This is a genomic window from Methylobacterium nodulans ORS 2060 (genome assembly GCF_000022085.1).
Taxonomy (GTDB): Bacteria; Pseudomonadota; Alphaproteobacteria; order Rhizobiales; family Beijerinckiaceae; genus Methylobacterium; species Methylobacterium nodulans.
The window spans coordinates 2,918,834-2,976,504 of sequence record NC_011894.1 but is presented as its reverse complement, the minus strand read 5'-3'; the positions used below and the strand labels follow the sequence as shown (position 1 = coordinate 2,976,504).

The 57,671-nt window shown below is 71.7% G+C and carries 45 protein-coding genes and 1 pseudogene (2 of these 46 running past the window's edge); 26 read left to right on the top strand and 20 right to left on the bottom strand.

Translation table 11 applies throughout. The features are described 5' to 3' along the window. The 9 genes from ffh to MNOD_RS13705 all read right to left on the bottom strand — a co-directional run. Positions 1-527, bottom strand: the start of a protein-coding gene (ffh, locus tag MNOD_RS13745; protein ID WP_015929513.1) for a signal recognition particle protein. It extends 1,042 nt beyond the left edge of the window; the window shows 527 of its 1,569 coding nt (coding positions 1-527); its start codon is at positions 525-527; its stop codon lies beyond the left edge, outside the window. 18 nt (positions 528-545) lie between these two features. Continuing rightward, the gene (locus MNOD_RS13740; RefSeq protein ID WP_015929512.1) at positions 546-767 is read right to left on the bottom strand and encodes a glutathione S-transferase; all 222 of its coding nucleotides are present in this window, start codon (positions 765-767) and stop codon (positions 546-548) included. 172 nt (positions 768-939) lie between these two features. Next, the gene (locus MNOD_RS13735) at positions 940-1,851 is read right to left on the bottom strand and encodes an alpha/beta hydrolase (protein ID WP_015929511.1); all 912 of its coding nucleotides are present in this window, start codon (positions 1,849-1,851) and stop codon (positions 940-942) included. A gap of 13 nt (positions 1,852-1,864) precedes the next feature. Then, positions 1,865-2,686, bottom strand: coding sequence for an SDR family NAD(P)-dependent oxidoreductase (locus tag MNOD_RS13730; RefSeq protein WP_015929510.1), 822 nt, complete (start codon positions 2,684-2,686; stop codon positions 1,865-1,867). A gap of 223 nt (positions 2,687-2,909) precedes the next feature. After that, positions 2,910-3,194, bottom strand: a complete 285-nt coding sequence (gene minE, locus MNOD_RS13725) for a cell division topological specificity factor MinE (RefSeq protein ID WP_015929509.1) — start codon at positions 3,192-3,194, stop codon at positions 2,910-2,912. Further along, positions 3,191-4,006, bottom strand: coding sequence for a septum site-determining protein MinD (gene minD / locus MNOD_RS13720; protein WP_015929508.1), 816 nt, complete (start codon positions 4,004-4,006; stop codon positions 3,191-3,193). The genes minE and minD overlap by 4 nt, the downstream gene beginning before the upstream one ends. A gap of 71 nt (positions 4,007-4,077) precedes the next feature. Next, positions 4,078-4,785, bottom strand: a complete 708-nt coding sequence (minC, locus tag MNOD_RS13715; protein ID WP_015929507.1) for a septum site-determining protein MinC — start codon at positions 4,783-4,785, stop codon at positions 4,078-4,080. Between the two features lie 73 nt (positions 4,786-4,858). Further along, positions 4,859-5,656 carry a tellurite resistance TerB family protein gene (locus MNOD_RS13710; RefSeq protein ID WP_015929506.1) on the bottom strand — a complete coding sequence of 266 codons (798 nt, stop codon included), beginning with the start codon at positions 5,654-5,656 and terminating at the stop codon, positions 4,859-4,861. 87 nt (positions 5,657-5,743) lie between these two features. Continuing rightward, entirely contained in the window at positions 5,744-7,570 is a 1,827-nt protein-coding gene (locus MNOD_RS13705) for a DEAD/DEAH box helicase (RefSeq protein ID WP_015929505.1), read from the bottom strand. A gap of 204 nt (positions 7,571-7,774) precedes the next feature. Here MNOD_RS13705 and MNOD_RS13700 point away from each other — a divergent pair, with 204 nt between their 5' ends. The 4 genes from MNOD_RS13700 (at position 7,775) to MNOD_RS13685 (ending at position 14,976) form a co-directional block, all read left to right on the top strand. After that, positions 7,775-8,881, top strand: coding sequence for an RND family efflux transporter (locus MNOD_RS13700; protein ID WP_015929504.1), 1,107 nt, complete (start codon positions 7,775-7,777; stop codon positions 8,879-8,881). 526 nt (positions 8,882-9,407) lie between these two features. Continuing rightward, a complete protein-coding gene (locus MNOD_RS13695; protein WP_015929503.1) occupies positions 9,408-12,593 on the top strand; it encodes an efflux RND transporter permease subunit in 3,186 nt (1,061 codons plus the stop codon). A 97-nt stretch (positions 12,594-12,690) separates the two neighbouring features. Continuing rightward, on the top strand, positions 12,691-13,575 hold the full coding sequence (locus MNOD_RS13690; RefSeq protein WP_015929502.1) for a glycosyltransferase family 2 protein: 885 nt from the start codon (positions 12,691-12,693) through the stop codon (positions 13,573-13,575). Positions 13,576-13,692: 117 nt separating this feature from the next. After that, positions 13,693-14,976 carry an ArgE/DapE family deacylase gene (locus MNOD_RS13685; RefSeq protein WP_015929501.1) on the top strand — a complete coding sequence of 428 codons (1,284 nt, stop codon included), beginning with the start codon at positions 13,693-13,695 and terminating at the stop codon, positions 14,974-14,976. A gap of 130 nt (positions 14,977-15,106) precedes the next feature. On the opposite strand, the gene tkt is transcribed toward MNOD_RS13685, so the two are convergent. The 3 genes from tkt to MNOD_RS13670 all read right to left on the bottom strand — a co-directional run bounded on the left by tkt (position 15,107) and on the right by MNOD_RS13670 (position 19,785). Next, entirely contained in the window at positions 15,107-17,170 is a 2,064-nt protein-coding gene (gene tkt / locus MNOD_RS13680; protein ID WP_015929500.1) for a transketolase, read from the bottom strand. Positions 17,171-17,204: 34 nt separating this feature from the next. Continuing rightward, positions 17,205-19,031: a glycoside hydrolase family 15 protein gene (locus tag MNOD_RS13675; RefSeq protein ID WP_015929499.1), complete on the bottom strand. Its 1,827-nt coding sequence runs from the start codon at positions 19,029-19,031 to the stop codon at positions 17,205-17,207. Between the two features lie 73 nt (positions 19,032-19,104). Next, a complete protein-coding gene (locus tag MNOD_RS13670; RefSeq protein WP_015929498.1) occupies positions 19,105-19,785 on the bottom strand; it encodes a hypothetical protein in 681 nt (226 codons plus the stop codon). 286 nt (positions 19,786-20,071) lie between these two features. Here MNOD_RS13670 and MNOD_RS13665 point away from each other — a divergent pair, with 286 nt between their 5' ends. From MNOD_RS13665 to cysG, 7 genes are all read left to right on the top strand, one after another. Beyond that, positions 20,072-20,686, top strand: coding sequence for an ANTAR domain-containing response regulator (locus MNOD_RS13665; protein WP_015929497.1), 615 nt, complete (start codon positions 20,072-20,074; stop codon positions 20,684-20,686). Further along, the gene (locus MNOD_RS13660) at positions 20,683-21,687 is read left to right on the top strand and encodes an ABC transporter substrate-binding protein (RefSeq protein ID WP_015929496.1); all 1,005 of its coding nucleotides are present in this window, start codon (positions 20,683-20,685) and stop codon (positions 21,685-21,687) included. Before MNOD_RS13665 ends, MNOD_RS13660 begins: the two co-directional genes overlap by 4 nt. A 463-nt stretch (positions 21,688-22,150) precedes the next feature. After that, a complete protein-coding gene (locus MNOD_RS13655; RefSeq protein WP_015929494.1) occupies positions 22,151-23,368 on the top strand; it encodes an NAD(P)/FAD-dependent oxidoreductase in 1,218 nt (405 codons plus the stop codon). 11 nt (positions 23,369-23,379) lie between these two features. Then, positions 23,380-25,167: a NirA family protein gene (locus tag MNOD_RS13650; RefSeq protein WP_015929493.1), complete on the top strand. Its 1,788-nt coding sequence runs from the start codon at positions 23,380-23,382 to the stop codon at positions 25,165-25,167. A gap of 232 nt (positions 25,168-25,399) precedes the next feature. Next, positions 25,400-27,013, top strand: coding sequence for a sulfite reductase subunit alpha (locus tag MNOD_RS13645; protein WP_015929492.1), 1,614 nt, complete (start codon positions 25,400-25,402; stop codon positions 27,011-27,013). A gap of 348 nt (positions 27,014-27,361) precedes the next feature. Next, positions 27,362-30,046 carry a nitrate reductase gene (locus MNOD_RS13640; RefSeq protein WP_015929491.1) on the top strand — a complete coding sequence of 895 codons (2,685 nt, stop codon included), beginning with the start codon at positions 27,362-27,364 and terminating at the stop codon, positions 30,044-30,046. 39 nt (positions 30,047-30,085) lie between these two features. Beyond that, positions 30,086-31,606, top strand: a complete 1,521-nt coding sequence (gene cysG, locus MNOD_RS13635) for a siroheme synthase CysG (protein WP_050783511.1) — start codon at positions 30,086-30,088, stop codon at positions 31,604-31,606. Between the two features lie 165 nt (positions 31,607-31,771). Here cysG and serA read toward each other — a convergent pair whose 3' ends face one another. Further along, positions 31,772-33,016, bottom strand: coding sequence for a phosphoglycerate dehydrogenase (gene serA, locus MNOD_RS13630; RefSeq protein WP_015929489.1), 1,245 nt, complete (start codon positions 33,014-33,016; stop codon positions 31,772-31,774). A gap of 187 nt (positions 33,017-33,203) precedes the next feature. Here serA and MNOD_RS43180 point away from each other — a divergent pair, with 187 nt between their 5' ends. Then, positions 33,204-33,797: an SCO family protein gene (locus MNOD_RS43180; RefSeq protein ID WP_015929488.1), complete on the top strand. Its 594-nt coding sequence runs from the start codon at positions 33,204-33,206 to the stop codon at positions 33,795-33,797. Here the strand turns inward: MNOD_RS43180 and MNOD_RS50610 are convergent. Beyond that, positions 33,741-35,639 (bottom strand): annotated as a pseudogene (locus MNOD_RS50610) (glycosyltransferase family 2 protein); the annotation flags it as partial. The gene MNOD_RS43180 and the pseudogene MNOD_RS50610 sit on opposite strands and share 57 nt — an antisense overlap. Positions 35,640-35,749: 110 nt before the next feature. On the opposite strand from MNOD_RS50610, the gene MNOD_RS13620 reads away from it, so the two are divergent. Both MNOD_RS13620 and MNOD_RS13615 read left to right on the top strand, forming a co-directional pair. Beyond that, positions 35,750-36,589, top strand: coding sequence for a transporter substrate-binding domain-containing protein (locus MNOD_RS13620; RefSeq protein WP_015929486.1), 840 nt, complete (start codon positions 35,750-35,752; stop codon positions 36,587-36,589). 16 nt (positions 36,590-36,605) lie between these two features. Next, the gene (locus MNOD_RS13615) at positions 36,606-37,253 is read left to right on the top strand and encodes a glutathione S-transferase family protein (RefSeq protein WP_015929485.1); all 648 of its coding nucleotides are present in this window, start codon (positions 36,606-36,608) and stop codon (positions 37,251-37,253) included. A 406-nt stretch (positions 37,254-37,659) separates the two neighbouring features. Here MNOD_RS13615 and MNOD_RS13610 read toward each other — a convergent pair whose 3' ends face one another. After that, positions 37,660-38,217, bottom strand: a complete 558-nt coding sequence (locus MNOD_RS13610; protein WP_015929484.1) for a DUF924 family protein — start codon at positions 38,215-38,217, stop codon at positions 37,660-37,662. 173 nt (positions 38,218-38,390) lie between these two features. On the opposite strand from MNOD_RS13610, the gene ilvC reads away from it, so the two are divergent. Together ilvC and MNOD_RS13600 are read left to right on the top strand one after the other, a co-directional pair. Beyond that, positions 38,391-39,410, top strand: coding sequence for a ketol-acid reductoisomerase (gene ilvC, locus MNOD_RS13605; protein ID WP_015929483.1), 1,020 nt, complete (start codon positions 38,391-38,393; stop codon positions 39,408-39,410). Between the two features lie 149 nt (positions 39,411-39,559). Next, a complete protein-coding gene (locus MNOD_RS13600; RefSeq protein WP_015929482.1) occupies positions 39,560-40,213 on the top strand; it encodes a pyridoxamine 5'-phosphate oxidase family protein in 654 nt (217 codons plus the stop codon). Between the two features lie 435 nt (positions 40,214-40,648). Here the strand turns inward: MNOD_RS13600 and MNOD_RS13595 are convergent, their stop codons facing one another. The 3 genes from MNOD_RS13595 to MNOD_RS13585 all read right to left on the bottom strand — a co-directional run bounded on the left by MNOD_RS13595 (position 40,649) and on the right by MNOD_RS13585 (position 43,431). Continuing rightward, positions 40,649-41,092, bottom strand: a complete 444-nt coding sequence (locus MNOD_RS13595) for a VOC family protein (RefSeq protein ID WP_015929481.1) — start codon at positions 41,090-41,092, stop codon at positions 40,649-40,651. A gap of 146 nt (positions 41,093-41,238) precedes the next feature. Next, positions 41,239-42,234 (bottom strand): fumarylacetoacetate hydrolase family protein, encoded by a 996-nt coding sequence (locus tag MNOD_RS13590; RefSeq protein ID WP_015929480.1) that lies wholly within the window; start codon positions 42,232-42,234, stop codon positions 41,239-41,241. A 138-nt stretch (positions 42,235-42,372) separates the two neighbouring features. Continuing rightward, entirely contained in the window at positions 42,373-43,431 is a 1,059-nt protein-coding gene (locus MNOD_RS13585; RefSeq protein ID WP_015929479.1) for a zinc-binding metallopeptidase family protein, read from the bottom strand. 153 nt (positions 43,432-43,584) lie between these two features. On the opposite strand from MNOD_RS13585, the gene MNOD_RS13580 reads away from it, so the two are divergent. The 8 genes from MNOD_RS13580 to greA all read left to right on the top strand — a co-directional run bounded on the left by MNOD_RS13580 (position 43,585) and on the right by greA (position 53,006). Next, the gene (locus MNOD_RS13580; protein WP_015929478.1) at positions 43,585-45,132 is read left to right on the top strand and encodes an acetolactate synthase large subunit; all 1,548 of its coding nucleotides are present in this window, start codon (positions 43,585-43,587) and stop codon (positions 45,130-45,132) included. A gap of 289 nt (positions 45,133-45,421) precedes the next feature. Continuing rightward, positions 45,422-46,066: a L,D-transpeptidase gene (locus MNOD_RS13575; protein WP_015929477.1), complete on the top strand. Its 645-nt coding sequence runs from the start codon at positions 45,422-45,424 to the stop codon at positions 46,064-46,066. Between the two features lie 70 nt (positions 46,067-46,136). Then, on the top strand, positions 46,137-46,280 hold the full coding sequence (locus tag MNOD_RS43175; protein WP_015929476.1) for a DUF3096 domain-containing protein: 144 nt from the start codon (positions 46,137-46,139) through the stop codon (positions 46,278-46,280). Positions 46,281-46,392: 112 nt separating this feature from the next. Beyond that, entirely contained in the window at positions 46,393-49,068 is a 2,676-nt protein-coding gene (gene ppdK / locus MNOD_RS13570; protein WP_015929475.1) for a pyruvate, phosphate dikinase, read from the top strand. A 198-nt stretch (positions 49,069-49,266) separates the two neighbouring features. Continuing rightward, positions 49,267-50,448 (top strand): cell wall hydrolase, encoded by a 1,182-nt coding sequence (locus MNOD_RS13565; RefSeq protein ID WP_425277510.1) that lies wholly within the window; start codon positions 49,267-49,269, stop codon positions 50,446-50,448. 395 nt (positions 50,449-50,843) lie between these two features. Further along, a complete protein-coding gene (locus MNOD_RS13560) occupies positions 50,844-51,386 on the top strand; it encodes a hypothetical protein (protein WP_015929473.1) in 543 nt (180 codons plus the stop codon). Between the two features lie 104 nt (positions 51,387-51,490). Beyond that, positions 51,491-52,477 carry an acrylyl-CoA reductase (NADPH) gene (gene acuI / locus MNOD_RS13555; RefSeq protein ID WP_015929472.1) on the top strand — a complete coding sequence of 329 codons (987 nt, stop codon included), beginning with the start codon at positions 51,491-51,493 and terminating at the stop codon, positions 52,475-52,477. Between the two features lie 67 nt (positions 52,478-52,544). Beyond that, positions 52,545-53,006, top strand: coding sequence for a transcription elongation factor GreA (gene greA / locus MNOD_RS13550; protein WP_015929471.1), 462 nt, complete (start codon positions 52,545-52,547; stop codon positions 53,004-53,006). On the opposite strand, the gene MNOD_RS13545 is transcribed toward greA, so the two are convergent. Next, positions 52,990-53,892 (bottom strand): LysR family transcriptional regulator, encoded by a 903-nt coding sequence (locus MNOD_RS13545; protein ID WP_015929470.1) that lies wholly within the window; start codon positions 53,890-53,892, stop codon positions 52,990-52,992. The genes greA and MNOD_RS13545 overlap by 17 nt on opposite strands. A 133-nt stretch (positions 53,893-54,025) precedes the next feature. Here MNOD_RS13545 and wrbA point away from each other — a divergent pair, with 133 nt between their 5' ends. After that, positions 54,026-54,625: an NAD(P)H:quinone oxidoreductase gene (gene wrbA, locus MNOD_RS13540; RefSeq protein ID WP_015929469.1), complete on the top strand. Its 600-nt coding sequence runs from the start codon at positions 54,026-54,028 to the stop codon at positions 54,623-54,625. A 155-nt stretch (positions 54,626-54,780) separates the two neighbouring features. Here wrbA and MNOD_RS13535 read toward each other — a convergent pair whose 3' ends face one another. After that, positions 54,781-55,767 (bottom strand): L-threonylcarbamoyladenylate synthase, encoded by a 987-nt coding sequence (locus MNOD_RS13535; protein WP_043748664.1) that lies wholly within the window; start codon positions 55,765-55,767, stop codon positions 54,781-54,783. Positions 55,768-55,998: 231 nt separating this feature from the next. On the opposite strand from MNOD_RS13535, the gene MNOD_RS13530 reads away from it, so the two are divergent. Beyond that, a protein-coding gene (locus tag MNOD_RS13530; protein WP_015929467.1) for an acyl-CoA dehydrogenase family protein crosses the window boundary here: on the top strand, positions 55,999-57,671 show its 5' portion. 106 nt of this gene lie beyond the right edge of the window; 1,673 of the gene's 1,779 nt are visible here — the first part of the coding sequence; the start codon lies at positions 55,999-56,001; its stop codon lies off the right edge, out of view.

Genomic DNA, 57,671 nt, shown 5'->3' with positions numbered 1-57,671 from the left:
ATGGCGCGCTTGGCGATCTGCACCGCCGACTGGCCGGCGACGATCGGCAGCGTCTCGACGCCCACCTGACGCCCCAGCACCGCGAGCTGCTCCATGGCGGCCGGGCGGCGGGTATCGAGCGAGGCGAGCAGCACCCGGCGCCTGTCGCGGCTGGTCAGCCGCTTGGCGATCTTGGCGGTGGTGGTGGTCTTGCCCGACCCCTGGAGGCCGACCATCAGGATCGGCACCGGGGAGGGGGCGTTGAGGTCGATCACCTCGGCCTCGGCGCCCAGCATCGCCACGAGCTGGTCGTTGACGATCTTCACGACCATCTGGCCGGGCGTCACCGACTTCAGCACGGTCGCGCCGACCGCCTGCTCGCGCACCTTCTCGGTGAAGGTGCGCACGACTTCGAGCGCCACGTCGGCTTCGAGGAGGGCGCGGCGCACCTCGCGCAGGGCCGCGGTGACGTCGGCCTCGGTGAGTGCGCCGCGGCGCGTCAGCCCGGAGAGGATGCCGGAAAGGCGTTCGGAGAGGCCTTCGAACATGGGGGTCCGTCCTTCCGCCTACTGGTCGTTGCCCGCGGAGACGGCGCGGCGCGCCTGCAGGGCGTCCTCGAAATGCCGCAAAGCCGCCTCGAACTTGTCGCGGCAGCCCGGGTTGCAGAAGCCGACCACGGCGCCTTTGTAGAGCGTCAGCGAATCGGCGGAGATCGGCTTGCCCGACCAGGGGCAGACCGCGTTCACCGCGTCCTCGATGCGCAACGGCGCGTGGTTCGTCTCTGTCATCCGTGGTCCCGGCGGAAAGCCTGCGACGAGGTCCTGCCCAACGCCGGACGCGCCCGAGGGCGCATCGCGCTGTCGGGCGTTGGCCTCCAGCCTCGCGGGGCCGGTCGGCGTGTCGGGTCGAGACGAGACATCGTCTGGAGGAGCGAGCCCCTAGAGGGATCGGGCCGGAAAGTCAACGCAGGGCCGGTGCGGCCTCCGGCGCGGCCGCGAGCCGCGCCTTCAGGAAATCGCTCGCCTCCCCGAGCGAGCGGCGCGCCTCCGGCAGGAACGAGGAGGCGAACTGCCAAGCATGCGGCACCACAGGCCAGACCGTGAGCGCCACGGTCACGCCCGCTGCCCGCGCCTTCGCGGCCAGGCGCACGGAATCGTCGCGCAGCAGCTCGCGCTCGCCGACATGGATCAGGAGCGGGGGCAGGCCCGCGAGGTCGCCGCGAAGCGGCGAGACCAGAGGATCGGTCGGGTCGTGGCCGGCCAGATAGGCGTCCACGATGGGCCGGAAGGTCTCCGGCGAGAACATGGCGTCGCGCGCGGCGTTCTCGTGCATCGAGGCTCCCATACCCTCCATGTCGGTCGCGGGCGAGAAGATTGCGGCGGCGGCGGGCAACGGACCACCCGTGCGGCGCAGGCGCAGCATCAGGGCCAGCACGAGATTGCCGCCCGCCGATTCTCCGGCGAGAACCGCCTGCCCCTCGGCCGCGAATTCCGTCCAGGCGGCGACGGCGTCGTCGAGGGCAGCCGGGTAGGGGTGCTCGGGCGCCAGGCGGTAATCGGGGGTGAAGACCCGGAAGCCGCGCCCCGCAAAGCCGCCGATCAGCGGTCGGTGGGTGCGGGGTGAGCAGGCGACGAAGCCGCCGCCATGCAGGTAGAGGAGCCGGGGCGCGTCGGGGCCGAGGCCGCGGCGCTCGGCCCATTCGCCCGCGATGCCGCCGACTAGGCCCGGACGAAAGCCGATGCCGGGCGGGTCCGGGAAGGCGGCGGCGTCGAACACGCGGCGCACCTGCCGGACGTCGGTGGCGCCGGCGAGCCGGCGCCTGATCTGCCGGCGGACGATCCAGGCGAGGAAATGAGCGCGAAGCGAGGCCAAGGCGGCAGATCTCCTACTCGCCGAGCGCCCGTCGGATCACCGACCAGTAGCGGACCGGCATCAGGCGCTGAAGGATTGCGACCTGCCGGGCGTCGGCGCCGACGATCAGGCGGGGGCGCCGCCGCTCGATGCCGTGCAGGATCTGGGCCGCCGCGGCGGCGGCCGGGAGCTTCAGGTGGCGCTCGAAGGCCTCGCGCCCGCGCGCGGCCTCGGCCGGATCGACGCCCGCGCCGGTGCGGGCGTTGCGGGCGATGGCGGTCGCCACGCCGCCCGGATGCACCACCATGACGTGGAGGCCGCTCCCCGCATGTTCGTGACGCAGGGCCTCCGAGAAGCCGCGCACCGCGAACTTGCTCGCCGCATAGGCGGTCTGGCCCGCGGGCGCGATGATCCCGTAGAGGCTCGACAGGTTGACGATCTGCGCCTCGGGCCGGCGCAGCAGCGCCGGCAGGAAGGCATGGGTCATCCGCACCACGGCGCGGAAGTTGACCTCCATCACCCAGTCGAAATCGGCGAGCGACAGGTCCTCGAACCGGCCCGCCAGGGCCACGCCCGCATTGTTGACGAGCAGATCGAGACCGCCGTGGCGCGCGAGCACGGTCTCCGGCAGACCCGCGACGCCCGCCGCATCGGTGACGTCGAGGAGGTGGCTGGTCACGGCCGGCGCCCGGCCGTCGAGGGCGGCCGCGACCCGCCCCAGGCCCTCCGCGTCGCGGTCGACCAGGGCGAGGCGGGCGCCCCTGGAGGCGAGTGCCTCCGCCAGTGCCGCCCCGATCCCGCTCGCGGCACCGGTGATCAGTGCCGTCCTGTCGCGCACCTCGAACCGTCCCGCCACGGGCTCCGCTCCGGCGCCCCGCGGGGCCTATCGAGTTCATCGCCCGAAAGGCCGCGCGGGTGCAAGCGGTGCGGCGGAGGCCATACCAACGGCCCGGGCTGCTGACGTAAGCCAAGTGCTGATGCAGCGGGCCGTTGATCCATCTCGAATTGTCGTCGCCAAGCCAAAGGCTTGGCGACAATTCGAGAACGGAACCAACGGTCATTCCCAATGACCGTTGGTGTCAGGCCCGCTTGCGGGCGGGCTCCTCGACCGCCGGGGTCGCGAGCGCCGGGAGTTCGACGTCGATCTCCAGGAGCGAGACGGCCTCGCCCCGCTCCATCGACACCTTCACCTTGTCGCCCTCGATGGCGACATGCTTGGTGATGACGGCGAGGATCTCCTCGCGCAGCGTCGCCGCGAGATCGGTGCGGCCGGTCGCGGCCCGCTCGTGAGCGAGCAGGATCTGCAGGCGCTCGCGCGCTACCGGGGCGGTGCCCCGCCGGGAGAGGAAGTTGAGCAGGGTCATGCGGCCCTCCGGGAGAGGAGGCGGTTGAGGAAGGACTTGCGCTCGGTGGGGACGGTCATGGCGACGGTCTCGCCCTTGAGGCGGCGGGCGGCATCCGCATAGGCGCGGGCGGGGGCGCTGGCCGGGTTGTTGAGCGTCACCGGGCTGCCGATGTTGGAGGCCTTGAGCACCTCCTCGCTCTCGGGCACCACGGCCAGGAGCGGGATGGAGAGGATCTCCAGCACGTCGTCGATCTTGAGCATCTCGCCGCGCTCGGCCCGGGCGGGGTCGTAGCGGGTCAGGATCAGGTGCTTGTCCAGGCTCTGGCCGGCCTCGGCCCGGGCGGTCTTGGCGTCGAGCAGGCCGATGATGCGGTCGGAGTCGCGCACCGAGGAGACCTCGGGGTTGGTCACCACCACCGCCACGTCGGCATGGCGCATGGCCAGGGTGGCGCCGCGCTCGATGCCGGCGGGGCTGTCGCAGATCACCCAGTCGAAGCGCTCGCGCAGCTCGCCGATCACGCGCGCCACGCCGGCATCGCTGAGCGCGTCCTTGTCGCGGGTCTGGGAGGCGGGCAGCAGCGACAGGCTGTCCAGGCGCTTGTCGCGGATCAGGGCCTGGGCCAGCTTGGCGTCGCCCTGGACCACGTTGATCAGGTCGTAGACCACCCGCCGCTCGGCCCCCATCACCAGGTCGAGGTTGCGCAGGCCCACGTCGAAATCGACCACGCAGACATTCTGCCCCGCCTGCGCCAGGGCGGCGCCCAGGGCCGCGGTGGTCGTGGTCTTCCCCACCCCGCCCTTGCCCGATGTCACAACCAGAACCTTCGCCATCCGACACCTCGTTCCTGTTGGGGCGGTCCTCCGCGGCCGCCCTCTCGCGCGGGACCGGCCCCGGCGGGGGTTCAGTCCAGCACGGCCATGCGCATCGCGTCCCCGTCGAGCCAGACATGCACGGGCTTGCCGCGCAGGGCCGGGTCGATGTCGTCGGCAATGCGGTAGAGACCGTCGATCGCCAGCAGCTCCGGCTCGAACCGGCTGCAGACGATGCGGGCGTTGGGGCTGCCGGCCGCGCCCGCGATGGCCCGGCCGCGCAGCGCCCCGTAGACGTGGATCGACCCGCCCGCGATCACCTCGGCTCCTGACGCGACGGAGCCCATCACCGTCACGTCGCCCTCCGGGAACAGGATGGTCTGTCCGGAGCGCACCGGCGTATCGAGAACCAGAGAGCCGACCGTGGTCGGCCGCTCGGGGACCGGGCTCGGCGGCGCGGGCTGGTCGGGCGTCGGGATCTCGCCGCCCGGCCGGCCGCCGGTGAGGGGCGGGGGCAGCCCGGCGCCGAGGCCGGCCGCGCCCGCACCTTCGAGCCCCATGATGGGGATGGCGCGCGCGGCGAGCTCCGCCACGAGCGCCAGGAGCGCCTCGCGGGTCGGCGCCAGGGCCGACACGTCGAGGATGACCGCGCGTCCGGCGAAGAAGGCCGGCGAGCGGCGGACCAGGGCGTCGAGGTCTGACAGCCAGGCCTCGACGGGCGCCTCGGGGGCGAGGACCACGGCCAGGAAGGAGCGGCCGCGAAAGCGGATCGGCGGGCGGGCGGAGCTGGAGCTGGGCACGGGTTTACGATTCGTTACCCGTCTATTGATCGCTCCGGATGGTTAGCGAACCGTTAACGGCGTCCGATCCGATTCACGATCCCCTAACGGCATGCCCGACGGTGGATTCGAGGTGACGGACGAGGCCGGGATCGAGGCCGAGGCGCTGCGCGAGATGGTCGAGATAGGCCCGCTCCGCCGGGCTGTCGACATCGACGGCCATCAGGGACGCCGCATAGATCTCGGCCGCCTCCTCCGGCGTGCGGGCGAGCCGCGCCACCGCGTCGATGTCGAGCGGCGCGCGCAGCACGTCCATCAGGAAGGCCTTGTCGTCGGCGTCGAGGGCGTGGCGGTCCATCTCGCCGAAGATCCGGGCCTGCTCCTGCGCGTCGATGTGGCCGTCCGCCTTCGCGGCGGTGATCATGGCCGTGAGGAGCGCGCGAGCGACCGTCTGCTCGTCGGCCGGGGAGGCCGGCTGGAACAGCGTGCCGCGCAGCATCGCCGCCGCCTCCTCGGCCGAGGGCAGGAAGCCGCCGGAGCGGCGCGGCGGAGCGGGGGCGGGGCCGGCGGGCGGGCGGTTCGCCTGCCATTGCTGGTAGGCTTGGTAGGCGAGGGAGGCCACCAGCGCGAGCCCGCCGATCCGCCCCGCAGGGCCGAAGGACGCTTGGCCGAAGGATCCGTGACCCGCCCGATGGCGCTTGCGGGATCCGAGCACCAGGGAGGCGAGGCCGCCCAGCACCGCGGCCTTGGATGCGTTGCCGCCGAGGGATTGGCCGCCGAGCGAGCGGGCGATCTGGTCGAGGGGCGAGGGCGCCGCGGGCGGATAGCCGCCGGAGCCGCTCCGCCCCTGGCCACCGAGGAACTGGTCGAGGAGGCGCTTGGCGTCGAACATCGCGGTCGTCTCCGGCAAAGCTGTGCGGGGTGAGACCCCCGGAGGCTCGAAGCTGGGATCGCCGCTCGCCGGGACAAGGGCTCCCGTTCAGCGTCTGGCGGCCCGGCCTTCGCCGGCCCAGCGTCGCCGCACCGTCCAGGCGTAGCGCGCGTCGCCGTCGAGCAGGTGGAGATGGTCCTGGAGGCGGTTGCGCTCCAGCCAGGCCAGCGCCGCTTCGAGCTCCGCCGCGGTCATCGCCGCACGGGCCTTGTTGCCGAAGAGGCGCTTCAGCACGGCGTTGTAGCGGTGGGCGAGGCGGCCGCCATGGGGCACGCGCAGCTCCGCCTCGTCCTCCACGGCCTGCGCGGTGACCATGGCGGCGACGCGCGCCCGCAAGCGCCGCTCGGCGGCGGAGGGCGGCAGCGGCGGGTCGGGCGGCACCTCGGGCCGGACCAGGGCGAGCGCCGGCCCCGGCCGCAGCATGGCGTAGCGCAGGCCGAGCGCATTGCTCTCCAGCGGCACGATGCCGTCGTCGGTCTGGGGCAGCGGACGGGGATCGCGGGGCGCGGCGAGCCGCTCCCTTCTCGCGCGCCGCAAAGCCGTCGCCTGCTCGGCCTCGATCCGCTCCCGGAAGCGCGCGAAGAGCGGATCGTCCGGGTGGAAGATCACGGCGTGCTGGTCGGCATAGTCGCCCGCATGCGGGTCGATCCGGGTGGCGCGGGCGATCATCTGCTCCAGCCAGGGGCGGCTGCGGATATGGGTGAGCGCGGCCACGACCGCGACCTCGGGAGCATCCAGGCCCTCGTAGGCCATCGCCACCGTGACGAGCACCGCCGGCTCGGGCGTCAGGCGGAAGGCGGCGAGGGCGCCGTGCGCGTCGGGCTCGGAGGAGACGGCGAGGCGCAGGTCGCGAGCCGCCTGGCCCGGCGGCATCCAGCCCCGCAGCATCGCCAGATAGGCCTGCGCCCGCGCCTGATCGGGCGCGACGACGAGGAGCTTGCCGAGGCCGCGGGCCGCCTCCGCGGGCGGCAGGCCCCGCGCCGCCCGGCGCGCCGCCCGCAGCCGCCGCGTGGCCAGGAAGGCTTCGTGCAGGAGGTCGCGGGCGAAGCCCGTGCGCAGGGCCGTGAACAGGGCCGGCCGGGTGGTCGCGCTCGGGGCCGGGCCCGAGAGGCGGTGCGGCCCGACCCGCGCCTGCCCGTCCGGCCGCCCCCCTTCGAGCCAGCTCGCCTCGCCGTCGAGCGCGCCGAAATTCACGGGCAGCACCGCCCGCTCGGCCAGCGCCTGCGCCCGCGAATAGCCGATCACCGCCCAGCCGGGCGCTGCGATGTCGGGCACCGGCGCCCGCTCGCCCTCGCGGTAGGGCAGCCACAGGATGCGCCGCCCATCCGCCCGCTCCAGGGTGCCCGAGAGGAGAAGGCGCAGGCGGGCATGCCGGAGGAGCGGCAGCAGCGCCCGGCTCCAGGCCGCGGCCTCGCCGTCCGGCTCCCCATCGCCGAGCGCCGGCAGGTGATGCACCTCGTCGATGACGAGGAGGGTGCGGCGCCGCTTCATCTCCGCAAGGTGCAGCGCAGGCGCGGCGGCGACCGCCTGGTAGGTGGTGACGTAGCCCGCCAAGCCCCGGGCGGGATCGGGCGCGTTGTCGGCCGCCCGCACCAAGAGGGCATGGCCCAGGGCCGCGCGCCAGGCGGGATCCGCGAAAGCCTCCTCGGCCTGCAGCCGCAGGGAGTCCCGCGGCACCACCCAGACGATCCGCTCCACCACGCCCGCGCCGATCAGGCGCGCGGCGGCGATGACCGGCAGCAGCGACTTGCCCCCGCCCGGCGTGACGGCGGCGAGGATGTCGGCCACGTCCGATGCCTCGCCCCGGGCAAGGGCGGCGACGAGCTCGGCGAGGCTGCGCTGGTGGCTGCGCAGAGGGCGGGCGGATGCGCTCACGGCGCGACGCGGCGGTTCATTCCGGCCAGGATGGCGGAGGACGGGACGGTTGTGAATCCCGCTGTCCTCTTGCCCGGTCGCGCCTCCGCGCGTCGCTCGTTCTTTCGGCCGAGCCCGCCGGACTCCCGTGCGGACGCCATTTCCGCCGCGGCCCCCGCGTGTTAAGCCTCGCCGCAAAACCGGCCGAACGGCGCATGCGGGTGTGTGCGGGAGCGGCCGGACGAGAAGCCGCTCTCCGTTCAGGCGCCTGCCGTGTCCGAGTCCCGCCCGCGTCGCGTCCTTCGCACCCTCGGCACGCTGGTCGTGCTCGGCGCCGTCGCGGGAGCGGCCATCTGGTATCTGCCCGCGCATCTGCGCGCCGCCGCGCCTGCGGACAAGCCGCTGCCGCCCCGGGTGAGCCGCGCGGTCGTCGAGGACGGGCGCAGCATCGTGAAGCTGGCGCCCGCCGAGCGGCGCCAGATCGGCGTCGAGACGGTGACCCTGCGCACAGCCCAGCACCGCGAGGAGCGCCAGGCCTACGGCGCCGTCCTCGACCTCGCCCGCGTCACCGACCTCACCAACGCCTATGCCAGCGCCAAGGCGCAGCTCCTCACCGCGCAGGCGCGGCTCGAAGTATCCAGGAGCGCCTATCAGCGGGCGAAGGCGCTCGGCCCCTACGCCACCGCCGTGCAGGTCGAGACGGCGGAGGGCAGCTTCCGCACCGACGAGGCATCGCTCGCTGCCGCCGAGTCGCAGCTGCGCACGCTCGCCGCCACGGCGCAGCAGGAATGGGGAGCGGTGATCGGGCGGGCCATCGTCGAGCGCTCCGCCCTCGTCACCCGGCTGATCGAACGGGAGCGGTTCCTGGTCCAGGTGACGCTGCCGCCGGGCGAGAGCGTGGGGACGCCGCCCGCGACCGCCTATGCGGAGCTGCCGCCCCAAAGCGCCCGGGTGCCCCTCGACTACGTCTCGCCCGCGACCCGCACCGACCAGCGCATCCAGGGCCTGAGCTACTTCTACACGGTTGCCGGCGACAGCGGCTTCCTGCCCGGCATGAGCAGCCTCGTCTTCGTGCCCTCGGCGCGGGCCGTCGCCGGCGTGGCGGTGCCGGAAGACGCGGTGGTGCACTGGCAGGGCGGGGCGTGGTTCTACCGGAGCGTCGGGCCCGACGCCTTCGCGCGCCATCCCCTCAACACCGACGGCCCGATGTCCGACGACACCTTCGTGGTGGCGGGGTTGCCCGACGAGACCGAGATCGTGCTGCGGGGCGCGCAGGCGCTGCTCTCGGAGGAGATGAAGAACCAGATCCGCGTCTCGGGCGACGACGATTGAGCGGCGGTCCGATCGTGTCGATACCTCGCGCCCCCGGCCTCAATCCCGCTCCGTCGACACCGCTTGCCGTGAGCCGCGCGGCGAGAGGCCGGTGCCCATCCGGCCCGGACGACGCGCGTGGACGCCGCCACTGGCCTAAATCGAAGCTGAGGTGCGTGGCAGTCGCCAAGCTCCTCATGCTGAGGTGCGAGCGGAGCGAGCCTCGAAGCACCCCGGAAGGGTCCTCCGAAACACCAGTTTGGCCGGGATCACCGGTCTGGGGTGCTTCGAGGCAGCCTGCGGCTGCGCCTCAGCATGAGGGCCGGGATCGGGTGCCACAGGCGGGAGCGCTCGTTCAGCCAGTTTCATTCCTCAGGGTCAGGGCAGCCGGTGGCAAACTCATACCGAGAGGTTGTGAGGTTTTTGATTTTTGGCTTTGCCGACCACAGCAAAATCAAAAACTTAGGCCGGTTTTGAGACCCAAAAATCCGATCAGTTCACAACCTCTCAGCATGAGGGCCGGCGGGGCTGCCGCCCGGGTCCCGGCATGACGAGCATTCCCCCCTCCGGCCCGCAGGCGCTGCTCGTCGGCTTCGCGATCCGCTTCCGCGGCGCCGTGCTGGCGCTGGCCCTGGCGCTCCTCGCCTACGGGCTGATCGCGCTCGGCGATGCCCGCTACGACGTGTTTCCCGAATTCGCCCCGCCCTCGGTGGTGGTCCAGACCGAGGCGCCGGGCCTCAGCGCCGAGCAGGTCGAGCAGCTCGTCACCCTGCCGGTCGAGGTGGTGATCAACGGGTTGCCGGGCATCGAGAGCCTCCGCTCGGCCTCGATCCAGGGTCTGTCCGTCATCACGGTGGTGTTCCGCGCCGGCAGCAACGTTTTCCGCAACCGCCAGCTCGTCACGGAGCGCCTCGCCACCGCCGCCGCCAAGCTGCCGCAGGGGGCGGGCCCGCCCACCATGACGGCGCTCACCTCTTCGAGCAGCACGGTGCTTCTCGCCGGCATCACCTCGGCGACGCGCTCGCAGCTGGAGCTGCGCACGCTCGCCGACTGGACCGTGCGGCTGCGGCTGCTCGCTGTGCCGGGCATCGCGCAGGTCTCGCTCTATGGCGGCGACGTGCGCTCGCTGCAGGTCCAGGTGCGACCCAAGGACCTGATCCGCTTCAATATCGGGCTCAACGACGTGCTGGCGGCGGCGCGGCGCGCCACCGGCGTGCGCGGCGCGGGCTTCGTCGACACGCCGAACCAGCGCATCACGCTCCAGACCGAGGGCCAGTCGCTGACGCCCGAGCAGGTCGCCCGGACGGTGCTCGTCAACGAGGGCGGCGCGAGCGTGGTGCTGGGCGACGTCGCCACCGTGGTCGAGGCGCCCGAGCCGCCGATCGGCGCCGCCCTCGTCAACGGCGAGCCGGGCGTGCTGTTCATGATCGGCGCGCAATACGGCGCCAACACCCTCGAGGTGACCCGCCGGGTCGAGGCGGCGCTCGCCGAGCTGCGGCCCGGCCTGGAGCAGCAGGGCGTCCGCCTCCATGCCGACCTGTTCCGGCCGGCGAACTTCATCGCGGTGGCGAACGGCAACGTCATCCAGGCGCTGGCGCTGGGCGGCGCCCTCGTGGTGGTGGTGCTCTACCTGTTCCTGTTCGACTGGCGCACCTCCGTCATCTCCTGCGTGGCGATCCCGCTCTCGCTGCTCGCGGCGGTGCTGGCGCTCCAGGGCTTCGGCGAGACGCTCAACACCATGACGCTCGGCGGGCTCGCCATCGCGATCGGCGAGGTCGTCGACGACGCCGTGATCGGGGTCGAGAACGTGGTGCGGCGCCTGCGCGAGAACCGCCGCCTCGGCCTGCCGCGCTCCGAAGCCCGGGTGGTGCTCGACGCCATCCTGGAGGTGCGCAGCTCGGTCGCCTACGCGACCTTCGCGGTGCTCCTCGTCTTCGTGCCGGTGCTGAGCCTGACGGGCGTCGCCGGGCGGCTGTTCGGGCCGCTCGCGCTCGCCTACATCCTGGCGGTGCTGGCCTCGCTCGCGGTGGCGCTCACCCTCACGCCGGCGCTCGCCACGATGCTGCTCACCGGCCGCGCCGATGCGGCCATGGACGACCCGCCGCTGATGCGCTGGTCGCGCCGGGGCTACGAGCGCGTGCTGCGCGGCGTCGAGCGGGCGCCGCTCCTCGTCGGCGGCCTCACGGTGATCGCCACCCTCGGCGGCGCGGCGCTGCTCCCGAGCTTCGGCAGCACCTTCCTGCCCGACCTCAAGGAAGGCCACTTCATCCTGCACATGGCCGCCGCCCCCGGCACCTCGCTGCAGGAATCGATCCGGATGGGGCGCCACCTCACGGCGGCCCTGCGGGAGATCCCGGGCGTGCGGGCGGTGGCCCAGCAGGTCGGCCGCGCGGAGGCCGGCCAGGACACGGCCGGAACCCATTACAGCGAGGTCCATATCGACCTCGACCCGAATCTCGACGGGGCGGGGCAGGGGGCCGTCGAGGCGCGCATCCGCGCCCTGATGACGAGTTTCTCGGGCGCCGCCTTCTCGCTCAAGACCTTCCTGACCGAACGCATTGAGGAGACGGTGTCGGGCTTCACCGCGCCGGTGGTCGTCACCCTGTTCGGGCCCGATCTCGCCCGCCTCGAGACCGCGGCCCGCGACGTGGCGCGGGAACTCGGCGAGGTGAGGGGCGCGGCCGACATCCAGCAGCAGGCCCCTCCGGGCCTGCCGCAGATCAACGTCTCGCTGCGCCCCGCGGATCTGCGCCACTGGGGCCTCGATGCGGTCGAGGTGCTGGAACTGGTGCGCACCGCCTACCAGGGCGACACGGTCGGGCAGAGCTACGAGGGCAACGCGATCTTCAACGTGATCGTGATCCTCGACGCGAGCGTCCGCGGCCGGCTCGCGACGATCGGCGACCTGCCGCTGCGCACCCGCGGCGGCGCTTACGTGCTGCTGCGGCAGGTCGCCGACATCTACGAGACGCCGGGGCGGTTCCAGGTGCTCCACCAGGGGGCGCTGCGCGTGCAGACCGTGACCGCGAACGTGGTCGGGCGCGACGTCGCCTCCTTCGTCGAGGCCGCCCGCCGCAAGATCGCCCGCGAGGTGGAGCTGCCGCCGGGCACCTACGCCACCTTTTCCGGCAGCGCCGAGGAGCAGGCGCGCTCGCGGCGCGACCTCCTGGTCTCGTCGGCCTTCGCGGGGCTCGGGATCCTGCTGCTCCTCGGCGTAGTGACGGGGCACTGGCGCAACCTCGCCCTCGTGGTCGCCAACCTGCCCTTCGCGGTGGTGGGCGGCGTGCTCGCCGTGTTCCTGACCGGTCGAGTGCTGTCGCTCGGATCGATGGTCGGGTTCGTGACGCTGTTCGGCATCTCCTTGCGCAACACCATCATGATGATCTCGCACTACGATCACCTGGTGAGCGTGGAGGGCCGGACCTGGAGCGTCGCGACCGCGATCGAGGGGGCGGGGGACCGGCTGGTGCCGATCCTGGCCACCTCCCTCGTCACGGGGCTCGGCCTGCTGCCGCTGGCGCTCGGCGCCGGCGAGCCCGGCCGCGAGATCGAGGGCCCGATGGCGATCGTGATCCTCGGCGGCCTCGTCACCTCGACGGCGCTCAACCTGCTGGTGCTGCCGATGCTGGCGGTGCGGCTCGGGCGCTTCGGCGCGGCGCAGGGCGCGTCGGGCCTGCAGGAGGAGCCGCGGCGGCCCGTTCCCTGGACGGGAGAGGGGCCGGAGCGCCGGTAGGCGCGCCGGGGCGGCGGCTTTGCGCGGTGGGACCGCTCGCCTATGGTGCCGACCGTGCGGGGAAGGGGCCGGGCCCGGGCCGCGGGAGCATGAGATTGTGCTGAGGCTGGGAATCGGGATCACCACCTTCGACCGCGCCGGGACCCTGTCGCGAACGCTGGACAGCGTGGCGCGCCACACGCGCACCCCGCACGTGGTCTTCGTCGCCGATGACGGGTCGCGCGACGGCACCCTCGCCTTGCTGCGCGAGCGGGGCGTGCCGCATGTCACGGGGCCCAACCGCGGCGTCGCCTGGAACAAGAACCGCGTCCTCTTCTACCTGCACGAGGTCGCCGGCTGCGACGTCGTCATCCTGATGGAGGACGACACATTCCCGGAGGCCGATGGCTGGGAGGAGCCCTGGATCCGGGCCGCCGAGCGTTTCGGCCATGCCAACTTCGCCGGGTCCTGGTTCGCGGAGCGCTTCATCGCGGGCGCGGGCACGCCGGAGGATCCGATCCTGTGCGCCGACACCAGCGGCCAGTGCATCTCGTTCAGCCGGCGCGCGCTGCAGAGCGTCGGCTACATGGACACGCGCTTCGGCCGCTACGGCTTCGAGCATTGCGAGCATTCGGAGCGCATGCGCGCGGCGGGCTTCGGCGGACGGCTCGATCCGCCGGTCTACTTCCTGATCCGGAGCGACCTCGCGGTGACCTGCGCGGACGCGCCGGCCGCGGACTATACGGGGGAATTGGAGAAGAACAGCCGCATCCTCATGCGGATCAGGCAGGACCGCCGCTGCCATCGGCTGCCCTGGAGCACGTTGAGCGAGATGCGCCGCTTCCTCGGCGAGATGCACCGCGCCGTGCCGTACGACGTCGCCATGCGGCGCAGGCTCGGGCGCGCGCTCGCGCAGGCCTCCTTACGCGGCGCTGCCGAGTGGCTGGGGCAGCGGACGCGGTCCTGGCCGCGCGGCCGCGACCGGCAGCAGAACGCGGCCTGATCGGTTCGGCACGGCCGCACGCATGGGGGCCCCTCCGCCCGATGCCTTGCCAGCGGCCGCGAACTCCGCCCGAATGGGTGCGGCGCCGCTCGGCCGCCGCGCAACCCCGGAGAGGACATGCCACTCGACCCCGCCCTCCGCGACCGGATCATCGCCTCCGTCGAGGCGGGTTTCCCCGACCAGATCGCCCACACGCAGGCCCTGGTGCGTTTCCCCTCGACCCGAGGCAACGAGCAGGCGATCCAGGACTTCGTGTTCCGGTCGTTCCGGGAGCGCGGCTACGCGATGGACCGCTTCGCCATGGATCGGGCGGCGATCGAGGCGCATCCGGGCGGCTCGAAATACTCCGCTTCGCATTCGGAGGCGCCGATCGTCGTCGGCATCCACCGCCCGAAACAGGAGACCGGGCGCTCGCTGATCCTACAGGCGCATGTGGACGTGGTGCCGCCGGGCCCCGCCGACCTCTGGACCCATCCGCCCTTCGACCCGGTGGTAGAAGGCGACTGGCTCTACGGCCGCGGCGGCGCCGACATGAAGGCGGGCCATGCGGCGAACCTCTTCGTGATGGACGCCCTGCGGCGCATCGGCCTCCAGCCGGCCGCCACGGTGACCCTGCAATCCGTCGTCGAGGAGGAATCGACCGGCAACGGCGCGCTGATGACCCATCTGCGCGGCTACCGCGCCGACGCGGTGCTGATCCCGGAGCCCGAGGACGAGAAGCTCGTGCGCGCCAATACGGGCGTGCTCTGGTTCCAGGTCGAGGTGCGGGGCCGCCCTGTCCATGTGCGCGAAATGGGCACGGGGGCGAATGCCATCGACGCCGCCTACCGGGTGATCGGGGCTCTGCGCGAGCTCGAGGAGCGCTGGAACGCCCGCAAGGCCGGGCGGCCCCATTTCGAGGGCGAGGCGCATCCGATCAACCTCAATGTCGGCCGGATCGAGGGCGGCGACTGGGCCTCGTCGGTGCCCGCCTGGTGCCGGATCGACTGCCGCATCGCGATCTATCCCGGTGTCGGTGCCGAGGAGGCCGCCCGCGAGATCGAGGCGGCTTTGCGCGACTTCGCCCGTACCGACCGCTTCCTGTCGAACTCGCCTCCGCGCGTGACCTTCAACGGGTTCTTCGCGGAGGGCTACGAGCTTCAGGAAGGCTCGGAGGCCGAGGCGGTGCTCGGGCGGGCGCATGCGGCGGCGACGGCTGAGGCCCTCCGGAGCTTCATGACGGCGGGCTACCTCGATACCCGCGTGCATGCCCTCTACGACCGGGTGCCGGCGCTCTGCTACGGCCCGATCAGCGAGAACATCCACGGCTTCGACGAGCGGGTGAGCCTGTCCTCCGTCAAGCGCATCACTGCCGCGATGGCTCTGTTCGTGGCGGAGTGGTGCGGCGTCGAGCCGGTGTGATCCGGTTTCCGGTTGATCTTTTCGAGACGAGTCCGCGCGGGGAACCCCTCTCCCACTCGGGAGAGGGGTTCCCCGCGCCTTCTTCGGTGTGGTTGAGTGACTCGGCTCGGCGCGGTCGCGTGACCCGGCTTTACCGCTTCGCGAGTTGCGCGCGGGCCGCCTCCAGCACCTTGGCGGCGGTGAAGCCGAACTTGGTCAGAAGGTCCTTGATCGGCGCCGAGGAGCCGAAGGTGTGCATGCCGATGATCGTGCCGGCGCTGCCCGCATAGCGGTCCCAGCCGATCACCGAGGCTTGCTCCACGACGACGCGCCTCGTCACCGCAGGCGGCAGCACGCTCTCCCGATAGGCCGTGTCCTGGCGCTCGAACAGCTCCCAGGACGGCATCGAGACGACGCGCACCCGCACGCCCTCGCCCTTGAGCGTCTCGTAGGCGCCGATGCAGAGCTGCACCTCGCTGCCCGTGCCGATCAGGATCAGCTCGGGCTCGCCCTCGCAATCCGCCATCACGTAGGCGCCCTTGGCGAGGCCCGAGGCCGGTGCGTATTTCTCCCGGTCGAAGGTCGGCAGCGGCTGGCGGCTCAGCGCCAGCACGGCCGGCTGGTGCCTGAGGGCCATGATCACCCGGTAGGCTTCCACCACCTCGTTGGCGTCCGCCGGCCGGATCGTCAGCAGGCCCGGGATCGCGCGCAGCGACAGCAGATGCTCGACGGGCTGGTGGGTCGGCCCGTCCTCGCCGACGCCGATCGAGTCATGCGTGAAGACATGGAAGATCGGCAGCTCCATCAGGGCCGCGAGGCGGATCGGTGGGCGCATGTAGTCGGAGAAGACCAGGAAGGTCGCCCCATAGGCGCGCAGGCCCACCAGGCCGAGCCCGTTCACGATCGAGCCCATGGCGTGTTCGCGCACGCCGAAATGCAGGTTGCGGCCGCCGGGCGTGAACGGCCCCAGCGCCTCCTCGCCGTCGAGCTTGGTCTTGGTCGAGGGGGCGAGGTCGGCCGAGCCGCCGAGGAGCCACGGCACCTTCGGGGCGATGGCGTTGAGCACCTTGCCGGAGGAATCGCGGGTCGCGAGGCCCTTGGCGTCGGCCGGGAAGCGGGGGAGGTCGGCGTCCCAGCCCTCGGGCAGCTCGCCCTTGAGGAAACAGGACACCTCTGCGGCAAGCGCCCTGTCGCTCGCCTCGACCTCGGCCCTCAGCGCCTGCCATTCGGCGTAGAGCGCCGCGCCGCGGGCCCCGATGCCATTGCGAAAGTTCTCGTAGACGCCATCCGGCACCAGGAACTCGGAATCCTCCGGCCAGCCATAGGCCCGCTTGGCGCCCTTGACCTCCTCGACGCCGAGCGCGTCGGAATGGGCCTTGGCCGTGCCCTGCTTGGTCGGCGCGCCGTAGCCGATCACCGAATTGACGATGATCAGCGTCGGGCGGTCCTGCGACTGCAGGAAGGTCTCGATCGCGCCCGCCACCGCATGGACGTCGTTGGCGTCGGCGACGCGCAGCACCTGCCAGCCATAGGCGAGGAACCGGGTCGCGACCTCCTCGCTGAAGGCGAGATCCGTATGGCCCTCGATCGTCACCGTGTTGGAATCATAGATCCAGCACAGGTTCGACAGGCGCAGGTGCCCGGCGATCGAGGCGGCCTCGCCCGAGACGCCCTCCATCAGGTCGCCGTCGCTGCACAGGGCATAGACGTTGAAGTCGAACAGGGCTCGGTCGCCGGAGGCGAAACGCTCGTTGAGGAAGCGGGCGCCCATCGCCATGCCGACGGAATTCGCCACGCCCTGGCCGAGCGGGCCGGTCGTGACCTCGACGCCGGTGGTGAAGTGGTACTCGGGATGGCCCGGCGTGCGGCTGTCGATCTGGCGGAAGTGCTTGATGTCGTCGAGGCTCACCGCCGGCTCGCCGGCGCCGTCCCGCACGGCTACGCCGGCGAGGTGGAGCAGGCTGTAGAGCAGCATCGAGGCGTGGCCGACCGAGAGCACGAAACGGTCGCGGTTGGGCCAGGCCGGGTGCGCCGGGTCGTAGCGCAGGTAGCGGTTCCACAGCGTGAAGGCGACGGGCGCGAGCGCCATCGGGGCGCCCGCATGGCCGGAATTCGCCTTCTGCACCGCGTCGATCGCCAGCGTGCGGATGGTGTCGATGCTGCGCTGGTCGATCTCGCTGATGCCGGCTTTCGCGGCGGTGTCGGCTGCGCTCATTACGGGCCTCGTCGGGTGGTCAGGCGGTTTTCGGTCACGACGGTGGCGCCGCGTGCCGCTTGTCGCTGCGCTCCATAGCGGGTCCGACCGCCCGACTGAAGTTCAGAAGCGTGTTGACGAGGGCGACGTGACTGAATGCCTGCGGGAAGTTGCCGACCAGCCGGCCAGCCACCGGATCGTACTCCTCGGCGAGCAGCCCGACATCGTTGCACAGGGACAGGAGCCGCTCGATCATGGCCTGCGCCTCGTCGCGGCGCCCGAGCCCGATCAGGTTGTCCGCGTACCAGAAGCTGCAGGGCAGGAAGGCGCCCTCGCCCGGGGGCAGGCCGTCCGGCGTCGAGTGCTCCGTGTCGTAGCGCAGGATGAAGCCGTCGCGCATCAGGAAGCGGCCGATCGCCTCGACGGTGCCGACGACCCGCGGGTCGTCCTGGGGCAGGAAGCCGACATGCGCGACGAGGAGCAGGCTCGCGTCGAGCCGCTTCGAGCCGTAGGATTGCACGAAGCTATTGAGCTCGGGGTCGAATCCCTTCTCGCAGACCTCCCGGTGGATCTGCTCGCGGATCCTGTGCCAGTGCATCACGGTGGCGTCCCGGGCACCCTCCCGGTTGATCCGGTTGTAGAACCGGATCGCCCGGTCGAAGGCGACCCAGGCCATCACCTTCGAGTGGACGAAGTGTCGCCGGCCGCTGCGCACCTCCCAGATGCCCTCGTCGGGCTCCTGCCAGACCTTCTCCAGATGGGCGAGGAGGGCGAGGCCGACCCGCACCCCGGTCTCGTCCCCTTCGAGGCCCCGCTCCTCCGCCTGATACATCGCGTCGAAGATCTCGCCGTAGACGTCGAGCTGGAACTGCTTCGAGGCGGCGTTGCCGATCCGCACGGGCCGCGAATTCTCGTAGCCGGGCAGCCAGTCGAGCTCGATCTCCGGCAGGAGGCGCTCGCCCGCGATGCCGTAGAGGATGTGGGCCTGTTCCGGGCTGCCGGCCACGGCCCGCAGCAGCCAGTCGCGCCACGCCCGCGCCTCTTCGAGATAGCCGGCATCCACCAGCGCGAGGAGCGTGAAGGTCGAATCGCGCAGCCAGCAGAACCGGTAGTCCCAGTTGCGCACCCCGCCGATCGCCTCCGGCAGGGAGGTGGTGGGCGCAGCCACGATGCCCCCGGTCGGCGCGTAGATCAGCGCCTTCAGGGTCAGGAGCGAGCGCGCCAGCATGGCGTCCCAGGGCGTCCCGCCCTGGCAGTGGCAGGACCACGACCGCCAGGTCTCGGTGGTGCGGCGCAGGATCTTGCGGGGTTCGATCGGCGTCGGATCGTCCTCGGCGGAGGAGCCGTAGCTCAGGATGAAGGAGAGGCTTTGTCCCTCCTCGATGATGAAGTCGGAGACGGTGGTGCGCTCGACCCCGCGCAAGGGGGCCTTCGTCCGCAGCACGACCTTGTGCGGACCCATGACTGCCCGCAGGTCGTCGTGCTCGTTGCGCGACACCCAGGGCACGGCCGAGCCGTAATCGAAGCGCAGGACGAGCTCCATCCGCATCGCCACCGAGCCGCTCACGCCCTCGACGAGGCGCACGAGGTGGAGGCCGCTGTCGAGGGGCATGTAGTCGATCACCCGCACGGTCCCGGTCGCGGTCTCGTGCGTGGTCTCGAGCACGACGGTGCCGGGCCGGTAGCAGCGCGTCGCCCGGGCACCCGAATCGGCGGGCGCGATGCGCCAATGGCCGTGCTCGGGCGTGCCGAGGAGCGCGGCGAAGCAGGCGGGCGCGTCGAAACGCGGCCAGCACAGCCAGTCGACGCTGCCGTTGCGACTGATCAGGGCCGCAGTACGGCCGTCGCCCACCAGGGCATAATCCTCGATCCGCGATGCCATGGCTGCCCCACGGTAAAGCCTGGCACTGGAAAGTAGTGTCGCTTCGCGGACGGTCCAGTCGTGCTCCGGCGCCTCAGGGGCGCCGGTCGATCAGGTCCAGCATCGCGCTGCCGGCCTGCACCACCCCGTCGCCGAGATGAGTGACGGTCGCCACCATCTCGCGGCCGGTCTCCACCACGTGGGGGAGGGCGAGATCGGTGAAGCGGGGCCTGTCCGGGAGCGGGGTCTCGGGCTGCCGCTCGGCGGCGACCCGCAGCGTTTCGGGCCGCAGCGATTCGGGCCGCGGCGGCGGCCGCACGCCGGCGAGCAGCGGCAGGTGCGTCGGGCGGTGCGCCGCCGCGGGCCGTTTCGCGGCGCTCCGGCCCTCGGCGGCCTGCATCCGGTCGCGGACCGGCAGGATCGGCACGGCGTCACAGATCGGCCCTGCGACGGGGCCGGCCTCCCGGCTCGCCTGCGCCGCCGTCGCGGCGATCAGCGGGAATTGCTGCTCGAATTCGAGGGGAAAGGGCGCCCGGACCCGCCGGTCGCCCTCCTCCGGCACGGCCTGGAACAGGTCGTTCGACGGCAGCGGCGTCACGGCCGCGACCTGCCCGGCGGCGGAGCGCGGCGGCGTCTCGCGCCAGTAGAGCGAACCCGCGGCGAGGCAGGCGGTCACGCAGAGCGTCGGGAGGAGTGGGAGGTAGCCGAGCGGCGAGGCTCCGGCTCCGGCCACGGATCCCGGCTCGCGCCTGCGCTGGCCGTCGAACTCGCTCATCGGGCATGACCCTCCGGTTGCTGACTCGCGCGAGTGAGCCGTGGATTTGCGGCCGAAGCGGGGCCTTTTCTTTGCGTCCGCGTTTCCGAAAGATCACGGTTCTGCGAGTCGCTTCCCGGTAGGATTATTTTCGGCCCTTGCGGAAGAGGATGCGGCGGTCTGCGCCGAGGCGGGGACGCGGCCCGGCCTCGGCGCGCTCCTCGGACTTTCCTCCCATTCGGGATGGGAGGAAGACCCCCTAAAAGTCATCCCTTCCCCGGCCCGACTTTTGCCTCCGCCCGTCTGCATGTCCGATCGCGCGAACCCCGTCCCGTCCCCCGACCTGAGCCTGACCATCGCGGTCGTCGACCCGAGCCGGGCGCGCGCGGCCGTCCTTGAGGAAGGGCTGCGCGGGCTCGACGGTGCCCGCGTCGTGGTGATCCCCGACACGGTGGACCTCCTCGACCGGCTCTCGGCCCTCTCCCCCGACGTGGTGGTGATCCACCTGGAGAGCCCGAGCCGCGACCTCCTGGAGCAGATGTTCGGCGTCTCGCGCCTCGTCGAGAAGCCCGTCGCCATGTTCGTGGACCGCAGCGATACGCCGATGATGCAGGCGGCCGTCGATGCGGGCATCTCCGCCTATATCGTCGACGGCCTCAAGGCCGACCGGATCAAGCCGATCATCGAGATCGCGATCCTGCGCTTCAATGCCTTCGCGCGGCTGCAGCGGGAGCTGGCGGAGGCCCGCAACGAGCTCGCCGACCGCAAGCTGATCGACCGCGCCAAGGGCATCCTGATGAGCGCCAGGGGCCTCTCGGAGGACGAGGCCTACAAGCAGATGCGCCGCAAGGCCATGAACGAGAAGCGCAAGATCATCGACATCGCCCGGGCCATCGTCACTGCCGCGGATCTGCTCGGATGAGGCTGCAGCTCGGCTACGTCCCGCTCACGGACGCCGCACTCGTGATCGCGCTGCAGGAGCTTGGCTTCGCCGCACGCGAGGACGTGGCGGTCGATCTCGTGGCCGAGCCGTCCTGGGCGACGCTGCGCGACAAGCTCGCGCTCGGCCTGCTCGACGGCGCGCATCTCCTGGCGCCCCTCGCGCTCGCGAGCCATCTGGGCCTGAGCGGCCCTCCGGCCCGCCTGATCGCCCCCGCGGCGCTCGCCCGCAACGGCAACGCCGTCACCGTCTCGCTGCCGCTCTGGGAGGCGATGCGGCCGGCTTCCGAGGCGCTGCCGGAGGTGGCGCGGGCGCTCGCGCGGGTCGCCGAGGAGCGCGCCGCCGCCGGGCGTCCGCTCACGCTCGCGACCGTGCATCCCTTCTCCAGCCACACCTACCAGCTCCGGCGCCTGCTCGCGCTCGGGGGCGGCGGCCTCGACCGGGTGCGCCTCGTGGTGGTGCCGCCGCCCCGTACCGTCGAGTCGCTCCGCCGGGGCCTGATCGACGGCTTCTGCGTCGGCGCGCCCTGGAGCAGCGTCGCGCTGGAGGCCGGCGTCGGGCGCATCGCGGCGCTCGGGGTCGAGATCGCGCCCGGCTGCCCCGAGAAGGTGCTGGCGCTGCCCGCCGAGATGGAGGAGCGGGCGCCCCCGCTGCTGCGCGCGCTGCGGGCGGCCGCCCGCTGGTGCGGCGAGCCGGGCAACTGGCCCGATCTCGCGCGGATCCTCGGCCAGAAGCGGCATCTCGGCGTCGCTCCCGACCTGATCCTGCGCGGCCTGTCCGGACGGCTCCGTCTCGACCCGATGGACACGGCAGAGCGCGCGGCGCCCGGCTACATTGGTCTCGGCGAGGAGACGCTCGCCTTCGGGGCGGACGGTCTGGCGTGGATCTTCGACGAGATGGCGCAGGCCGGCCAGTTCTCGGCCACGCCAGCGGCACGCGCACAGGCTGCCGCGCTCGCGCGGCCTGACCTGCTGTCTGCCTAAAAATTAGGCATTAGAGCTTCCTGACTGAACATTGGGCACTGCGCTGCCGATTTGTGCAGTGCAGCGCCGGCCAAGCTCCCGCAGCGTGACGGCTCCTCGACCGCTCCAACCCGCATGAGATCAAGCACTTATGTGACGGATCCGGGGTTGGCACGCGGCGTGCTTTGCCCTCTTCGGTCCGTCAGCGCCGACGGGCCTCCACCGTCAGCAAAGCCGCTGACCCGAGTCTCCGCATAGGCCCCGCAAGGCGGTGGCTGCTGTCGAGCTTGGGCGGCGGTTTTTCGTTTCGGCACGCGGGCCGGGTCCGACAGCGGCGCCGCGCATGGGAAGAGGAGCGGGACACGGTGTCGATCGGCAGCAGGGACCACACGACGCGGCGCGGCATTCTGAAGGGGGCCGCCCTCTCGCTCACGGCCGCCGCCAGGGCCGCGCTGCCGGCGCTGGCCGCGTGAGGAGCGGGACGATGCAGGACCGCCTCGTCGTCGTTGGCAACGGCATGGCCTCGCTCCGCTTCCTGGAGCGGCTGACGGAACGCGCTCCGGATCGCTATGCGGTGACGGTCGTCGGCGCCGAGCCGGTGGCGGCCTATAACCGCGTGCTGCTCTCCTCGCTCCTCGGCGGCGAGGTCGATGAGGCGGCCTGCCGCTTCCGCGGCCTCGACTGGTATGCCGACCACGGCATCACCCTGGTGACCGGCGCGCCCGTCACGGCGATCGACCGGGCGGAGCGCAGTATCCGGGTCGGGGAGGGACTCGTCCTCGACTACGACAAGCTGGTCCTGGCCGTCGGCTCGGTGCCGATCCGGCTGCCGAAGCCCGGCATGGATCTGCCCGGCGTCGTCGCCTTCCGCGACCTCGCGGATGTGGCGGCGATCCGGCGCAATGCGGTTCCAGGCGCCCGCGCGATCGTCGTCGGCGGCGGCCTCCTCGGGCTCGAAGCGGCGGTGGGCCTCGCGCGGCGCGGCGTCGACACGACGCTGCTCCACGTGATGGACCGGCTGATGGAGCGCCAGCTCGACCATGCGGCGGCCGAGGTGGTGAAGCGCGCCATGGAGGCGCGCGGCGTGCGCGTGCTGCTCGAGGCCGACACCGCGGCGATCGAGGGCGACGGCCGGGTCGAGGCGGTCCGCCTCGCCGACGGGCGCGTGCTCCCGGCGGATCTCGTGGTGATGTCGGTGGGCGTGCGGCCCTCGACGGCGCTCGCCGCCGCGGCCGGGCTCGCGATCGGCCGCGGCATCCGGGTGGACGACCGGATGACCACCTCCGACCCGGCGGTCTTCGCCCTCGGCGAATGCGCCGAGCACCGCGGCATGACCTATGGGCTCGTCGAGCCCGCCTACGAGCAGGCCGAGGTGCTGGCCCGCCATCTCTGCGGCGAGGAGGCGGCCTATGCGGGCACCGCCCTTTCCACCAGCCTGAAGGTCTCGGGGCTCCCGGTCTTCTCGGCGGGCGCCGTCGATGTGCCGGAGGGGGCCGAGGCGGTGATCTGGAGCGACCCGGCGGCGGGCCTCTACCGCAAGCTCGTCATCGCGGAGGATCGGCTCCTCGGGGCCGTCTTCGTGGGCGACGTCGCCGAGCAGGGCTGGTGCAAGACCCTCATCCGATCGGGCGACCGGCTCGCCCGCACCGACCGGGACGACCTGATGTTCGGGCGTCCCGCCCCCCAACCCCTCGCTGCGTGAAGGAGCGCGCAATGGCCGACGACTTCGACGCCGAGCAGAAGCGTTATCTCGAAGGGTTCGCCCACGGCATCACCGCCGTCCGGATGACGGGCGGGCTCGGAACCGGCGGCGCGGCCCCGGCCCCGGCCCCCGAGCCGACCGGACCCGACGCCCCCCACATCAAGGCCCAGGACAAGCTCGTGAAGGCCGGGGCGAAGCTCTCCGATCAGGAGAAGTGGAAGCGCGCCGAGAATCCCTTCGACGGGCACAACCGCCTGATCGCCGAGGCCGAGGCCGGCAAGACGCCCAAGCCCGAGGATAATTTCCGCTGGCGCTATCACGGCCTGTTCTGGGTCGCACCGGCCCAGACCTCCTACATGTGCCGGCTGCGGATCCCGAACGGCATCCTGCAGCACTGGCAGTTCGCCGGCATCGCCGACCTCGCGGACGCGCATGGCGGCGGCTATGCCCACGTGACGACGCGGGCGAACCTGCAGGTGCGCGAGATCGCGCCCGAGCACGGCCAGCCCTTCCTCGACGGGCTGGTGGATCTCGGCCTCACCGCCCGCGGGGCCGGGGCGGACAACATCCGCAACGTCACCGGCTCGCCGACGGCGGGCATCGACGCCCAGGAACTCCTCGACACGCGGCCGCTCGCCAGGTCCTGGCACAACTGGATCCTCAACGACCGCTCGCTCTACGGCCTGCCGCGCAAGTTCAACGTCGCGTTCGACGGCGGCGGCGTGCTCCCGGTCCTGGAGGAGACGAACGACATCGGCTTCCAGGCGGTCGAGGTGACGGAGGGAGCCTCTGTCGAGCCGGGCATCTGGATGCGCCTCGTGCTCGGCGGCATCACCGGGCACCGCGACATCGCCCGCGACACCGGCGTGGTGCTGCGCCCGAAAGAGTGCAACGCCGTCGCCGACGCGATCCTGCGCGTCTTCATCGAGAACGGCGACCGCACCAACCGCAACAAGGCGCGGATGAAGTACGTCCTCGACGCCTGGGGCTTCGACAAGTACCTCGCCGCCGTCGAGGAGAAGCTCGGCCGCAAGCTGGAGCGGGTGGATCCGGCCCACATCAAGCCCCGCGGCGGCTTCGACCGCTACGCCCATGTGGGCGTCCATCGCCAGAAGCAGGCCGGGCTGAACTGGATCGGCGTCGTCCTGCCGGTCGGCAAGATGACCACCGACCAGATGCGGGCGCTCGCCGCCATCGCCCGGGAGTGCGGCGACGGCCTGATCCGCCTCACGGTCTGGCAGAACTTCCTGTTCTCCGGCGTGCCGGACGCTCACGTGGCGGAGGTGGAGGCGCGGGTGGCGGCACTCGGGCTCACCACCCGGGCGTCGAGCATCCGGGCCGGTCTCGTCGCCTGCACGGGCAACCGCGGCTGCAAGTTCGCGGCCTCCGACACCAAGGGCCACGCCCTGATGATCGCCGACTACATCGAGGCCCGGGTGAAGGAGCTCGACGTGCCGGTGAACCTCCACCTCACCGGCTGCCATCATTCCTGCGCCCAGCACTACATCGGCGATATCGGCCTGATCGGCGCCAAGGTGGTGGTCAGCGAGGAGGGCGACACCGTCGAGGGCTACGACATCGTGGTCGGCGGCGGCTTCGGTGAGGCGGCCAGGATCGGCACCGAGATCTGGAAGGCCGTGAGGGCCGAGGATTGCCCGGGCCGGGTGGAGCTGCTGCTGCGCGACTACCTCGCCCACCGCACCGGACCCCAGGAGAGCTTCCAGGCCTTCACTTCCCGCCGTGGGCCGGAAGCCCTGAAGGAACTCGCCGAGAGCCGGATGCTGGAGGCCGCGGAATGATCGGCGCGGCCAGAACCCCTCTCCCGGACGGGAGAGGGGCAGGGGTGAGGGACGGACAGTTCCGCAAGAGCGCGCAACCGAGCCGCTGCCAGTTCAACGGTCAGCGTTTCATCCTGAACCGTCTCCACCCTCACGCGCGATCTTCGATCGCCTACCCCTCTCCCATCCGGGAAAGGGGATCCCGCGCTCCACGCGACACCAGGGTTCGTCACCGAATTCCCAGCAGGTCCCGATGACCCAGCACGTCACGCCCCCCCTCGTCCTGATCCCCGAATCCGCTCCGTTCAACGCCGACCAGCGCGCATGGCTGTCCGGCTACTTCGCAGCGCTGCTCGGTCCTGCCATTGAGGGCGCGACGGCGCTTGGGCCCGGCGAGGTGCCGTCCTCCGGCCCGGCGCTCGCCGACAACGGCGACGCGCCCTGGCACGACCCGTCGATCTCCCTCGACGAGCGCATGGCCATGGCCAGGGACCGCTCCGAGCCGCAGAAGCTGATGGCCGCCATGGCCCAGCAGGATTGCGGCCAGTGCGGCTACAACTGCGCCGACTATGCCAACGCCATCTTCCTCAAGAAGGAGGAACGCCTGAACCTCTGCCAGCCGGGGGGCAAGGACACGCTCCGGATGCTGAAGAAGCTGGAGGCGGAGTTCGGCGCGGCAGCCCCGGCCGGCGCCGCGCCGGCAGCCGCCGAGGCCCCGAAGGCGGAGGCGCCGCTCGGCCCCTACGGCCTGTGCCGCGAGAACCCGGCCGAGGCGGTGTTCCTCTCGCGCCGTCGCCTCAACGCCCCCGGCGGCGAGAAGGAGACCTGGCATATCGAGATCGACCTCACCGATACCGGCATCGAATACGCGGTGGGCGATTCCCTCGGCCTTTTCCCGGCGAACGCCCCGGCGCTGGTCGACATGGTGATCGCGGAACTCGGCGCCCGGCCCGAGCGGGTCATCGCCACCCGGTTCGGCGAGAAGACCCTGCGCGAGCACCTGCTCACCAACTACGCGCTCGGCGCCGCTCCGGACGGGCTGTTCCAGCTCCTCTCGCTCCTCACCTCGGGCGCGGCCCGCAGGAAGGCGCAGAGCCTCGCGGCCGGCGAGGATCCGGACGGCGATCTCGCCTATCTCGACGTGCTGGCCGCGCTCCACAAGTTCCCGGGCGCGCGGCCGGACGCGGAGGTGTTCCTGGAAGCCCTCGACGAGCTGCAGCCGCGCCTCTACTCGATCTCATCGAGCCCCAAGGCCGATCCGGGGCGGGTCTCGCTCACGGTCGATGCGGTGCGCTACAGCCACCGCTCGCGGCTGCGCCTCGGCGTCGCCTCGACGCATCTCGGCGAGCGGCTGGCCGAGACCTCGACGGTCAAGGTCTATCTGCAGAAGGCGCACGGCTTCGGCCTGCCCGCCTCGCCCGAGACGCCGATCATCATGGTCGGGCCGGGCACCGGCATCGCGCCCTTCCGGGCCTTCCTGCGCGAGCGCGCCGCCACCCGGGCCCCGGGCCGGAACTGGCTGTTCTTCGGCCATCAGCGGCAGGCGACGGACTTCCTCTACAAGGAGGAGCTGAACGGCCTGAAGGAGGCCGGCATCCTCACCCGCCTGTCGCTGGCATGGTCGCGCGACGGGGTGGAGAAGACCTACGTCCAGGACCGCATGCGCGAGAACGGCCGGGAGGTCTGGCGCTGGCTGGAGGAGGGCGCCCATTTCTACGTCTGCGGCGACGCCAAGCGCATGGCCAAGGACGTGGAGCGCGCGATCATCGACATCGCCGCCAAGGAGGGAGGCCGCAATCCGGAGGATGCGGTCGCCTATCTGGCGGCCCTCAAGAAGGCCGGCCGCTACCAGGCCGACGTCTACTGAGTGATGCCGCAGCCGGCGCGATGCCGACATTCGACCAGCAGAGCGCGGGAAGCGCGGGAACCCCTCTCCCGAGTGGGAGAGGGGTAGGGGTGAGGGTGCTACGGTTCAGAACAAGGCACTGAGCGTCGCGCTGGCAGCGGCACGGTTCAGGCTTCTTGCTGCACCGTCTCCACCCTCACGTGGGATCTTTGATCCCCATGCCCCTCTCCCACTCGGGAGAGGGGTTCTCCCCGCGGTTCCCGCGCCTCATGCGGTAGCCGGGCTGCTCGCCGGTCCCGGCCCGCCCCTGCACCGCCTCACGGCGGCCCAAGGCCGCCGTGGTCCCACCCCATTCGGAGCGGGTATCCCATGAACCTCCACGTCCCGGACCTTGCCCCGCACCTTGAGCCGGTCCGCACCACCTGCCCCTATTGCGGCGTCGGCTGCGGGGTGCTGGCGCGGCCGGACGGGCTGGGGGGCGCCAGCGTCGAAGGCGATCCCGAGCATCCGGCGAATTTCGGCCGCCTCTGCTCCAAGGGCTCGGCGCTCGGGGAGACGCTCTCGCTCGACGATCGGGTGCTGCACCCGATGATCGCGGGCAGGCGCGTCACCTGGGAGCACGCCCTCGACGAGGTGGCGGCGCGCTTTGCCCGCATCGCGGAGGAGCACGGGCCGGAGGCGGTGGCCTTCTACCTCTCGGGCCAGCTCCTCACCGAGGATTACTACGTCGCCAACAAGCTCGCGAAGGGCTTCATCGGCACCCCGCATGTCGACACCAACTCGCGCCTGTGCATGTCCTCCGCGGTGGCCGCGCATCGGCGCGCCTTCGGCTCGGACACGGTGCCGGGCTGCTACGAGGATCTCGACGAGGCGGATCTCCTGGTTCTCGTCGGCTCGAACGCCGCCTGGTGCCACCCGATCCTGTTCCGCCGCATGCTCGACGCGCGGGCGAAGCGCGGCACAAGGATCGTGGCGATCGATCCGCGCCGCACCCAGACCGGCGAGGAGGCGGATTTTTTTCTCGGGATCAGGCCCGGCAGCGACACGGCCCTGTTCTCGGGCCTCCTGGTCCACCTCGCCGAGAGCGGCGCCCTCGATGAGCGCTACATCGCCGACCACACCGCCGGTTTCGAGCCCGCCCTCGACCGCGCGCGCGCCATCGCGCCGGACGTCGCCGCCACCGCCGCACTCACCGGCCTCCCGCGAGCCGAGGTGCAGGTCTTCTTCGACCTGTTCCGCACCACGCCCCGCGTGGTCACGGCCTTCTCGCAGGGGGTCAACCAGTCGTCGCAGGGCACCGACAAGGCGAACGCCATCATCAACTGCCACCTTGCCACCGGCCGCATCGGCCGGCCCGGCATGGGGCCGTTCTCGCTCACCGGGCAGCCCAACGCGATGGGCGGGCGCGAGGTCGGCGGGCTCGCCAACATGCTGGCCGCCCACATGCACTTCACGCCCGAGGAGGTCGATCTCGTCCGCCGCTTCTGGCGGGCGCCGCGGATCATCACGGGCGAGGGCCTGAAAGCCGTCTCCCTGTTCGAGGCGATCGAGCGGGGCAAGATCAAGGCCTTGTGGGTGATGGGCACCAACCCTGCCGTCTCCATGCCGCGGGCCGACCGCGTGCGCGCAGCCCTGCGCCGGCTCGACACGCTGGTGATCTCCGAGGCGGTCGCCACCACCGACACGCTGACGGCACGGGACGATGCCATCGTGCTGCCGGCCCTCGCCTGGGGCGAGAAGGACGGCACGGTGACGAACTCGGAGCGCCGCATCTCCCGGCAGCGCCGCTTCCTCAAGGCTCCGGGCGAGGCGCGGGCCGACTGGTGGATGCTGGCAGAGGTCGGGCGCCGCCTCGGCCACCGGGAGGCCTTCGCCTGGCCGAACGCGGCGGCGGTGTTTCGCGAGCATGCGGCGCTCTCGGGCTTCGAGAATGCGGGCAGCCGCGACTTCGACCTCTCGGGCCTCGCCGAGATTCCGGACGCCGCCTACGAGGCCGCCCGCCCGGTGCAATGGCCGCTGCCCCGCAAGGCGAAGAGCGGGCGGGCGCGCCTGTTCGCCGACGGCCAATTCTTCACCCGCGACCGCCGCGCCCGCTTCGTCGCCGTGCAGAAGCCGGTCCTGGCCGATCCGACGAGCGAAACCTTCCCGTTCCGCCTCAATACCGGCCGGGTGCGCGACCACTGGCATACGCTCACCCGCACGGGGAAGAGCCCGCGCCTCTCCGCTCACCGCGCCGTGCCCTTCGTGGAGATCCACCCGGACGACGCCGCGCGGATCGGCCTCGCGGAGGGCGACCTCGCCCGCGTGAGCACGCCCTACGGCCATGCGGTGCTGGAGGTCATGGTGACGCCGGGCGCGCAGGCGGGCGCGCTCTTCGCCCCGATGCACTGGAGCGAGACGACCTCCTCGGCCGGCCGCGTCGGGGCACTGGCGCAGGGGGCGGTCGACCCGGTCTCGGGGCAGCCGGAGCTCAAGGCGACATCGGCGGCGATCACCCCCGCGCCGATGCGCTCGCGCGGCTACCTGATCACCCGGGGGCCGGTCGCGGCGCCGCCGGGCTGGTGGTGGGCGCGGGCCGCCATCGAGGGCGGCTCCGGCCTGATCGTGGCGACTGACGACGGGCCGGCTGAGGCCGCCGCCCTGATGCGCCGGTTATTTCCGGAAGCCGGCTTCAGCGAGTATGCGGACCCGGCCTGCGGGGTCTACCGCGCCGCGGCCTTCGCGGACGGGCGGCTCGTCGGCGCGCTGGCGCTGGCGCCTGCCGGCGAGCGCCCCTCCTTCGAGGCGGCGAAGGCCTTCTTCCGCACGCAGGAATTGCTGGAGCCGGCCGCGCGCCGCGCCCTCATCTCGGGGCGGGCGGAGACCGGCGGCGCCGGACCGCTGGTCTGCGCCTGCCACACGGTCGGCCGCGACGCGATCCTCGGCACGATCAGGGCGGGGGCGCAGAGCGTCGAGGCGGTGGGCGCGGCCTGCCGGGCCGGCACCAATTGCGGCTCGTGCATCCCTGAGATCCGCAAGCTCTTGGCCGCCGAGCTTGCGCCCAGCCCGGCCTGAGCGCATCGTCCGGACACTTTTCCTCGTATGTCGACACTCATGAGTTCCCCCCGCCTTCCGCGCGAGACGCGCTCCTCCGGCCTCGAGCCCCTCGCGGTGCTGCCGGTCTTCGTGACGCTCCAGGGCAGGCGGGCCGTGCTGGCGGGCGCCAATGGCGGTGCCGCCTGGAAGGCGAAGCTGCTGGCGGCAGCGGGCGCCCATGTGGACGTGTTCGCGCCCGAGCCCACCGACGAGCTGCGGGCAGCGCCCGCCGAGACGGTCGCCGGGCGCATCGTCCTGCACGAGCGCGACTGGAATCCGGCCGACCTCGACGGCGCCGCCTTCGCCATCACGGCCCATGAGGACGAGGAGGAATGCGCCGGCTTCGTCGCCGCCGCGCGGCAGGCGGGGGCTATCGTCAACGCCATCGACCGGCCGCATCTCTGCGACGTGTCCTTCGGGGCGATCGTCAACCGCTCGCCCCTGGTCGTCGGCATCTCGACGGAGGGGGCCGCCCCGGTCTTCGGCCAGACCGTGCGGGCGCGCATCGAGGCGATGTTGCCTGCGGGCTTCAAGGCCTGGGTGGCGGCGGCCCGCGACTGGCGCGCGACGGTCGGCGCCCGCTATCAGGCTTTTGCGGAGCGCCGCGCCTTCTGGGAGCGCTTCACCGACCGCGCCTTCGCCGAGCCGGACCGGGCGCCGCGCCGGGCCGACCTCGACGACCTGATGGCAGAGACCGATGCCGGTCCGCGGGGCGGCTCCGTGGTGCTGGTGGGGGCGGGGCCGGGCGATGCCGAGCTCCTGACCCTGAAGGCCCTGCGCGCCCTGCGCAGCGCCGACGTGATCCTGTACGACGACCTCGTTGCGCCGGAGATCCTCGACTATGCCCGGCGCGAAGCCCGCACCATGCTCGTCGGCAAGACCGGCCATGGCCCGTCCTGCCGCCAGGACGACATCAACGCGCTGATGGTGAGCCTCGCCCGGTCGGGCAAACGGGTGGTGCGGCTGAAGGCGGGCGATCCGCTGGTCTTCGGCCGGGCCGGCGAGGAGATCGAGGCCTGCCGGGCGGCGGGGATCCCGGTCTCGGTGGTGCCGGGCGTGACGGCGGCGCAGGGGGCGGCCGCCTCCCTCGGCTTCTCGCTCACCCACCGCGACGCGGCGCGCCGCCTGCAATACGTCACGGGCCATGACCGCCGCGGCGCCCTGCCGGACGACCTCAACTGGGCGGCGCTGAGCGAGCCGTCCGTCACCACCGTGATCTACATGCCCAAGCGCACCCTCGGCGCGCTGCTCGCCCGCGCGGTCGCGGGGGGCCTGCCTCCCGGGACGCCCGCGCTCGCGGTGTTCAACGCCACCCGGCCGGAGCAGGTCGTGGTGCAGGGCAGCGCGGCGACCCTGGCGGATCGGGTCGCGGCGAGCGGTGCCGAGGGGCCGGCCATCGTGATGGTGGGCGACGCGGTCGGGCGCGGCGCGCGGGCAGTCATCGACGAAGCCGCGGCGTTCCTGCCGGCCGACACTGTTTCCGATGACACACGGGCAGCACCGGAACCCCTCTCCCGAGTGGGAGAGGGGCAGGGGTGAGGGTGCTATGCTTCCGGATTAAGCGCTGAACATCGAGCTGGCAGCAGGACGGTTCAGGATACTTGCTGCACCGTCTCCACCCTCACCCCTACCCCTCTCCCACTCGGGAGAGGGGTTCCCGCAGTGCGTCCCGCGACCTTTCAAAGGAGCGGGGCGCCTGAGGCGCTACCGCCGCTCGTACAGCAGCCGCGCCCGGATCGTGCCTTCGAGTTCCCGGATCTCCTCCAGCAGCGCATCGGCGTCGCCCAACGCGTCCGTCTCGATGACGACGTAACCGACCTCGCCATCCGTCTGATAGAACTGGGCCGCGATGTTGATGCCGTTGCTGGCGAAGACGTCGTTGAGCCGGCGCAGCATGCCGGGAATGTTGCGCTGGACGTGGATGTAGCGGGTGCCGAGCGGACGGGCTGCGAGCTGCACCTGCGGGAAGTTCACCGCGCCCACCGTCGAGCCGATATCCGAATAGTCGACGAGCTTGCGCGCCACCTCGGAGCCGATGCGCTCCTGCGCCTCCTCCGTCGAGCCGCCGACATGCGGGGTGAGGATTACGTTCTCCAGCCCCTGGAGCGGCGAGGTGAAGCGCTCGTGGTTCGACTTCGGCTCGACCGGGAAGACGTCCACGGCGGCGCCGCGCAGGTGGCCGTCGCGCAGCGCGCTCGCCAGCGCCTCGAGGTCCACCACCGTGCCGCGGCTGTTGTTGATGAGGTAGGCGCCGGGCTTCATCGCCCGGATCTGCGCCTCGCCGATCATGGTGTGGGTGGCGGGCGTCTCCGGCACGTGCAGCGACACGACGTCGCTCTGGGCCAGAAGCTCCTCCAGGGTGTCCACCGGCTCGGTGTTGCCGTGGCGCAGGCGGTCGGTCAGGTCGAAGAAGATCACCCGCATGCCCATCGCCTCGGCGAGGTTCGAAAGCTGCGAGCCGATATTGCCGTAGCCGACGATGCCGAGCGTCTTGCCGCGCACCTCGAAGGAGTTCGCCGCCGACTTGTCCCAGCCGCCCGCATGGGCGGAGACGGAGCGCGGCACGATGCGGCGCAGCAGCATCACGATCTCGCCGATGACCAGTTCGGCGACCGACCGGGTGTTGGAGAAGGGCGCGTTGAAGATAGGGATGCCCCGGCGGCGGGCCGCTTCGAGATCCACCTGGTTGGTGCCGACCGAGAAGCACCCGACGGCGATCAGGCGGTCGGCCGCCTCGAGGGCCGCCTCGTCGAGCTGCGTGCGCGAGCGGATGCCCAGGATATGCGTGCCCTTGAGCGCCTCGTGCAGGTCGGTGGGACCGAGGGCCTTCGAGAGCCGCGTGACGTTGGTGTAGCCCGCCGCGTTCAGCAGCATCACCGCACTGTCGTTGATTCCTTCGAGGAGAAGGACGCGGATCTTGTCCTTCGGGAGCGAAAGTCTGTTGGTCATCGGGGTTGTCTCGTCGGTGCGGGGGCGCAGCGCCGGACCGATAGGAGAGGCGCGGGCCTGACGCAACCGACCCCGGCCAGAGGCAGGGCTGCGCTCCACGCGGAGCGGGGCGACGGCATGCCTCCTTGCGGCCCGCGATGTGGCGTGGTGAGCCGGCGCCCGACCTTCGAGCCGGAAGCTTCTGCCCATGTCCCTCTCGCCCGCGTTGCGCCGTGCCGCGATCCCGCTCCTCGCCTTCGCCCTCGGCCTCGCCGCCCTGGGGCTCGTCGCCGTGACGATGCTCGGGCGCCCGGCCGTCACGGCGAGCGGCGTCGGTGGTCCCTTCACGCTCGTCAACCAGGACGGGAAGACCGTGTCCGAGAAGGATTTCGCGGGGCGGACGCATCTCGTGTTCTTCGGCTTCACCCACTGCCCGGATGTCTGCCCGACGACGCTCCAGCAGATCTCCGACGTCCTCGCCGCGCTCGGCCCGAAGGGCCGCGACATGAAGGTCCTCTTCATCACCGTCGATCCCGAGCGCGACACGCCGGAAGCCCTCAAGCAGTACCTCGCGAGCTTCGACCCGCGCATCGTGGGCCTGACCGGCTCAACCGACGCGGTGGCGGGTGCCGTGAAGGCCTATCGCGCCTATAGCCGCAAGGTGCCGCTGAAGGACGGAGACTACACGATGGAGCATACCGCGCTCGTCTACATCATGGACGGTGCCAACAACTTCGTCGGCTCCCTCAACCTGATGCGGCCGGCGTCCGACGCCGCCGCGGAGGTCGCGCGGCGGCTCTGAGGAGCAGGGCCGCGCCGCCAGGGCCCCGCTGCGCGAGGTTCTCGCGCGGCCGTGCTCGGTCTTGTTCCACCGGGACGGGGCGAGGACGAGTTCGGCCAGGCTGAGCCAGGCCGCGACGCTCATGAGCCCGTAATAGACGGGCAGCACGCAGATCCAGGGCAGGAGACCCCACCAGCGCCGCTGGAGGCAGCCGCGGGCCGCCGGCAGCAGCAAGGCGGCGAGCCCTGCGCCGAACAGGACGAGGCCGAGCGCGGTCACCATGTTCACCCAGAAGCTCGGATCGGGCTCCGCGGGCGAAAGGACGATCCGCCATCCGGCGACGGCGAGCAGCGCCGGATAGACCAGCGCCGAGACGACGGTGCCCGGGATCAGCGCCAGGGCGCAGAGGCTCCCCAGAGGACCGAGCGCGGTCGCGGCCGCGGCGGGCCGGCGGCTATGCGTGATCGTGGTCTGGACGAAGCCCTTCATCCAGCGGACGCGCTGGCGCAGCCAGGGCCGGATCTCGGCCGGTGCCTCCTCCTCGGTGGAGAGCGGCAGGTCGCCGACATGGTAGCCGGCCAGCGCGAGACGCAGGCCGAGATCCGCATCCTCGGTGACGTTCCAGGCGTCCCAGCCATGCAGCGTCCGCAGGGTCGCGGTGCGGAAATGCGTGGTGGTGCCGCCGAGCGGGACCGGCAGCCGCCAGGCCGCGAGGGCGGGGATCAGCACGTCGAAGAGCGCGGTGTATTCGAGCGTGAAGCAGCGGGTGAGCCAGGAATCGCCGGTGTTGTCGATGACGAGGCGGCCCTGCAGGCAGGCCGTCCGCGGGTTGGCGCCTGCGAAGATCGCCGCCGCCATGCGGAGCTGGCCCGGATCCGGCACGTCCTCGGCATCATAGACCACGAGGTACTCGCCGCGGGCGAGCGCCAGCGCCACGTTGAGAGCGCGCGGCTTCGTGCGCGGCAGGCCCGGGGGCGCCACCACGATCTCGATCCAGGGCGGCAGGGCGCGGGCGGCGAGCGCGCCGGCCGTCTCGGCATCATCCGCCTCGAGGACGAGCTTCACGTCGAGCTTGGCGGCCGGGTAGTCCAGCCTTTCGAGCGCCCCGATCAGGTGGGGCACGACGGCGGCCTCCCGGTGGAGCGCGACCAGCACCGTGTAAACGGGAAGATCCGCATCCGCGGCACGCGGATAATCGGGAACCGGCAGCGGTGGCTCGATCACGGCGGCGAGACGGAAGAGCATCATGCCGAGGAACAGTAGGTTGCCGGCCGCGAGGGCCGCGCCCTGCAGGGCGGCCGGGGCGTCGAGGAGCAGCGGCACGGCCGCGAGCGACAGGCCGAGCGTGAGCCCCTGCGCGGGCAGCAGGCCCGGCCGATACGCCCAGTCGGGCGCGCGGACCTCCAGCGTCTCGGCGGCCCGGCGGGCCGCCTCCGCCCCGTGAAGGTGCAGCACCGCCGCGCGCAGGCGGGCCGGCGCCGTGATGGCCGGGGGCCGGCCTCCGCCGTGGCGGAGAAGCTCGGCGATGGCGGCGCCCTGCGGCGCCAGGACCAGCGTTCCCCAGGGGCCGGGCCGGAGAGGCGCGGCTCCCGCCAGGACGCTGTCCGGGTAGCGGGCGCCGGGCGCGAGGGCGAGATCCTCGAGATACGGGGAGCCGAGGGCGCGGGCGAGCGCGCGGTAATAGGCATCCTCGCTCATCAGCCCCGCCCGCAGGAGCGCGGTGGCCCCGTCGGTTCCGGCCCGGTGGGCCTCGCCCATGGCGTGAATCAGGATGTCCGGGCGCACGCCCTGCCAGAGCAGGAAGGCGAGTTCGAGCGGGAAACGGAGGGTGCCGGCCGTGCCGGCTCGCGGTTCGAATGACACCCGGACTCCCGGCGGCAAAGGATCGTGCTACACGAAAGCCCATGGGCCTTACCCGCACCGACCCCGAAGCCGCGCGCAACCGTTGTGCAGATCGTACAACCGGAAGATCGATGACGCAAGGGAAGGTATGGTGGCTGCTCTGTCTTGGTCTCGCGCTGTCGCTCGCAGACGGGGCGGCGGCCGAGACGGTGACGATCCCGAATTTCTGGAATCCGCGCGCCCGGCTCGAACGGCCGCAGCCCCCGCAGACGACGCGCGCGGTTCGCTTCCTCACCGACGACGAGTTTCCGCCGCTGCATTTCACGGGTCCGGACGGCAATCCGACCGGGTTCGCGGTGGAACTCGCCCGGGCGGCCTGCGAGAAGCTCGCGCTCACCTGCACGGTGCAGGCGCGCCGCTTCGACACGCTGCTCGACGCGCTGTCGGCCAACCAGGGCGACGTGGTGGCGGCCGCGATCCCGCTGACCCCTTCGTTGCGCGCGAACTTCCTCGCCACGCGGCCCTATTTCCGCTGGCCCGCCCGCTTCGTCGCCCGCACGGACCGGGGCGTGCCGGAGCCGGACGCGAAGGCGCTCGCCTCGCGCAGCGTCGGCGTCCTCGCGGGCACGGCCCATGAGGCCTACCTGAAGACGTTCTTCCGGATCACCCCACGGGCCTTCCCGGACCTCGGCTCGGCCGAGGCGGCGCTCAAGCGCGGGGAGATCGACTACCTCTTCGCCGACGGGGTGTCGCTCGCCCTGTGGATCGGCGGCGTCGACGCGGCCGGGTGCTGCGCCTTCGCGGGTGGCGACTACCTGGAGAACCGCTATTTCGGCGAAGGGATCGGCCTCGTCACCCGCAAGGAGGACGAGGTGCTGGCCCGCGCCCTCGACGACGCCCTCCAGCGCCTGTGGGACGAGGGCAAATACGCCGAACTCTACCTGCGCTTCTTCCCCGTCAGCCCATTCTGATCTCCTCGAGGATACGATGACCGAACCATTGCGGCTCTACTACTCGCCCGGCGCCTGCTCGCTCGCGCCGCACATCGCCCTGGAGGAGACCGGCGCGCCCTACGAGGCGGTGCGGGTGAATCTCGCAGCGGGCGAGCAGCGGGAGCCATCCTACCTCGCCGTCAACCGGAAGGGCCGGGTGCCGGCCCTGGCGGAGGGCGACTGGGTGCTGACCGAGAACCCGGCCGTGCTGCGCTACATCGCGCAGCGCTTCCCCGCGGCGGGGCTGTGGCCGGAGGATCCGCGGGCGGAGGCGCGCTGCGCCGAGTGGCTGGCCTGGATCGCCTCGACGGTCCACGTCGCCTACGCGCATGTCCGCCGGGCGGAGCGCTATGCCAGCGGGGAGGCGGCGATCGCGGAGGTGCAGGCCAAGGGCCGCGAAACCTGCCTCGATCTCTGGAGCATGGTCGAGGCCGGGCTGTCCCGCGGCGGCTGGGCGCTCGGCGAGCGCTACAGCGTGGCCGACCCCTACCTTCTGGTGTTCTGGACCTGGGGGCGCGGCCCCACGCTCGGCTACGACATGGCCCGGCAGTTCCCGCGCTGGACCGACCACGCCCGGCGCATGGCGGCGCGGCCGGCGGTGCAGCGGGCCTTTGCCCGGGAAGGTCTGGCGCTGCCGGAATAGAACGGCACCGGCCGCGTTGCGCCGACAAGGTCTGCGCGGCCTGCCTGGGATCCGCGACGATCCTCGATCGAAAGCTCACCATGTTCGGGTGCGGCACGACGCTTGGCGCATCCTGACGCTTCATCCGTCAGGGTCGGCTCGGCCGGTGGCGAACGAAGAAAGCCACCCCTCAGTCCCGCAAGACGATCCTGGAGGCCAGAACGGCCCTCATGCTGAGGTGCAGCCGAAGGCTGCCTCGAAGCACCCCTGAACCGATCTCCCATCACCGGAGACTCGGACCAGCGTTCAGGCGTGCGTGCCGGCTGATGCCGGCCAGAGGCCCGCTGCGGTGCGATCTTCGATCGCCAGCACCTCAGCATGAGGAGAGGGGGCGGCTGCCAGAGGAGGGGGCGCCCATGCGGCCGCCTCAGCCGCGGAACGCGTCCTCGCCCGCCAGATAGGCCCGCTCCTCCGGCGTCTCGGCGCGGCCGAGGATCGGGTTGCGATGGGGGAAGCGGCCGAAGCGGCGGATCAGGTCGTGATGCTCGCGGGCGGCATCGAGGTTGTCGGTCAAGCCCAGCGCCTCGAACAGCGCGAGGCTGCGGTCCTGATGGGCGGGGTCCTCCGCATGCATGAAGGGCATGTAGAGGAAGGCGCGCAGCTCCGGCTCGATCGCCCGGTCGTGCCCGCGCGCGAGGGCGCGCTCGGCGGCGGCGCGCGCCGCCGCATCGGTGGCATAGGCGCGCGGCGTGCCGCGGAAGAGGTTGCGCGGGAACTGGTCGAGGAGGAGGACGAGGGCGAGCGCGCCCTCCGGATCCGCCTCCCAGGCCGCGAGGTCGCCGCGGGAGGCCGCCTCGTGCGCGGCGCGAAAGGCGTGGCAGGCCGCATCGAAGTCCGGATCCGCCGTGAACCAGCGCCCGGCTCCCGCCGCCCGCCAGAAGCCCACCACATCGCCCGGTGCGATCACGTCCAGCCTGCCGGTCACGGTCTCTACATGCCTCGAGGTTTCTGCAAGACGCGCACCCGACCTGCGCGAGTCACGCCGCAATCCCTATTCCCTGTCGCGAACCGCCCGGCTAAAAGCCGCCAGATCGCACGGCCGCTCCAGCGCCCGGAGCGTCCCATCACCTCCACCAACTCGATCAAGGGGGAGCCGCCATGCGGGTCTATTACGATCGCGACGCCGACATCAATCTCATTAAGGGCAAGAAGGTCGTCATCGTCGGCTACGGCAGCCAGGGCCACGCCCACGCGCTGAACCTGCGCGATTCCGGCGTCAAGGACATCGTCATCGCCCTGCGCAAGGGCTCGGCCAGCGCCAAGAAGGCCGAGGCCGAGGGCTTCAAGGTCATGGAGGTCGCCGACGCGGCGGCCCAGGCCGATGTGGTCATGATGCTCACGCCCGACGAGCTGCAGGGCGACATCTACCGCGAGTCCCTGCACAACCAGATGAAGCAGGGCGCCGCGCTCCTCTTCGCCCACGGCCTCAACGTGCACTTCAACCTGATCGAGCCCCGCAAGGATCTCGACGTGCTGATGGTCGCCCCGAAGGGCCCGGGCCACACGGTGCGCTCGGAGTATCTGCGCGGCGGCGGCGTGCCGACCCTGATCGCGATCGCCCAGGACGCCTCGGGCAATGCGCATGATCTCGGCCTCTCCTACGCCTCGGCGAATGGCGGCGGCCGCGCCGGCATCATCGAGACGACCTTCAAGGAGGAGTGCGAGACCGACCTGTTCGGCGAGCAGGTCGTGCTCTGCGGCGGCCTCGTCGAGCTCATCAAGGCGGGCTTCGAGACGCTGGTCGAGGCGGGCTACGCCCCCGAGATGGCCTATTTCGAGTGCCTCCACGAGGTGAAGCTGATCGTCGACCTCATCTACGAGGGCGGCATCGCCAACATGAACTACTCGATCTCGAACACGGCCGAGTACGGCGAGTACGTGACGGGCCCGCGCATCATCACGCCCGAGACCAAGGCGGAGATGAAGCGGGTGCTCACCGACATCCAGTCGGGCACCTTCACGCGCAACTGGATGCTGGAGAACAAGGTCAACCAGACCTCGTTCAAGGCGACCCGCGCCCGCAACGCCGCTCACCCGATCGAGGAGGTCGGCGAGCGCCTGCGCGCCATGATGCCGTGGATCAAGGAGAAGGCGCTGGTCGACAAGACCAAGAACTGACCGTCTTCCGGTTCGTCCTCACGGCCGGCTCCGCGACCCCGCGGGGCCGGCTTTTTCGTGCCCGAAGGCCCGATTGCGCACGGATCCCCCACGGCTAAGGATCCCGCCCGCCGCCCCGCGGCCCAACGAGAACGACGGAGGAGGACACCATGGGCTCGCTCTATTCGGAGGCGCATCGCGCCCTCCAGGAGGAATTCGGCACGACGAAGCTCGCCGAGCGCCTCGACCAGGACCATGTCCACGACACGATCCTCGACGAGGAGCGGGCCTTCATCGAGGGGCGGGACATGTTCTTCCTCTCGACCGTCGACCCGGCGGGCAACCCGACCGTCTCCTACAAGGGAGGATCGCCCGGCTTCGTGCGGGTGGTCGACCCGACGACCCTCGTCTTTCCGGGCTATGACGGCAACGGCATGTTCTACTCGATGGGGAACATCGCCGGGCAGGGGCGGGTAGGGCTTCTGTTCATCGACTTCGAGACCCCGCACCGGCTGCGCCTGCAGGGCACGGCGCGCCTGGAGCGCGAGGACCCGCTCCTCGCCGAATACCGGGAGGCGAAATACCTCGTCCGCGTCGACGTCGCGAAGGTGTGGGTCAACTGCCCGCGCTACGTCCACACCTACCGGAAGGTGCAGGGCTCGCGCTACGTGCCCGAGGCGGGCCGCGAGACGCCGCTCGCGCTCTGGAAGCGCCTCGATATGGTGCAGGACGTGCTGCCGGAGGCCGATGCGATCCGGGCGCGCGAAGAAGGCGTGATCGACGTGGCCGACTACACGGCCCGGATCCTCCGCGGCGAGGGCTGAATAGGAACTTCATGCGTGGAGGCCGCCCCGCTCCTCATGCTGAGGTGCAGGCGATCTGCGATCGCCTGCACCTCAGCATGAGGGCCGGTAGGGCTGCCCCAGAGGGGAGCGCTCATTCAGCCACGGTTTCCAGCCGCGGTTTCATCCGTCAGGGTCGGCGCAGCCGGTGGTGAACTGATACCGCCGAGCGGATGAAGGGTCTCTCGCGGTTTCGGGGGCGGGGGCTTCGCTCCGCTGGAGACTGGGGGAGGATGAGACGCGCGCAGCCTCAATGCCCGCTGCGATGCTTGGAACGCGCTCACCCCCGAGCGCCGGCGCTCCCCCATCAACCAGCCCTGGATCCAAAACGGCATGTCATAGGCAGGTGCGACGCGCTTGCGGGCAGCCGGCGGCCGGCGCTCGCCAGGGCCTAAGGCTGCGAGCGGCTGCGCCGGATCACGGCGTCGGGTAGGTGATGAATTCCATCAGCGATCCGTCAGGATCGCGGAAGTAGACGCTGATCCCGGGGCCGGCCGCGCCGCTGCGGCGCACCGGCCCGAGCTCGACCGCGACGCCGTGCCGGCCGAGATGCGCGATCGCCTCCTCGATCGGGCCGGACCAGCGGAAGCAGAGATCGCTGCCGCCCGGCATCACCGGGATGCGGGCCCGCGGCGCGCCGATCTGACCCGGCCCATGGACGTTGAGCTGAACGCCGCCGAACCGGTAGGCGAACCCCTTGCCGATCGGGATCGGCTCGGCGCCGAGGACGTCGCGGTAGAAGGCCGTCGAGCGGTCCCAGTCCGAGACATGGATGACGCAATGGTCGAGATGAATCGCCGGCCGCAGGGGCAGGTCCGGGAGATCCTCGGCGAGGTCGGGGAGGGGGTTGGGATCTGGCATCGCGGGCTCGTCCGGGAGGGCCGGTCCTGACAGATAGAGTCTGTCCGGAAGAAGTGGACACCTTGTCTCCGGCACCGGTTTCCCGGCACCGGCTCTCCGTCCGGACAGATTTTCGCGCGCCGGCCCCCCGGCATGCCGGCGCGGCGTCAGCCGGCCACGTCGTGCTCGAGGGCGCCGAAGACCGCGTGGCCGGCGCGGTCCTTCACCTCGATGCGCAGGCGGTCGCCGGGCGTGAGATACGGCAGGTGGGCCCAGCCCGAGGCGAGGATCTCGGTAGCCCGCGCTTCGGCCAGGCAGGCATGGCCCGCGCCGCCCTCGGCGACCGGGCGGCCGGGGCCCCCGTCGATGCCGCGGTTCGACACCGGTCCAGCGCTGATGAGCGTGCCGGCTCCGAGCGCGTGCCGGCGCGCCGCCTCCACGATCAGGGCGATGAAGTCCGCACCGAGATCCGCCCCCGGATCGAGGCGGCCGAGGAGCGCGCCGTTGCGGGTCACACAGAGCGGCCGCTGGACCATGCCATCCCGCCACGCCTCGCCGAGCTCGTCGGGCGTCACCGCGACCGGGCCCAGGCTCGCGGCGAAGCCTGGGGCGAGCGGCCCGTCGAGGTCGAGCCCGTCCGGTTTGAGGCGGTCGCGGCGGATCACCTCGCCGATCAGCGTGACGAGGCGGATCGCCCCCGCCGCCTCCTCGGCACCTGCTCCCCGGGGCACGTCGCCCATGATGACGGCGAATCCCGCCGCGAGGTCGAGGGACGCGGCCGGATCCGCCGGGATCGGGTCGCGCGGGCCGAGGAAGCCGTCGGAGACCGCCTGCCGCAGCAGCGCATCCGCGTCGGTCGGCGCTTCCGCGCCCTCGGCCTGCCGCAGCAGGCTGCGATGGCCCGGCCAGGCTGCCGCATGCAGCCGGGCGAAGGCGCGCGGCAGCGGCGCCGCGCAGTCATGCTCGTGGAATCGGAAGGAGGGCACCGAGCCGTGTTCGAGCTGCTCGGCCAGAGCCTCGAGGGCAGGCGCGTAGCGCGGCCAATCGTCGAGGGCCTGCTGCAGCGTCGGCACGACGATGAAGGCGTCGGTGGCGCGGGTGAGGTCGCGCGACACGACGACGAGGCGGCCGTCCCGGCCGTGCGCGAGGCTGGCGAGCTTCATGCGGCGTTTCTCCTTGGCCCGGCAACCGGAAGGCGCCGATGGCGTCGGACGCGTCCCCGCGGGCTTGTCCGCAATCATGGATGCGTCCGGCTGCCGGCGCCAGAGCGGCATCCGCTCCGCCGACCGCTGCCCTGCCGCTCAGACCCGCCTATGGACGAGGTCGTGGATGAAGCCGAGCTTGGCGATGACCGGCGGGGTGAGCACGAAGGGGTAGAGGTCGTTCAGCCCCATGGCACGGTTCACGCAGTTGAGCGCGAAGGTGACCGGAAGCCACGTGCTCACGATCTGGTCGATGCTCTCGGCCGCGTAGGGATCGAAGCCGATCCGCGCCGCGAGCGTGCCGGTGGCGTCGAGGAGCGGCTGCACCTGCATGCCGAAGGCGCTCGCCATCTCCAGCGTGTCGACGATGTGCAGGTAATGCGCCCAGGTCTCGGCGAAATCCTCCCACGGATGGGTGGTGGCATAGGCCGAGACGAAGTTCTCCTGCCAGTTCGGCGGCACGCCCTCGTTGTAGTGGCGCTGCAGCGCCTCGTAGTAATCCTCGGAATCGTCGCCGAAGACCGCCCGGCAGGCCTCGAGCTTGCCGGCATCCCGCACCAGCACGTCCCAGTAATGGTGGCCGACCTCATGCCGGAAATGGCCGAGCAGCGTGCGGTAGGGCTCGCCCATGGCGGCGCGGCGCCTCTCGCGCTCGGCGTCGTCCGCCTCGACGACAGCGATCGTGACGACGCCGTTGTCGTGCCCGGTCATCACCTTGGGGCCATCGGCCGGCGGGTCGGCGAGGAAGTGGAAGATCAGCCCGTGCTCGGGATCCTCCGCGCGCGTCTTCAGCGGCAGCTTCCAGCGCAGCAGCGTGTAGAACAGCCGGTGCTTGGCGATCTCGATCTTGCGCCACGCGTCGAGATGGGCGGGGTTCGAGATGTCCGGGATGGTGCCGTTGTGGCGACAGGCGAGGCAGAAGGCGTCGTCCGAGCCGGGGGGCACCAGCCAGTTGCAGGCGTCGTGCACGGCATTGGCGCAGAAGCGGCTCGGCCGATCGGGGGCCGCGAGCGGCGTCCAGGCGTCCCCGCCCGCGGGCTTCAGCGCCGAGAGCGTGCCGGTTTCCGGAAGGTAGGCGAGGCTGTGGCCGCAGAGCCCGCAGCTGCGGTTCTCGAAATACAGGATGTTGCCGCAGGACTGGCACTGGAAGAGTCGCATCGGGACCTCGCCGCCACGGGGATCGGGATCTCTGGCGCCGAACGGCCCAGCCCTGATGGCCAAACGGGTCGGCGGCCTTTGGGATCCCTCAGGCTGCGCTATGTCGGTGTCGGTCCGGGGCGCTTCCGTCCCGCCCGGAGGAGTGTTGTGCCGATGGCCATGAACGGTGCCGAGAGCCTGGTTCGCACGCTGGTCGCGGGCGGCGTCGAGGTGTGCTTCACCAATCCGGGCACGTCCGAGATGCATTTCGTGGCGGCGCTCGACCGGGTCGAGGGAATGCGGGCGGTGCTCTGCCTGTTCGAGGGCGGGGCGACGGGCGCGGCGGACGGCTACGCCCGCATGGCAGACAAGCCGGCCTCGACGCTGCTCCATCTCGGCCCCGGCCTCGGAAACGGCATCGCCAATCTTCACAATGCCCGGCGGGCGCGCTCGCCGATCGTCAACATCGTGGGCGAGCACGCGACCTATCACCGGGCCTACGACGCGCCGCTCACCTCCGACATCGAGTCTCTGGCGAGGCCGGTCTCGGCCTGGCTGCGCACGGGCCTCAGCGCCCGCGCGGTGGCGGCGGACGGGGCGGCGGCCATCGCGGCCGCGCTCGCCCCGCCCGGCGGCGTCGCCACCCTGATCCTGCCCGCCGACACCGCCTGGGAGGAGGGCAGCGGCGTCGCGCCGCCCGCGCCCGTTCCGCCGCGGGCGCGGGTGCCCGACGAGGCGATCACGCACGCCGTAGCGGCCCTGCGGAGCGGCGAGCCGGTGCTCCTGCATCTCGGCGACAGGGCCGTGCGCGGGGAGGGGCGGCGCATCGCGGCCCGCATCGCCGCGAAGACCGGGGCGCAACTTCTCGCCATGACCTCGAATGCCCGCATCGACCGGGGCGCCGGCACCGTGCCGATCGAGCGGCTGCCCTATCCGGTCGACCTCGCCCGGGCGGCGCTCGAATCCTACCGCCACATCATCCTGGTCGGGGCGACGCTCCCCGTCGCCTTCTTCGCCTATCCGGGCAAGCCCTCGGCGCTGGCCCCGCCGACCTGCGACGTTTTCGCCCTCGCAAACCCCGAGCACGACCAGATCGACGCGCTGGAGCGCCTCGCCCAGGCGGTCGGAGCGCCCGCGGCGGTCGATCCGCCGAGCCCTGGGCGGCCCAGCCTGCCGGGCGGCGAGCGCCTCGACCAGGACAGCGTCGGGCAGGTGCTCGGCGCCCTGATCCCGGAGGGCGCGATCGTCTGCGACGAGTCGATCACCACGGGCCGCAACTTCTTCCCCGTGACGCAGGGCGCGGCGCCCCATACCTGGCTGCAGCTCAGCGGCGGATCCATCGGCCTCGGCATCCCGATGGCGACCGGCGCCGCCGTCGCCTGCCCGGACCGCAAGGTCATCACCCTGCAGGCCGATGGCAGCGGCCTCTACACGGCGCAGTCCCTCTGGACCCAGGCGCGCGAGAAGCTCGACGTCGTGACGCTGATCTGGTCGAACCGCTCCTACGCCATCCTGCGGGCGGAACTCGCCAATGTCGGCGCCAATCCAGGCCGCAAGGCGCTCGACATGCTGAGCCTGGACGATCCGCCGATCGACTGGCCGAGCCTCGCCCGCGGCTACGGCGTCGAGGGCCGCCGGGTCGAGACCCTGCCGCATTTCATCGACGTGCTCCGCCATGCCCTCGCCCGGCGCGGTCCGTTCCTGATCGAGGTGGCGCTGTAGGGAGACGGTCGCTGCGCGACTTTTCGTGCTGGGTCCCGGGTCGCATTCCGCTGCCGCTGCATGCGCCCGGGAAAGAGGGAGTGGGCGAGGAAGCCGGGCGAGACGATCGATGATCGTCTCCGGACGTGTCGGGCGGACATCCTCGCGTAGGCCGACGCGGTCTCATCCGAAACCGCATGGCGAAGCCATCAATCGGATTTCGGATGAGGCGCCCGCGACACACCCCCCGGCCGGATAAGCCGTTAGGGGTGGGGCGATGCAAGCCCGCCACGAATCGAGGTGCCTTTTGATGTTGCCGCGCCGAATCCTCACCGTCCTCCTGGCAGCTCTCCCGCTCGCCGCCTGCAACGCCCGCGGCCCGGTCAAGGTTGCCGCCATGGACGAGGATGCGGCCTGGTACATCGGCACGATGCCGGATCAGCCCTACGACGTGCCTCTGGTCGACCGCAGCCGGATCGACCCCAAGTACCGCCGTCAGGTCGTCGCCTATAACGGGCCCGAGAAGCCCGGCACAATCGTGGTCGATATCGACGAGCGCCTGCTCTACCTCGTGCAGGACAACGGCGAGGCCATCCGCTACGGCGTCGGCGTCGGCAAGCAGGGCTTCTCCTGGAAGGGCGTCGCCACGGTCGGCCGCAAGGGCGTCTGGCCCGATTGGGGCCCGACCGCCACCATGGTGAGCCTCAACCCCGACCTGCCGCGCTTGCGCAAGGGCGGTCTCGACAACCCGCTCGGCGCCCGGGCGCTCTACCTCTATCAGGGCGGGCGCGACATCCTGTTCCGCATCCACGGCACCAGCGAGCCCTGGAGCATCGGCGAGCAGCTGTCCTCCGGCTGCGTGCGCATGCTGAACGAGGACATCGTCGACCTTTACAGCCGGGTGCCGGTCGGCACGACCGTGCTGGTGAAGCGGCACGGCAAGTTCCGGGTCTGAGGCGCCGGAACCACGGCGGCGCCCTGCGCGTCGTCGTGACGCGGCCACGCTTGGCCGCGGGAGACGCATCATGACCATTACGGTGGCACATCTGCAGCCGGTCATCGCGATCATTGCCGGCGTGCTGATCCTGATCATGCCGCGGCTGCTGAACTATATCGTGGCGATCTACCTCATCCTCGCCGGCCTGTTCGGGCTCGGGATCGTCCACTGAGTCACGAAGCCTGCGGGACCGGGCTCCCACGCCGTTCAGCTTGCGTTGTGCCGAGGGATGGTCCAACCCCGGCTCCGCATCAGGTTGCAACCCGGACAAACGGACGAACACCATGGCGAAGTGGGTCTACACCTTCGGCGACGGCAAGGCCGAGGGGCAGTCGTCGATGCGCAACCTGCTCGGCGGCAAGGGCGCGAATCTCGCCGAGATGTCGAATCTCGGCCTGCCGGTGCCGCCCGGCTTCACCATCACGACCGAGGTCTGCACCTATTTCTACGACCACGGCCGGCAGTACCCGCCGGACCTGAAGGACCAAGTCGATGCCGCCCTGGACGCGGTCGGCCGGCTGACCGGCCGCCGCTTCGGCGATTCCGAGACGCCCCTCCTCGTCTCCGTGCGCTCGGGTGCTCGGGCCTCCATGCCCGGCATGATGGATACGGTGCTCAATCTCGGCCTCAACGACACGACCGTCGAGGCGCTCGCCCGCGGCTCCGGCGATCCGCGCTTCGCCTATGACAGCTACCGGCGCTTCATCACCATGTACTCGAACGTGGTGCTCGGCGTGGAGCACCACACCTTCGAGGAGGCGCTGGAGCATTACAAGGAGGCCAAGGGCCTCGACCTCGACACCGACCTCTCGGCGCAGGACTGGAAGCACCTGATCGGCGAGTACAAGGGGATCGTGAAGCGCGCGCTCGGCCAGGATTTCCCGCAGGATCCGCAGGCCCAGCTCTGGGGCGCGATCGGCGCCGTCTTCGGCTCCTGGATGAATCCGCGCGCCAACAAGTACCGCGAGTTGCACAACATCCCGGCGAACTGGGGCACCGCGGTCAACGTGCAGGCCATGGTGTTCGGCAATATGGGCGACACCTCCGCCACCGGCGTCGCCTTCACGCGCAATCCCTCGACGGGCGAGAAGGCGCTCTACGGCGAGTTCCTGATCAACGCCCAGGGCGAGGACGTGGTGGCGGGCATCCGCACGCCGCAGGACATTACCGAGGCCGCCCGCATCGAGTCCGGCTCCGACAAGCCGTCCATGGAGAAGGCGATGCCGGAGGCCTATGCGGAGCTCGTCCGCATCTACGGCCTGCTCGAGAACCATTACCGCGACATGCAGGACATGGAGTTCACCGTCGAGAACGGAAAGCTCTGGATGCTGCAGACCCGCAACGGCAAGCGCACCGCCAAGGCGGCCTTGCGCATCGCCGTGGAGCTCGCGGGCGAGGGCCTGATCAGCCAGGAGGAGGCGATCGGACGCGTGGAGCCCGCCTCCCTCGACCAGCTCCTGCACCCGACCATCGATCCGAAGGCGGAGCGCCGGGTGATTGCCACGGGCCTGCCGGCCTCGCCGGGCGCGGCCTGCGGCGAGATCGTGTTCAACTCCGAGGAGGCGGAGGCCGCCAAGAAGGCCGAGCGCAAGGTCATCCTGGTGCGGGTCGAGACCTCGCCGGAAGACATCCACGGCATGCATGCGGCCGAGGGCATCCTCACCACCCGCGGCGGCATGACCTCTCACGCGGCCGTGGTCGCCCGCGGCATGGGCAAGCCCTGCGTCTCCGGCGTGGGCGCGATCCGGGTCGACTACAACGCCCGCACCCTCTCGGTCGGCGGCGTCACCCTGAAGGCCGGCGACCTCATCACCATCGACGGCTCGAACGGTCAGGTGATCCAGGGCGAGATGCCGATGCTGGAGCCCGAACTGTCGGGCGACTTCGCGACCCTGATGGACTGGGCCGACCAGGTGCGGACCATGAAGGTGCGCGCCAATGCCGAGACCCCGGCGGATGCGCGCGCGGCCCGGAGCTTCGGCGCCGAGGGCATCGGCCTGTCGCGCACCGAGCACATGTTCTTCGACGAGGGCCGCATCACCGCCGTGCGGGAGATGATCCTCGCGGACGACGCGGAGGGGCGGCGCGGGGCGCTCGCCAAGCTGCTGCCCTACCAGCGAGCGGACTTCGTGGAGCTGTTCACCATTATGTCGGGGCTGCCCGTTACGATCCGGCTGCTCGACCCGCCGCTGCACGAGTTCCTGCCCAAGGAGGAGGAGGTCGGCGCCTTCGCGGCGGAGACCGGCCTCTCGGCGGACAAGCTGCGCCGCCGCATGACGGAGCTGGACGAGACCAACCCGATGCTCGGCTTCCGCGGCTGCCGGCTGGCGATCCTGTTCCCCGAGATCGCCGAGATGCAGGCCCGCGCCATCTTCGAGGCCGCCGTGGAGGCGGCCAAGCGGACGGGCGCGCCGGTCATCCCCGAGGTGATGGTGCCCCTCGTCTTCACCAAGGCCGAGTTCGACCTCGTGAAGGCGCGCATCGACGCGATGGCCAAGGCCGTCGCGCAGGAGAGCGGCAGCAAGGTCGAGTATCAGGTCGGCACCATGATCGAGCTGCCGCGGGCGGCCCTGCGGGCGGGCGACATCGCCGAGACCGCGGAGTTCTTCTCCTTCGGCACCAACGACCTGACCCAGACGACGCTCGGCATCAGCCGCGACGACGCCGGCACCTTCCTCGGTTCCTACACGAAGAACGGGATCCTGACCTCGGATCCGTTCGTGTCGATCGACCAGGAGGGCGTGGGCGAACTCGTGAAGCTCGGCGCGGAGCGCGGACGGGCGGTGCGGCCCGGCCTCAAGCTCGGCATCTGCGGCGAGCATGGCGGCGATCCGGCCTCGATCGCCTTCTGCCAGGAGGTCGGCCTCGACTACGTCTCCTGCTCGCCCTACCGGGTGCCGATCGCGCGCCTCGCCGCGGCCCAGGCCGCCCTCCAGACCAAGCCGCAGGGCCAGGCCTGAGACAGCCCGGGTGCCCCTCCGGCGGGGAGGGGCGCCTCTCCGGCGGGCAGAAGCCCGCTCCGGCGAGGCGACCCGGCCCCGGATTAACCTCCGCTCAACCATACGACCCGATCATCCTGGACGGCCGCGACGCGGCCTCGGGCGCAACAGCCGCGGGATCGGGGCGTGGGCAAGAAGCGGACGATGCGGGGGCGGAGCGTGCGGTGGATCTGCGCCGCGACGGCCCCCTGGGTGGTCGCGGCGGGCGTCCTCGTCTCGTTCACCGCAACGGCGGGGGTGGACTCGTCCCTGGGCGCGAGCGCCATCCCGGCCCTCACCGCCCGTGCGATGCCGCCGCTCCCGGCGGAGGGGCTGATCGGGCCGGTGGCCCTGACGGGCCCGGCCCGGGCGGAACCGCTCGATGCCGAGCCGCTGCGCCCGGACCTCAAGACGGGCGCCGGCGCCAAGCCGGTGCCGCAGCGCGGGGGCAAGGCCGACGCGCTGGTGCCGGCCCGGGTCGGCGGCCTGCGCCGGCTGGCCGCCATCTCCCGGTCCGGCTGGCTCAGCGGCGCGGGCAGCGGCATCGCCTCAACCCTCACGCCCGGCCCGGCTTTGTGGGATCCGGATCTCGAACCCGCGAACGGCTTCGTTCCCTTCCCGGAGGGCGAGGGCAGCGACCGCGCCGCGGAGAGCTCGCCGTTGAGCGCCGCCTCGCAGGAGACCCGCGGCGCCTCGACGGGCGGGCGCACCCGCGACGCGCGCCAGGACGGCGCCACGCCCGCGGTGCCCCGCGCGATCGCCTTGTCCTCCGCGACGCCCGCGCCCGCCGATGCCACGCCGATCGAGGTGGCGGCGGCGCCCGTGGCCGGCGGCGGCGTCTCGCCCCGCCTCGATGCGCGCATGGGCGTCACGACCGCCGCACGGATCTCGCCCCAGGCCCTGCCTGGCGAGGAGGCGCGGCGGCGCTACGCCGATCTCATCACCCCGGACAATGCCGAGAAGGAGCAGCGCTGCCTCGCCGAGGCGGTGTATTTCGAGGCCCGCGGCGAGCCCGAGCAGGGTCAGGCGGCGGTGGCGCAGGTGGTGCTCAACCGCGCCAAGAGCGGGCTCTATCCGGCGCATATCTGTGGCGTCGTCTACCAGAACCGGCACCGCTATCTCGGCTGCCAGTTCTCCTTCGCCTGCGAGGGCCGCTCCCTGCGCGTCACCGACGAGACTGCCTGGGCCACCGCCACGCGCATCGCCAAGGAGGTGGTGGAGGGCCGCACCTACCTCGCCGACGTCGGCGGGGCGACCCATTACCATGCCGATTACGTCCGCCCGCGCTGGTCGCGCCGGCTGAGAAAGATGGACGTCATCGGCCGCCATATCTTCTACCAGCTCAAGCCGGGACAGACCTGATCGTCCGCATCCGAGAATCGGTCGGGCGCTTCGAGACGCGCCTGACGGATTCGCGGTTTCTGACCTGTCGTCTATCCGGACGGAGAGAAGGTGCCGGAGAAAAGGCGTCCACTTCTCCCGGACGTCCTCCAGCGTCAGCTCTCGCCATGCTGAACCTGCATCAAGGTTGACGCGCCCCGGATCCGGCGCGGTGACTGGGCCGGGCTCCCGCAACCGGGCGGATCGACGCCGGGGCTTGCCCGAATCTCTCCGGATTCCTCGAAAATACGCAGTGTTCCCCGAGGACGACTTTACCCTCGCGTGGGTTTGCACTTGCCGCGGACAGGCCCGCGGGGCTTCCATCGGGGCGACGCGCGGCCCCGCCGCCTGCCACCGCACCCGTGAGGATCCTGTCGATGACCGCTCCGGTCGCCCGTCTCCCGCTCCTGCTCGCTGCCGCGGTGGGCCTGTGCCTGCCCGCTTTGCCCACCGCGGCCGGCGGCTACGGCTGCGCCACCGCCGAGTGCTACCGGTACGTGACGATCCCGCCGGTCTACGGGACCGTCCCGGAGCAGGTGATGGTGCGGCCGGGCCGGACCATCACCCGGGTCGTGCCGCCGGTCTACGACACCGTGACCGAGCAGGTGCTGGCCGCGCCCCCGAGCCGCGTCTGGCAGACCTCCTACGACGACAACGGCCAACTCGTCGGCTGCTGGGTCACGACCCCGGCCCGCTACGCCACCCGGACCCGCCAGGTCATGGTGCGTCCGCCCGAGGTGGTTCCGGAGGTGATCCCGCCCGCCTACGCCATCTACCACCGCAAGGTGCTGGTCGAGCCGGCCCGGTCCGGCTGGGTGCCGGCGGGCAGCCATGGCGGCTACGCGCCCGGATATCCGGGAACCTATGCGAGCCCGGTCGGCGCCGGCCCGGCCTTTGGCGGACCCTACGGCGGCTACTGAGCCCGGCCGTCGCGCCCCTGCGGCGAGAGAGGGGCGTCTCGCGTCTTGCCGCCCTCCCGTCCGCGCCCCACAACCGGGCGGACCGGAATGACGGGAGGCGGCCCATGGGCGCGTTCAAGGCGGTGGTGATCGAGAAGGGCGAAGACGGCCAGCGCGTCGGGCTCACCACCTTCGACGAGGCCGACCTCATGGAGGGCGACGTCACGGTGCGCGTGACTCACTCCTCGCTGAACTACAAGGATGGGCTCGCGATCACCGGCAAGCTCCCGGTGGTGCGACGCTTCCCGATGATCCCCGGCATCGACTTCGCGGGGGTAGTCGAGCAGTCGAGCCATCCGGGCTGGAAGCCCGGCGATGCGGTCGTGCTCAACGGCTGGGGCACGGGCGAGACCCATCTCGGTGCCTATGCCCAGAAATCCCGGGTGAAGGGCGATTGGCTGGTCGCGCTGCCCGCGAACTTCACACCGCATCAGGCGATGGCGATCGGCACCGCCGGCTACACGGCGATGCTCTCGGTCCTGGCGCTGGAGCACCACGGGCTCGCGTCCGAGCGCGGTCCCGTCCTGGTGACGGGCGCGGCGGGCGGGGTCGGTTCGGTGGCGATCGCGCTGCTCGCCGCCTCCGGCTGGCAGGTGATCGCCTCGACGGGGCGCCCGGCGGAGGCGGAGTACCTGCGCGGTCTCGGCGCCGCCGAGATCATCGACCGCGCGGAGCTCTCGAAGCCGGCCAAGCCCCTCGCCAGGGAGCGCTGGGCCGCCGCCATCGACACGGTCGGCGGCGCCACGCTCGCCAACGTGCTGTCGATGACCCGCCACGGCGGCGCGGTGGCGGCCTGCGGCAATGCCGGCGGCATGGACCTGCCGGCCTCGGTGGCGCCCTTCATCCTGCGCGGAATCGCGCTTCTCGGCATCGACAGCGTGATGACGCCGCTGCCGCTGCGCCGGGAGGCCTGGAACCGGCTCGCCCGCGACCTCGATCCGGGCAAGCTCGCCGCCATGACGACGACGATCGGCCTGGAGGACGTGATCGCGAAGGCGCCCGAGATCCTGTCCGGCCAGACGCGGGGACGGGTGGTCGTGGCGATCCAGTGACCACGGACCGCAAGGAACTCATGCGCAGCGCGGGAACCTTGACGGTGCTCCGCGCATTGCCCGTTTCATGAGCATCGCCTTCGTCCGAGAGCCGGAGGGCGGGGAGGCCTTCGAGGATCTGCCCGACCGTCCGATCTCCCCGCACCCGAACTTCGTCACCCCGCAGGGTCTCGCCCTGATCGAGGCGGAACTGGAGCGGCTGCATGCCGAGCACGCCGCGCTGTCGCCCGACGACAAGGCGAATCTCTCCCGCACCAGCCGGGACCTGCGCTACTGGACCGCGCGGCGCAACTCCGCCCAGGTGATCGAGCCGACGCCCGGCGACACGGTCCATTTCGGCTCGACCGTCACGGTCGAGCGGGAGGACGGCACGCGCCTGACCTACCACATCGTCGGCGAGGACGAGGCCGATCCGGCGAAGGGATCGATCGCCTACGTGGCGCCGCTCGCCCGCGCGCTCACCGGCAAGCAGGCGGGGGACGTGGTGACGGTGGCCGATCACGAAGTCGAGATCATCGAGGTCCGCTGAAGGGAACCCGGCCCTCGATGAGGTCGCGCAGGCGCGCGATCTCGGTCCCGACGAAGTCGAGAAAGACCCGCACCCGCGCCGAATGCCGCAGATCCGCGTGGGTCAGGAGCCAGAGGCCGGCGGAGAGGTCCGGCTCCGGCGGGGAGAGCCGCATCAGCCCGGCATGCCGGTCGCCGGAGAGGCAGGCGAGCGGCGCGATGCCGATGCCCGCCTCGACCGCCTTCACCAAGCCCACCACCGTGTCGAGGCGCAGGGCCACGCGGGCGGGGTCGGCCCGCGCGGCAACGTAGCGGGCCACCTTCGCGGCGCCGGTCTCCTGCGCCAGCGACACCCAGCGCCGCTCCCCGGGCGGGATCTCGGCCCCATCCTCCGCGCGCCCGTAGAGCGCCCAGGCGATGGTGGCGAGACGGCGCCCGACCAGGGTGTCGGGCGGTCCGTCGGTGGCGCGCAGCGCCACGTCGGCGTCGCGCTTCGACAGGTTCAGCGGCTGGTTCGAGAGCACCACGTCGACCCGCACCTCCGGATAGCGGTCGCAGAACCGGGCGATGATCGGGGCCAGCAGGTCGTTGAAGAGGGAATCCGCGGTGGTCACCCGTAGCTCGCCGGAGGGCGCCAGGAGCTGCCCGTCGAGCTTGCGCGAGAAGGCCGCGACGTCGTCCTCCATCCGGGCGGCGATGCGCACCATCTCCTCGCCGGCCGGTGTCGGCGCGTAGCCGGCGCGATGGCGCTCGAAGAGAAGCGTGCCGAGGGCCGCCTCCATCTGTCCGAGGCGCCGGAAGGCGGTCGACGGATTGATGCCGAGCCGCTCGGCCGCAGGCGCGAGCCCCCGCTGGTCGGCGATAGCCTTGACGAGCCGGAAATCGTCCCAGGCGAGCGGATTCGCCACGGTGTTGCGTGCGCCCCTGCAAGATCGTGCTTGCAATCTAGCCCATTCCGCTTCCGCCCGCGATCCCCGATCTTGCCGGCACGGCGGCCCGCCCTGGATTGGACAGGACGGGCGCGACACGGAGGTTCTCGCCATGGCGAAGGTTCTGGTGCTGTACTATTCCACCTACGGGCATATCGAGCAGATGGCCTACGCCGTCGCGGAGGGCGCGCGCGAATCGGGCGCGGAAGTCCACGTCAAGCGCGTGCCGGAACTCGTGCCGGAGGAGATCGCCCGCAAATCCCACTACAAGCTCGACCAGCCAGCGCCGATCGCCACCGTGGACGAGCTGCCCAGCTACGACGCCATCATCTTCGGGACGCCGACCCGCTACGGCAACATGGCCTCGCAGATGAAGAACTTCATCGACCAGACCGGCGGGCTCTGGATGAAGGGGGCCTTCGTCGGCAAGGTCGGCTCGGTCTTCACCTCGACGGCCTCCCAGCACGGCGGCCAGGAATCGACCATCCTGAGCTTCCACACGGTGCTGCTGCATCTCGGCATGGTGCTGGTGGGGCTGCCCTATGCCTTCCAGGGTCAGCTCGGCGTGTCCCAGGTCATGGGCAACTCGCCCTACGGGGCCTCGACCATCGCGGATGGCGACGGCAGCCGCCAGCCCTCACAGGTCGAACTCGACGGCGCCCGCTACCAGGGCCGCCACGTGGCCGGTATTGCCGCCAAGCTGGCAGGCTGACCTCGCCAAAAGAACCGGCCAAAAGAATAGGCCCGGATTGCTCCGGGCCTTTTGAAGGGGGAAGGCCGATGGGGGCTTGAAGTGGCCTTCAGTGGTGCGTCAACGCAGAGGTTGCCGGATCGGTTCCGGCAGGCCTCTGATTTTTTTTCGAAGCGTCAGCGCGGCGCCGCCGCGCGGGCGAGCCGGTCCGCGATGGCCTCGCCGAGACCATGCCGGGGGATCGGCATGACCGCGATGGTCGCCGCGCCCGAGGCATCGAGGCGGCGCAGCATCGAGAAGAGATTCGCCGCCGCTTCCGCGAGATCACCGCTCGGGCTCAGGTTCAGGATGAAGCGCGCCCGCGCGAGCCCCGCCGGCCGCGCCTCCCCGAACAGCAGCGCCGCCTCGTCCTCGCCGATGGCGGCCGCATCGAGCCGCACCGCCGCCCGCGGGGCGTAATGCGAGGCGAGCAGGCCCGGCGCGACGGGCGCCTCGCCCGCCGCACCCGGCGCGCGGAGCGGCCGCCCGAGGACCGCCTCGATCGCCTCGCGCGGCACGCCGCCCGGCCGCAGCAGCTGCGGGTCGCCGTCGAGGCAGGCGACGATGGTCGATTCCACGCCGACCGGGCAGGCCCCCCCGTCCAGCACCGCGGCGATGCGTCCGTCGAGATCGCCGAGCACGTGGTCGGCATTGGTCGGACTGACCCGGCCGGAACGGTTGGCCGAGGGGGCCGCGACCGGACGGCCGACCGCCCTCAGCAAGTCCCGCGCGAGCCGGGCGGCCGGCACCCGCAGCGCCACGCTGTCGAGCCCCGCCAGGGCGAGGTCGCAGACACAGGCGTCCTCGGCGCGCGGCACCACCAGGGTCAGCGGCCCCGGCCAGAAGGTCTCGGCGAGGCGCAAGGCCTCCGGCCCGAACGCGCCCTCGCGGCGCGCCGCCGCGAGATCCGGCAGGTGCGCGATGAGCGGGTTGAAGCGGGGGCGCTCCTTCGCGGCGTAGATCCCCGCCACCGCCGCACCGTTCGTCGCATCGCCGCCGAGCCCGTAGACGGTCTCGGTCGGGAAGGCGACGAGGCGCCCCTCCCGCAGCAGCCGCGCCGCCTCCGCGAGTCCGGCCGCATCGGGCGTCAGCCGCCGCGTCGCCGTTGACCCGATATGGTTCATATGTAAACTAACTTCCGGCATGAATGCGGCCCTGGAGCGCTCCCCGCCGAAGTGAAGGCCGGTTCGGCGCAAGGGAGCGCGTGGGAACAAGACTTTTAGAGCCGTGACCCGACCCGGTCGGCCGACCCGGTCGGGTCGGATCGCGGCTCTAGCGTCGGGTACGGCTTCGCGTCAAATGACGACATGCTGTGGCCCGGCCACCCGGGCGACGCTGTCCGGGAGGAATCAGTGATGAGCTTTCGCGCACCCGTGGCCGAGATGGCCTTCACGATCCGGCACGTGGCCGGGCTCGACCGCGCGATCGCCGAGGGGCTGCACGGCGATCTCACACCGGACCTCGCCGAGGCGATCCTGGAGGAGGCCGGCCGCTTCGCGAGCGACGTGGTCGCGCCGCTCAATCAGGTCGGCGATCGGCAGGGCGCGGTGCTCGAGGACGGCACGGTGACGATGCCGCCGGGCTTCCGCGAGGCCTATCGGACCTGGAGCGAGGCGGGCTGGAACGCCCTGCCAGGCCCGGTGGAGTATGGCGGCCAGGGCCTGCCGCTCCTCCTCAACGCGCCTTGCGTGGAGATGTGGAACGCCGCCTCCATGTCCTTCGGGCTCGGCCCGCTTCTCACGGCGGGCGGCGTCGAGGCGCTGGCCAAGCATGGCTCGGAGAGCCTGCGCGAGCGCTACCTCGCCAAGCTCGTCTCGGGCGAGTGGACCGCGACCATGAATCTGACCGAGCCGCAGGCGGGCTCGGACCTCTCCGGCCTGCGCACCAGGGCCGAGCCGGCTGGCGACGGCAGCTACCGGATCCGCGGCGAAAAAATCTTCATCACCTGGGGCGAGCACGACCTCACCGACAACATCGTCCACCTCGTGCTCGCCCGCATTGAGGGCGCCCCGGCCGGCACCAAGGGCATCTCGCTCTTCGTGGTGCCGAAGGTGCTGCCGGACGGCAGCCGCAACGACCTGCGCTGCGCCGGCCTGGAGCACAAGCTCGGCATCCATGGCTCGCCGACCTGCACGATGGTCTACGGCGAGAAGGGCGGCGCGGTCGGCTGGCTCGTGGGCGAGGCGAATCGCGGCCTCGCCTGCATGTTCACGATGATGAACAACGCCCGGCTCTGCGTGGGCCTGCAGGGGGTCGGCATCGCGGAGCGGGCCTATCAGCAGGCGCTCTCCTACGCTCGCGAGCGGCGCCAGGGCCGGGCGGGCGCTGCGGCCTCCGGGATGAGCCCGATCATCGAGCATCCCGACGTGCAGCGGATGCTGCTCACCATGAAGGCGATGACCGGCGCCGCGCGGGGCATCTGCTATCTCACGGCCGAGGCCCTCGACCGCGCCCACCGCGCACCCGATGAGGCGGAGCGGCGCGCCGCCCTCGACCGCGCCTCGCTGCTCACCCCGGTGGCGAAAGCCTTCTCGACCGATATCGGCATCGAGGTCGCGTCGCTCGGCATCCAGGTGCATGGGGGCATGGGCTACGTGGAGGAGACCGGCGCGGCGCAGCACCTGCGCGATGCGCGCATCGCGGCGATCTACGAGGGCACGAACGGCATCCAGGCGATCGACCTCGTCACCCGCAAGCTGCCGCTCCAGGACGGCGCCGTGGTGCGGGGGCAGATCGCGGCCATGCGCGGCATCGCCGAGCGCGTGCTGCGCGAGGCAAGCCCGGCCTTCGGCTTCACGGCGCCGCGGCTGCGCGAGGCGATCGGGAGCCTCGACACGGCGACGAGCTTCCTGTTGCGGGCCCTGCGCTCGAACCGGCCCGAGGAGGCTTTGGCCGGGGCGACGCCGTATCTGCGCCTGTTCGGCCTCGCGCAGGGTGGCGCGGCGCTTGCCCAGGCGGCGCTCGCCGCCCATGCGGCGGCCTCGGGCGGTGACACGGATCCCGCCCACCCGGCCCGGATCGCGCTGGC

What these genes read in the sequence shown, in the direction of transcription:
- MNOD_RS13740 (WP_015929512.1), bottom strand. Translation starts at nt 767, where the DNA reads ATGACAGAGACGAACCACGCGCCGTTGCGCATCGAGGACGCGGTGAAC.
- minE (WP_015929509.1), bottom strand. Translation starts at nt 3,194, where the DNA reads ATGACCCTGCTCAACTTCCTCTCCCGGCGGGGCACCGCCCCGGTAGCG.
- minD (WP_015929508.1), bottom strand. Translation starts at nt 4,006, where the DNA reads ATGGCGAAGGTTCTGGTTGTGACATCGGGCAAGGGCGGGGTGGGGAAG.
- MNOD_RS13710 (WP_015929506.1), bottom strand. Translation starts at nt 5,656, where the DNA reads ATGTTCGACGCCAAGCGCCTCCTCGACCAGTTCCTCGGTGGCCAGGGG.
- MNOD_RS13695 (WP_015929503.1), top strand. Translation starts at nt 9,408, where the DNA reads ATGACGAGCATTCCCCCCTCCGGCCCGCAGGCGCTGCTCGTCGGCTTC.
- MNOD_RS13685 (WP_015929501.1), top strand. Translation starts at nt 13,693, where the DNA reads ATGCCACTCGACCCCGCCCTCCGCGACCGGATCATCGCCTCCGTCGAG.
- tkt (WP_015929500.1), bottom strand. Translation starts at nt 17,170, where the DNA reads ATGAGCGCAGCCGACACCGCCGCGAAAGCCGGCATCAGCGAGATCGAC.
- MNOD_RS13675 (WP_015929499.1), bottom strand. Translation starts at nt 19,031, where the DNA reads ATGGCATCGCGGATCGAGGATTATGCCCTGGTGGGCGACGGCCGTACT.
- MNOD_RS13670 (WP_015929498.1), bottom strand. Translation starts at nt 19,785, where the DNA reads ATGAGCGAGTTCGACGGCCAGCGCAGGCGCGAGCCGGGATCCGTGGCC.
- MNOD_RS13665 (WP_015929497.1), top strand. Translation starts at nt 20,072, where the DNA reads ATGTCCGATCGCGCGAACCCCGTCCCGTCCCCCGACCTGAGCCTGACC.
- MNOD_RS13660 (WP_015929496.1), top strand. Translation starts at nt 20,683, where the DNA reads ATGAGGCTGCAGCTCGGCTACGTCCCGCTCACGGACGCCGCACTCGTG.
- MNOD_RS13655 (WP_015929494.1), top strand. Translation starts at nt 22,151, where the DNA reads ATGCAGGACCGCCTCGTCGTCGTTGGCAACGGCATGGCCTCGCTCCGC.
- MNOD_RS13650 (WP_015929493.1), top strand. Translation starts at nt 23,380, where the DNA reads ATGGCCGACGACTTCGACGCCGAGCAGAAGCGTTATCTCGAAGGGTTC.
- MNOD_RS13645 (WP_015929492.1), top strand. Translation starts at nt 25,400, where the DNA reads ATGACCCAGCACGTCACGCCCCCCCTCGTCCTGATCCCCGAATCCGCT.
- MNOD_RS13640 (WP_015929491.1), top strand. Translation starts at nt 27,362, where the DNA reads ATGAACCTCCACGTCCCGGACCTTGCCCCGCACCTTGAGCCGGTCCGC.
- cysG (WP_050783511.1), top strand. Translation starts at nt 30,086, where the DNA reads ATGAGTTCCCCCCGCCTTCCGCGCGAGACGCGCTCCTCCGGCCTCGAG.
- serA (WP_015929489.1), bottom strand. Translation starts at nt 33,016, where the DNA reads ATGACCAACAGACTTTCGCTCCCGAAGGACAAGATCCGCGTCCTTCTC.
- MNOD_RS43180 (WP_015929488.1), top strand. Translation starts at nt 33,204, where the DNA reads ATGTCCCTCTCGCCCGCGTTGCGCCGTGCCGCGATCCCGCTCCTCGCC.
- MNOD_RS13620 (WP_015929486.1), top strand. Translation starts at nt 35,750, where the DNA reads ATGACGCAAGGGAAGGTATGGTGGCTGCTCTGTCTTGGTCTCGCGCTG.
- MNOD_RS13615 (WP_015929485.1), top strand. Translation starts at nt 36,606, where the DNA reads ATGACCGAACCATTGCGGCTCTACTACTCGCCCGGCGCCTGCTCGCTC.
- ilvC (WP_015929483.1), top strand. Translation starts at nt 38,391, where the DNA reads ATGCGGGTCTATTACGATCGCGACGCCGACATCAATCTCATTAAGGGC.
- MNOD_RS13600 (WP_015929482.1), top strand. Translation starts at nt 39,560, where the DNA reads ATGGGCTCGCTCTATTCGGAGGCGCATCGCGCCCTCCAGGAGGAATTC.
- MNOD_RS13595 (WP_015929481.1), bottom strand. Translation starts at nt 41,092, where the DNA reads ATGCCAGATCCCAACCCCCTCCCCGACCTCGCCGAGGATCTCCCGGAC.
- MNOD_RS13590 (WP_015929480.1), bottom strand. Translation starts at nt 42,234, where the DNA reads ATGAAGCTCGCCAGCCTCGCGCACGGCCGGGACGGCCGCCTCGTCGTC.
- MNOD_RS13585 (WP_015929479.1), bottom strand. Translation starts at nt 43,431, where the DNA reads ATGCGACTCTTCCAGTGCCAGTCCTGCGGCAACATCCTGTATTTCGAG.
- MNOD_RS13580 (WP_015929478.1), top strand. Translation starts at nt 43,585, where the DNA reads ATGGCCATGAACGGTGCCGAGAGCCTGGTTCGCACGCTGGTCGCGGGC.
- MNOD_RS13575 (WP_015929477.1), top strand. Translation starts at nt 45,422, where the DNA reads ATGTTGCCGCGCCGAATCCTCACCGTCCTCCTGGCAGCTCTCCCGCTC.
- MNOD_RS43175 (WP_015929476.1), top strand. Translation starts at nt 46,137, where the DNA reads ATGACCATTACGGTGGCACATCTGCAGCCGGTCATCGCGATCATTGCC.
- ppdK (WP_015929475.1), top strand. Translation starts at nt 46,393, where the DNA reads ATGGCGAAGTGGGTCTACACCTTCGGCGACGGCAAGGCCGAGGGGCAG.
- MNOD_RS13560 (WP_015929473.1), top strand. Translation starts at nt 50,844, where the DNA reads ATGACCGCTCCGGTCGCCCGTCTCCCGCTCCTGCTCGCTGCCGCGGTG.
- acuI (WP_015929472.1), top strand. Translation starts at nt 51,491, where the DNA reads ATGGGCGCGTTCAAGGCGGTGGTGATCGAGAAGGGCGAAGACGGCCAG.
- greA (WP_015929471.1), top strand. Translation starts at nt 52,545, where the DNA reads ATGAGCATCGCCTTCGTCCGAGAGCCGGAGGGCGGGGAGGCCTTCGAG.
- wrbA (WP_015929469.1), top strand. Translation starts at nt 54,026, where the DNA reads ATGGCGAAGGTTCTGGTGCTGTACTATTCCACCTACGGGCATATCGAG.
- MNOD_RS13535 (WP_043748664.1), bottom strand. Translation starts at nt 55,767, where the DNA reads ATGAACCATATCGGGTCAACGGCGACGCGGCGGCTGACGCCCGATGCG.